40 protein-coding genes and 1 pseudogene (2 of these 41 cut by a window edge) are annotated in these 57,671 nt (G+C 67.5%); 12 read left to right on the top strand and 29 right to left on the bottom strand.

Annotation, left to right across the window (positions count from 1 at the left end):
• The 5 genes from ACZ50Q_RS08400 to ACZ50Q_RS08380 all read right to left on the bottom strand — a co-directional run.
• Window positions 1–130: the 5' portion of an MbtH family protein gene (locus ACZ50Q_RS08400; RefSeq protein WP_464081966.1), read on the bottom strand. It extends 98 nt beyond the left edge of the window; only the first 130 of its 228 coding nucleotides appear in the window; it begins with the start codon at window positions 128–130; its stop codon lies beyond the left edge, outside the window.
• A gap of 151 nt (window positions 131–281) precedes the next feature.
• A complete protein-coding gene (locus tag ACZ50Q_RS08395) occupies window positions 282–803 on the bottom strand; it encodes a sigma-70 family RNA polymerase sigma factor (RefSeq protein WP_464081164.1) in 522 nt (173 codons plus the stop codon).
• Between the two features lie 15 nt (window positions 804–818).
• On the bottom strand, window positions 819–3,227 hold the full coding sequence (locus tag ACZ50Q_RS08390; RefSeq protein WP_464081163.1) for a TonB-dependent siderophore receptor: 2,409 nt from the start codon (window positions 3,225–3,227) through the stop codon (window positions 819–821).
• Window positions 3,228–3,438: 211 nt separating this feature from the next.
• Entirely contained in the window at window positions 3,439–4,437 is a 999-nt protein-coding gene (locus ACZ50Q_RS08385) for a FecR domain-containing protein (protein ID WP_464081162.1), read from the bottom strand.
• Complete coding sequence (locus ACZ50Q_RS08380) at window positions 4,434–4,949, bottom strand: sigma-70 family RNA polymerase sigma factor (protein ID WP_464081161.1); 516 nt, start codon at window positions 4,947–4,949, stop codon at window positions 4,434–4,436. Before ACZ50Q_RS08380 ends, ACZ50Q_RS08385 begins: the two co-directional genes overlap by 4 nt.
• Before the next feature lie 464 nt (window positions 4,950–5,413).
• On the opposite strand from ACZ50Q_RS08380, the gene ACZ50Q_RS08375 reads away from it, so the two are divergent.
• From ACZ50Q_RS08375 to ACZ50Q_RS08355, 5 genes are all read left to right on the top strand, one after another.
• Window positions 5,414–5,920: a sigma-70 family RNA polymerase sigma factor gene (locus ACZ50Q_RS08375; protein ID WP_464081160.1), complete on the top strand. Its 507-nt coding sequence runs from the start codon at window positions 5,414–5,416 to the stop codon at window positions 5,918–5,920.
• Window positions 5,917–6,897, top strand: coding sequence for a FecR domain-containing protein (locus tag ACZ50Q_RS08370; protein WP_464081159.1), 981 nt, complete (start codon window positions 5,917–5,919; stop codon window positions 6,895–6,897). Before ACZ50Q_RS08375 ends, ACZ50Q_RS08370 begins: the two co-directional genes overlap by 4 nt.
• Window positions 6,898–7,019: 122 nt before the next feature.
• On the top strand, window positions 7,020–9,497 hold the full coding sequence (locus ACZ50Q_RS08365; RefSeq protein WP_464081158.1) for a TonB-dependent siderophore receptor: 2,478 nt from the start codon (window positions 7,020–7,022) through the stop codon (window positions 9,495–9,497).
• Window positions 9,498–9,499: 2 nt separating this feature from the next.
• On the top strand, window positions 9,500–11,380 hold the full coding sequence (locus tag ACZ50Q_RS08360; RefSeq protein WP_464081157.1) for a PepSY-associated TM helix domain-containing protein: 1,881 nt from the start codon (window positions 9,500–9,502) through the stop codon (window positions 11,378–11,380).
• Window positions 11,377–11,718 (top strand): DUF3325 domain-containing protein, encoded by a 342-nt coding sequence (locus ACZ50Q_RS08355; protein WP_464081156.1) that lies wholly within the window; start codon window positions 11,377–11,379, stop codon window positions 11,716–11,718. The genes ACZ50Q_RS08360 and ACZ50Q_RS08355 overlap by 4 nt, the downstream gene beginning before the upstream one ends.
• Here ACZ50Q_RS08355 and ACZ50Q_RS08350 read toward each other — a convergent pair.
• The 4 genes from ACZ50Q_RS08350 to ACZ50Q_RS08335 form a co-directional block, all read right to left on the bottom strand.
• On the bottom strand, window positions 11,599–12,975 hold the full coding sequence (locus ACZ50Q_RS08350) for a patatin-like phospholipase family protein (RefSeq protein WP_464081155.1): 1,377 nt from the start codon (window positions 12,973–12,975) through the stop codon (window positions 11,599–11,601). The genes ACZ50Q_RS08355 and ACZ50Q_RS08350 overlap by 120 nt on opposite strands.
• A gap of 69 nt (window positions 12,976–13,044) precedes the next feature.
• On the bottom strand, window positions 13,045–13,302 hold the full coding sequence (locus ACZ50Q_RS08345) for a hypothetical protein (protein WP_464081154.1): 258 nt from the start codon (window positions 13,300–13,302) through the stop codon (window positions 13,045–13,047).
• Between the two features lie 207 nt (window positions 13,303–13,509).
• Window positions 13,510–13,725 carry a TOBE domain-containing protein gene (locus ACZ50Q_RS08340; protein ID WP_092582696.1) on the bottom strand — a complete coding sequence of 72 codons (216 nt, stop codon included), beginning with the start codon at window positions 13,723–13,725 and terminating at the stop codon, window positions 13,510–13,512.
• A 279-nt stretch (window positions 13,726–14,004) separates the two neighbouring features.
• Window positions 14,005–16,266 (bottom strand): rhodanese-like domain-containing protein, encoded by a 2,262-nt coding sequence (locus ACZ50Q_RS08335; RefSeq protein WP_464081153.1) that lies wholly within the window; start codon window positions 16,264–16,266, stop codon window positions 14,005–14,007.
• A gap of 252 nt (window positions 16,267–16,518) precedes the next feature.
• Here ACZ50Q_RS08335 and ACZ50Q_RS08330 point away from each other — a divergent pair, with 252 nt between their 5' ends.
• From ACZ50Q_RS08330 to ACZ50Q_RS08320, 3 genes are all read left to right on the top strand, one after another.
• Window positions 16,519–18,672, top strand: coding sequence for a hydantoinase/oxoprolinase family protein (locus ACZ50Q_RS08330; protein ID WP_464081152.1), 2,154 nt, complete (start codon window positions 16,519–16,521; stop codon window positions 18,670–18,672).
• Window positions 18,669–20,366: a hydantoinase B/oxoprolinase family protein gene (locus ACZ50Q_RS08325; RefSeq protein ID WP_464081151.1), complete on the top strand. Its 1,698-nt coding sequence runs from the start codon at window positions 18,669–18,671 to the stop codon at window positions 20,364–20,366. The genes ACZ50Q_RS08330 and ACZ50Q_RS08325 overlap by 4 nt, the downstream gene beginning before the upstream one ends.
• Window positions 20,367–20,427: 61 nt before the next feature.
• Window positions 20,428–22,044: an ABC transporter substrate-binding protein gene (locus tag ACZ50Q_RS08320; protein WP_464081150.1), complete on the top strand. Its 1,617-nt coding sequence runs from the start codon at window positions 20,428–20,430 to the stop codon at window positions 22,042–22,044.
• A 36-nt stretch (window positions 22,045–22,080) separates the two neighbouring features.
• Here ACZ50Q_RS08320 and ACZ50Q_RS08315 read toward each other — a convergent pair whose 3' ends face one another.
• From ACZ50Q_RS08315 to ACZ50Q_RS08275, 9 genes are all read right to left on the bottom strand, one after another.
• Entirely contained in the window at window positions 22,081–23,016 is a 936-nt protein-coding gene (locus ACZ50Q_RS08315; RefSeq protein ID WP_092582701.1) for a CysB family HTH-type transcriptional regulator, read from the bottom strand.
• Window positions 23,017–23,042: 26 nt separating this feature from the next.
• Window positions 23,043–23,393, bottom strand: coding sequence for a VOC family protein (locus ACZ50Q_RS08310; protein WP_092582702.1), 351 nt, complete (start codon window positions 23,391–23,393; stop codon window positions 23,043–23,045).
• Between the two features lie 147 nt (window positions 23,394–23,540).
• Window positions 23,541–24,812 carry a cystathionine beta-lyase gene (gene metC / locus ACZ50Q_RS08305; protein ID WP_464081149.1) on the bottom strand — a complete coding sequence of 424 codons (1,272 nt, stop codon included), beginning with the start codon at window positions 24,810–24,812 and terminating at the stop codon, window positions 23,541–23,543.
• A 45-nt stretch (window positions 24,813–24,857) separates the two neighbouring features.
• Window positions 24,858–25,679 (bottom strand): amino acid ABC transporter ATP-binding protein, encoded by an 822-nt coding sequence (locus tag ACZ50Q_RS08300; protein ID WP_092582704.1) that lies wholly within the window; start codon window positions 25,677–25,679, stop codon window positions 24,858–24,860.
• Complete coding sequence (locus tag ACZ50Q_RS08295) at window positions 25,666–26,505, bottom strand: amino acid ABC transporter permease (RefSeq protein ID WP_464081148.1); 840 nt, start codon at window positions 26,503–26,505, stop codon at window positions 25,666–25,668. The genes ACZ50Q_RS08300 and ACZ50Q_RS08295 overlap by 14 nt, the downstream gene beginning before the upstream one ends.
• The gene (locus ACZ50Q_RS08290) at window positions 26,495–27,232 is read right to left on the bottom strand and encodes an amino acid ABC transporter permease (RefSeq protein ID WP_464081147.1); all 738 of its coding nucleotides are present in this window, start codon (window positions 27,230–27,232) and stop codon (window positions 26,495–26,497) included. The genes ACZ50Q_RS08295 and ACZ50Q_RS08290 overlap by 11 nt, the downstream gene beginning before the upstream one ends.
• Window positions 27,229–28,488: an aminotransferase class I/II-fold pyridoxal phosphate-dependent enzyme gene (locus tag ACZ50Q_RS08285; protein WP_464081146.1), complete on the bottom strand. Its 1,260-nt coding sequence runs from the start codon at window positions 28,486–28,488 to the stop codon at window positions 27,229–27,231. Before ACZ50Q_RS08285 ends, ACZ50Q_RS08290 begins: the two co-directional genes overlap by 4 nt.
• 36 nt (window positions 28,489–28,524) lie before the next feature.
• Complete coding sequence (locus tag ACZ50Q_RS08280) at window positions 28,525–29,403, bottom strand: transporter substrate-binding domain-containing protein (protein ID WP_092582708.1); 879 nt, start codon at window positions 29,401–29,403, stop codon at window positions 28,525–28,527.
• Window positions 29,400–30,179, bottom strand: a complete 780-nt coding sequence (locus ACZ50Q_RS08275) for a transporter substrate-binding domain-containing protein (protein WP_464081965.1) — start codon at window positions 30,177–30,179, stop codon at window positions 29,400–29,402. Before ACZ50Q_RS08275 ends, ACZ50Q_RS08280 begins: the two co-directional genes overlap by 4 nt.
• 304 nt (window positions 30,180–30,483) lie before the next feature.
• Between ACZ50Q_RS08275 and ACZ50Q_RS08270 the strand changes: the two genes are divergently transcribed.
• Genes ACZ50Q_RS08270 through ACZ50Q_RS08260 form a run of 3 tightly spaced genes read left to right on the top strand, consistent with a single transcriptional unit; the run spans window position 30,484 to window position 34,139 of the window.
• The gene (locus ACZ50Q_RS08270) at window positions 30,484–31,497 is read left to right on the top strand and encodes an ABC transporter permease (RefSeq protein ID WP_464081145.1); all 1,014 of its coding nucleotides are present in this window, start codon (window positions 30,484–30,486) and stop codon (window positions 31,495–31,497) included.
• A gap of 30 nt (window positions 31,498–31,527) precedes the next feature.
• Entirely contained in the window at window positions 31,528–32,394 is an 867-nt protein-coding gene (locus ACZ50Q_RS08265; protein WP_464081144.1) for an ABC transporter permease, read from the top strand.
• A 26-nt stretch (window positions 32,395–32,420) separates the two neighbouring features.
• Entirely contained in the window at window positions 32,421–34,139 is a 1,719-nt protein-coding gene (locus ACZ50Q_RS08260; protein WP_464081143.1) for an ABC transporter ATP-binding protein, read from the top strand.
• A gap of 39 nt (window positions 34,140–34,178) precedes the next feature.
• Here the strand turns inward: ACZ50Q_RS08260 and ACZ50Q_RS08255 are convergent, their stop codons facing one another.
• The 3 genes from ACZ50Q_RS08255 to ACZ50Q_RS08245 form a co-directional block, all read right to left on the bottom strand.
• Window positions 34,179–35,189 (bottom strand): Bug family tripartite tricarboxylate transporter substrate binding protein, encoded by a 1,011-nt coding sequence (locus tag ACZ50Q_RS08255; RefSeq protein ID WP_092582713.1) that lies wholly within the window; start codon window positions 35,187–35,189, stop codon window positions 34,179–34,181.
• A 15-nt stretch (window positions 35,190–35,204) separates the two neighbouring features.
• Window positions 35,205–36,209: a TauD/TfdA dioxygenase family protein gene (locus ACZ50Q_RS08250; RefSeq protein WP_464081142.1), complete on the bottom strand. Its 1,005-nt coding sequence runs from the start codon at window positions 36,207–36,209 to the stop codon at window positions 35,205–35,207.
• A 232-nt stretch (window positions 36,210–36,441) separates the two neighbouring features.
• Window positions 36,442–37,467, bottom strand: a complete 1,026-nt coding sequence (locus tag ACZ50Q_RS08245; protein ID WP_464081141.1) for an isocitrate/isopropylmalate dehydrogenase family protein — start codon at window positions 37,465–37,467, stop codon at window positions 36,442–36,444.
• 713 nt (window positions 37,468–38,180) lie between these two features.
• Between ACZ50Q_RS08245 and ACZ50Q_RS08240 the strand changes: the two genes are divergently transcribed.
• On the top strand, window positions 38,181–44,474 hold the full coding sequence (locus ACZ50Q_RS08240) for an autotransporter domain-containing protein (protein WP_464081140.1): 6,294 nt from the start codon (window positions 38,181–38,183) through the stop codon (window positions 44,472–44,474).
• A gap of 538 nt (window positions 44,475–45,012) precedes the next feature.
• On the opposite strand, the gene ACZ50Q_RS08235 is transcribed toward ACZ50Q_RS08240, so the two are convergent.
• The 8 genes and pseudogenes from ACZ50Q_RS08235 to ACZ50Q_RS08200 form a co-directional block, all read right to left on the bottom strand.
• Window positions 45,013–49,821, bottom strand: a complete 4,809-nt coding sequence (locus ACZ50Q_RS08235; RefSeq protein WP_464081139.1) for an RHS repeat-associated core domain-containing protein — start codon at window positions 49,819–49,821, stop codon at window positions 45,013–45,015.
• The gene (locus ACZ50Q_RS08230; protein ID WP_464081138.1) at window positions 49,818–52,622 is read right to left on the bottom strand and encodes a type VI secretion system Vgr family protein; all 2,805 of its coding nucleotides are present in this window, start codon (window positions 52,620–52,622) and stop codon (window positions 49,818–49,820) included. The genes ACZ50Q_RS08235 and ACZ50Q_RS08230 overlap by 4 nt, the downstream gene beginning before the upstream one ends.
• Before the next feature lie 704 nt (window positions 52,623–53,326).
• Complete coding sequence (locus tag ACZ50Q_RS08225; protein ID WP_076515370.1) at window positions 53,327–54,427, bottom strand: NAD(P)-dependent alcohol dehydrogenase; 1,101 nt, start codon at window positions 54,425–54,427, stop codon at window positions 53,327–53,329.
• A 104-nt stretch (window positions 54,428–54,531) separates the two neighbouring features.
• Window positions 54,532–55,125 carry a lipid-binding SYLF domain-containing protein gene (locus ACZ50Q_RS08220; protein WP_464081137.1) on the bottom strand — a complete coding sequence of 198 codons (594 nt, stop codon included), beginning with the start codon at window positions 55,123–55,125 and terminating at the stop codon, window positions 54,532–54,534.
• A 147-nt stretch (window positions 55,126–55,272) separates the two neighbouring features.
• Window positions 55,273–55,920 (bottom strand): GntR family transcriptional regulator, encoded by a 648-nt coding sequence (locus ACZ50Q_RS08215; protein WP_464081136.1) that lies wholly within the window; start codon window positions 55,918–55,920, stop codon window positions 55,273–55,275.
• 80 nt (window positions 55,921–56,000) lie between these two features.
• A pseudogene (locus ACZ50Q_RS08210) lies at window positions 56,001–56,813 on the bottom strand (HpcH/HpaI aldolase/citrate lyase family protein).
• 7 nt (window positions 56,814–56,820) lie between these two features.
• Window positions 56,821–57,402: a cysteine hydrolase family protein gene (locus ACZ50Q_RS08205; protein WP_076515378.1), complete on the bottom strand. Its 582-nt coding sequence runs from the start codon at window positions 57,400–57,402 to the stop codon at window positions 56,821–56,823.
• Between the two features lie 59 nt (window positions 57,403–57,461).
• Window positions 57,462–57,671, bottom strand: the end of a protein-coding gene (locus ACZ50Q_RS08200; RefSeq protein WP_464081135.1) for a CaiB/BaiF CoA transferase family protein. It continues 1,023 nt past the right edge of the window; 210 of the gene's 1,233 nt are visible here — the last part of the coding sequence; its start codon lies off the right edge, out of view — the gene reads right to left on this strand; its stop codon occupies window positions 57,462–57,464.

The following is a 57,671-nucleotide window of genomic DNA, read 5'->3' as shown; positions in this document are numbered from 1 at the left end:
GCTTGTCGCCCTTGGTTCCCGTGTCGCGCCAGCCCGGTGGCGTCGCCTTGAAATCCGGCCACAACGAGTACTGTTCTTCGTCGTTCACCAACACGCGCAGAACTGCGTCATCACGATCAAAACAACTCATAGCGATCCATCTCCAGACGAGCCTGTGTGCATCAATGCCGCCCTGAAGACGGAATTGACTCTTATTTACATTGACGAATAAGGCGGTGCGGAATTTAGGCGTTTCGAGCTGCCCGCGCCGCTCCGCTGCGGCAGACGGCAAGCGATGCGTCCTAACCCGGCAGCAGATACTCGCGGCAGGAATTGAGTGCCACGTCCGCATCGCGGATCATGAAGTTCACCAGCGTTGTCGACACGCCAAGCTCGCGCGCCACGTCGCGCTGGGTGCAGCCTTCGATGCGATGCAGCTCGAACGCGCGGCGGGTGCGCGCCGACATCGTGGCCAGGCCCTGGGCAGCGAGCGCCAGCGCCTGATGGCTGACTGCCGCGTCTTCCGCCACGGATTCCGATACGGCGTACTGCCCGTCCTCCTGGCCCGCGAACAGGCGCGATTCCAGCGCGCGCCGCCGGTGGTAGTCGATCGACAGATGCCGTACGGTCTGGAACAGATAGGCCACCGGCTCGCGCACGTTTTTGGGCGACGGACCTTCCAACAGCTTCAGATACGTGTCCTGGACCACGTCATCGGCCAGATCCCGAGAACCGAGGATGCGCGTGGCGGTGTGCAGCAGTTGACGTCGATGAACCTGATACAAGGCAGCCAGCTCGTCCCTGATCGATGCTTCGTTGGGCATGATGTCTCTCCTGATTCAATAGCGATACGCGATGGCCGCGAGCACGGTGCGCTCGACGCCATAACGGCAATTGACACGGTCGTTGCGACACACGACCGTCTCCTTATTCAGCAGGTTCATGGCGTCGACGGAGAAGCGCCACGCGCCCGTGTCGTAAGCCAGCGATGCATCGAGGACCGTGGCGCCGTCATTCTTCATGGTGTTGGCGACGTCCACATAGGTCGAGCCGATGTAGCGCACGCCCAGGCCGGCATTCCAGCCAGACAGGGCGCCTTCGGAGAAACGATGCCCCAGCCACAATGCGGCCATGTGGCGCGGCGTGACAATGGGCGTCTTGCCGGCCCCGCCGTCATTGCTGGAGACGTTGGTCACGGCGTTGTAGGTGTAGGCGGCGACCAGGTCCCAGCCATCGCCCTGGCTGAGCTTGGCTTCCAGCTCGACGCCGCGCGACCGCAGACGGCCCGACTGCACGCTGAAGCCCGCGTGGGCCGGATCGGGGTCCGCGGTCAACGCGTTGCGCTGGTTCAGGTTGAACACCGCGACGGTGTAGAGGCTTTGCGAATTCGCGGGCTGGAACTTCACGCCCAGCTCGACCTGGTCCGACTTGGCGGGCGTGAAGGGCGAGCCATCGAAAGCCGCGCCCGCCTGAGGCACGAAGCCCGTCGCATAGCTGACGTAAGGCGCCACGCCGGAGGCAAATGTGTAGGACAGGCCGCTGCGCCAAGTGACCGCGTGATCACGCGTGCGGCTGCTGCCGCCGGTCAGCCGGTCGTCGGTGTCGTCAACGTAGCGGTCGTGCCGCGCCCCCAGCGTCAGCGTCCAGGCCCCGGCCTGGATCTGGTCCTGCGCGTACAGCCCCCACTGCGTGCTGACCTGCCGCACGTCCAGGACCGTCTGGCCGGCGTCCAGCGACTTGATCGGCTGGTTGTAGACGGGCTCATAGATGTCCAGTGACGGCGCGAGCGCCTGCCGGTAGTTCTGTGTGCCCGCCAGCCTGCGATAGTCCACCCCGGCCAGCAGGGTGTGCGTCAGCCCCGCGCCTTCAAGACGGCCTTCCAGCTGGGTATCCACCGCCACGCCATCGGCGCGCTCGGTCGCTTGCAGCTGCATGCGGGAAAGCGTGCGCCCGTCGGCGGCCAGCGCCAGTGGATACAGGTTGCGCAAGGTCATGTCGCCGCGCTGATAGCGTGCGTTCTGGCGCAACGACCACGTGCTGTTCAGCCGATGCTCGAATAGGTAGCCGATACTGGCGAAGTCGCGTTCGTTGCGGTCATACGCGTAATCGCCGACCAGCGTGTGCGTGGGGTAGTAGGCGCGCGATTCGCCATCGTTGCGGTCGTGCTGGTAGTGCGACAGCACCGTTAACGAGGTGTCCGCATCGCGCCATCGCCACGCTGGCGCCACGTATGCAAGGTCGTCGCGGTAGCGGTGATCGTCGTCGTACTTGTCTTGCGTGCCGGCCTCGCGGACCGTGGCGGTCAGGCGATAGGCAGCGCTGCCAGCCGCGCTGACCGGCCCGCCGAGATCCAGGAAGGCCTGCCTGTTGTCGAACGACCCGGCCTGGACCGCCACTTCGCGCAGCACGGTGGCGGTCGGCCGCTTGGTCACCCGGTTCACGATGCCGCCCGGCGCAACCTGGCCGTACAGGGCCGAAGACGGTCCCCGCAGCGCCTCGATGCTCTCCAGCGCATACGCCGGCATGCGCGCGCGGATCTGGTCGTACGGCATCTGGCTCAAGCCGTCGCGGTAGTCGCCCGTCAGCTTGGCGTCAAAGCCGCGCAGCACCAGCCAGTCATTGCGCACTTCGTTGCCGCCGAAGTTGTCGACCTGCACGCCGGGGGTGTACTGCAAGGCCTGCGTGACCGTGCGCACATGGCGCGCCTGCATCTCTTGCCCAGTCACCACCGACACCGATTGCGGCACACGGATGAGCGGCGTCGAGGTCTTGGTGCCCACGTCGGCCACCCGTGCCACGAAGCCGTCCACGCCAACGCTCGCGCCTTCGACCAAGGTCAACGGCATCGAGGTGACCGATGGCGTCCACCCCACGCTTCTGACCTGATAGGCGCCCGGCGTGTCCTGGTGTGCTTCCAGCCCGTAGCTGGCCAGCACCTGGGTAAATGCCTGCTCCACCGTGTAGCGGCCGGTCAGGCCATCGCTATCGAGATTGCGCGTCAGCGACGGGTCGAAGTACAGCAGCACGCCCGCCTGGCTGGCGATCTGCTGCAACACCTGCACCAGCGGCCCCGCCGGGACGTCGTAGCGCAAGCTGACGTTCGCCCGCGCGGCTGGGTTATCCAACGCGGCGGCTTTCTGCCCCAGCATCACGGCCAGCGCCAGCAGCAGCATCGTGAAAAGCGCGCGCGCGCCCTGCCCCCTGGGGGGCCGGGCGATGCGCGCGCCGATGCCTGTCTGCCTGGCCATGATGTCCGATGTCGATACGTTGGATGCCGGTCCTGTTCAATAAAGAGGACACGCCAGAAACCAGAACCGGAAAGGTTTTGATGAAATAATTTTTTGGCGGCCCTGGCCGGGCGCCCCTGGCCGGGCGCCCCTAGCCGGGCGCCTGGCGAGGGGCGCCCGGCCAGTGGTGACGGGCGGTGGACGACCTGCGGCCGGCAGCCCCGGCCGGCGCTCAGTTAGCGGCCGAGACTCGCACCCAGTAGGACGTACGCTGGCTGATCTGCACGGGCAACAAGCGGCCCACCGCCGCCAACACCCGATCCGTGTCCGCCAGCGGGAACAGCCCCGAAATGCGGAGCCGGCCCGCGCGCTCGTCACAGGAAATCACGCCCGGCCGGTAGCGGCTGAGTTCGGCCAGGAAGCGCGACAGCGGCATGTTGTCCGCTGCGATCTCGCCGCGCAGCCAGGCGGTATCGCTGGCGGCCACCGGCCCCGTGGCGGTCACCCGCCCCGATGTCTGGCGCGCGGTCTGACCGGCTTCAAGCGTCAGGCCGTCGCCAGGATGTTGATCCGGCAGTATCCGCACTGCGCCCTCGAACAATGCGACGCGCACGGAATCCGCGTCCAGGCGCGTCGAGAACCGCGTGCCCAGCGCATGCACCGCGCCCAGCGGCGTCGCTACGCGGAACGGCATGGCGGCGTAGGCGGCGGCATGGCCGGTTACGACCAGGATTTCCCCCCGGCGCAAGCGGACGACCCGCAGGCCGTTTTCGAAGCGCACGTCGATGGCCGTGTCGGTATTCAGTGTGATATTGGTGCCGTCGGCCAGCGCGATGTCGCGCCGTTCGCCCACGCCTGTCGCGTAGTCGGGAGACAAACGCAACCAGCGGTTCCGATCGGCGGCCCACAGCGCGGGCCCGATACAGCCGGCCATGAAGGCGGCGGCGATCAGCACGCGGCGTCTTCCCTTCTGGCGGCGATCCAGAGACAGGGCCTCATACGCCGGCTTGCCCGCCAGGTCCCGCATACGGGCGTCGGCGCGCGCCAGATGGGCCCACGCGCGCTCATGGTCGGGATCCGCCTGGCACCAGTCGCGCCAGGCGCGCTTGTCGTCCTCGGTGGCCATGCCGGACATGAACAGCACGTACCAGCGCGACGCCTCTTCGGCCACGCGAGGCGCCAGCGGCATGCCGCCCGCGTACATGGCCATGGCCGGCGCCGGCCGGCTCACGCCTGATGCTCCTGGGCGAAAAAGCACACCTGCACCGCGCGCACCATGTAGTTGCCCACGGTCCGGGTCGTGACGCCCAGCCGGGTGGCGATGTCCTCGTATTTCATGCCTTCCAGTTGCGCCAGCAGGAAGGCTTCCCGCGCCTTGGCCGGCAAGGAGTCCAGCGCCCGGTCGATGGCGCAGAGCGTTTCCAGCACCAGTTTGCGGTCTTCCGGGCTGGGGCTCTGCGCCTCGGGCAGGGTGGCCAGCGTCTCCAGGTATGCCCGTTCGATGCTCTCGCGCCGATAGTGGTTGGCCAGCAGTCGGCGCGCGATGGTGGCCAAAAAGGCACGAGGTTCCAGCAGCGTGGGCGCTTCCCGGGCCGTCATCACGCGCAGGAAGGTATCGTGCGCCAGATCGGCGGCCACGTCCTCGCCGCCCATCCGGTGGCGCAGCCATCCCGCCAGCCACGAATGGTGTTCGGCGTAGAGCGTCTCCGTTCGACGATGCACGGTCGCGTCGGTGCTGGACATGGGTGAATCTCCAAAGTTTCAACCCGACATGACCGTCAGGAAATGGCAATGATAACCATTATCCATTGAGTCTAGTATCGGTTTTCGTTCACTTTGATGACATGCCGCCTTGCTGAGGTACCGACGAGCCCCTCCTTGAAAAGGCCTCCTGGCAAAACCTCTGCCAGGCGCTCGCACCGGACTGTCCCAAACTGACCTGCAAGACCAGCCGAACGCGGGCAGGAACCCGTCGAAATCAAGACAGACCACGGGAGCGCAAACGGTCGGAGGGTCGATCATCCGCCGATCGGAACGGAAACGGCCCCCTCCTGGCGAGGGAATTCAGGCGGACATAGTCGCTGAATGCGCGCACGGTGATGGCCTCGGGTTGTCCCGGTCGATCACCCATCCGCGCCCTTCGCGCCTTGCCTGCACCAAGGCAGTTCTCTACAATAAATAATAATTATCATTTGCAAACACCTGCAATGCCTTCTACGAAGCAAGTCCAAGTCGAGACGCTCTATGCCGACCACCACGGATGGCTGCGAGCTTGGATACGTCGGCAACTGGGAAATTCGTTCGAGGCCGCCGACCTGGCTCATGACGTGTTCGTCCGCTTGCTGGGCCGGCCAGCGGCGATCGAGACGCGCGAGCCGCGTGCGTATCTGAGCACGATCGCGCGCGGTTTGCTGGTGGACCACTGGCGCCGCCGCGAGCTCGAGCGCGCTTGGCTCGAGGTGTTGGCGCGCACGCCCGAGGAGCTGGCGCCTTCGCCCGAGAACCGGATGCTGGTGCTGGAGGCGCTCATCAAGATCGATCAAATGCTGGATGCCCTGAAACCTAAGGTGCGCCAGGCCTTTCTGTGGGCGCAACTGGATGGCTTGCGCTGTCCGCAGATCGCCGAACGTCTGGGCGTTTCCCTTGCCACCGCCGAACGTTACGTGGCGGCGGGCTTGCGCCAATGCTATGCCCACCGGTTCGGTGACGAATGAGCGAGGCCGCCGTGATTCCTGCTGCGGTGGTCGAAGAAGCCATCGCCTGGTCGGTAAAGCTGAACTTCGGCTCGCCCGATCCCGACACCTGTGCCGCCTTCGAGCGCTGGCGCCGCGCGGCGCCTTTGCATGAGCGCGCCTGGGTGCGAATACAAACGCTGAACGCCGATTTCACCGCCGTGCCGCAGCGGCTGGCGCTGGACACGCTCGCCGCCGTGGGGACGACGCAAGGCGCGCGGCGGCAGCAGCGCCGCGCCATGCTCAAGGGCATGCTGCTGCTGGGCGGTCTGACGGGCACGGGCTGGGCGGTGCGCGAGCACGCGCCGTGGCAGCGCATGCTGGCGGACGTCAGCACCGGCGTGGGCGGGCGTGACCGCCTGACGCTGGCCGACGGGACCTTGCTGGCGCTGAACACCGACAGCGCGGTCGGCGTTCGGATGGAGGGCGACGAACGCGTGCTGGTGCTCTATCGTGGCGAGATCTCGATCCAGACCGGCGCCGATGCCGCGTCGCCCGTCAAGCGGCCTTTTCTGGTGCGCACACCGTTTGGCGCAGTCCAGGCACTGGGCACGCGCTTCGTGGTGCGCCTGGATGACGATTGCGCCCGGGTCAGCGTGCAGCAGCACGCGGTGGCGCTGCGGCCCGCCGACGGCGCCGCCCCGGTGATCGCCGAGGCGGGTCAGGCCGCGCGGATGGACCGCCTGGGCGCCCGCCTGGTGCGCAAGCCCGCCATGGCGGCCGATGCCTGGCTGGAGGACGCGATCGAGGGCCAGCACATGAGGCTGGCGGACCTGCTGGCCGAGTTGGCGCGCTACCGGCATGGCCGCATCAGTTGCGCACCGGACGTCGCCGATCTCCGCGTGTCGGGCACCTATCATGTGAACGACACCGACCGCGCCCTTGCCTTCCTCGCCCAGACGCTGCCGATCCGGTTGCGCTACTGGACTCGCTACTGGGTCGCGGTGGGGCCCGCCTGAGGCCTTTCCCGCCCCGTTTGGCGAGCGCCACGATTTTTTTTTCATAAAAAGTGAGGGGATTTGCGTCTTCGACCGGCCTACAGGGAAAGAGACCTTTCAACCTGGCCAATCAAGATTTCGCAATGACCCTCGCTCGTAACTCCAGGACGGCGCGCCCGGCGCCCGTTCCGACCGTGTTGTCCACCGTGCTTTCCGGCGTGCTGTGCGCCGCCGCCCTGGGCGTCATCTCCCCAGTTGTCCAGGCGCAGGGCGCTGTCGCGGCACAAGACGCGGAATACACCTTCGCGATTGCAGCCGGCCCGCTGGACCTGGCGCTGAACCAGTTCGCCCGTGCCGCCGGCGTGAATGTGTCGTTCGACGCCGGACTGGTGAGCGGATTGCGGACCGAGGGCCTGCAAGGTCGCTGGAGCGTCCAACGCGGCTTGAGCGCATTGCTGGCCCGCACCGGATTGGAGGGGGTCAGGTTTTCCAGCGGCGGCTATGCCGTGCGGCGCCTGCCCGGCGGCAGCGCGACCCTGCTCGAACCCGTTACGGTGACGGGGCAGGAATACAGTCTGATGACCGAAGGCACCGGGTCCTACACCACGTCGGAGGTGACGATCGGCAAGGGCGAGCAGCGGCTGCGCGACATTCCGCAGTCGGTCAGCGTGGTGACCCGCCAGCGCCTGGACGAGCAGAACCTGACTTCGGTGTACGACGCGCTGGAAAACACCACTGGCGTGACCCTGCAGCAGAGCCCGCAGGGCGGCAAATACATTTACTCGCGCGGTTTCATCAACAGCGTGATCCAGTACGACGGCGTGCCGCTGGAGCGCAGCATGTATGGCCGCGCCAGCAACTACTCGGGTGGCACCGCGTTTTATGACCGCGTCGAAGTGCTGCGCGGCGCGGCCGGCCTGCTGCAAGGTTCGGGCTCGCCCGGCGGCGCGGTGAACCTGGTGCGCAAGCGGCCGCTGGACGAAGACCGCCTCATGGTCGAGACCGCGGCCGGAAGCTGGGACCGCTACGGCATGCAGATCGACGGCAGCGCCCTCCTGAACGAGGACGGCAGCCTGCGAGGCCGCGCCCTGATCGACCGCCAGGACGAGCGTTCGTTCGTGGACCGGGTGGACATGAAGAACACCACCGTCTACGCCACCGTCGAGTACGACTTCTCGCCGCGCACGCAGGTCAACCTGGGATACAGCTACGAAGATCTCCGGGGCAGGCCCTCGATGTCGGGCCTGCCGCGCTACAGCACTGGCGAAGAGGTGGGCTTCAGGCGATCCACCAGCTTTGGCGCGAACTGGAACCGGCAGGAGACGTCGAACCAGGGCTTCTACGCCGACTTCACGCACGCGTTCAATGATGACTGGCGCTTCAAGATGACGGGCGCCTACGTGCAGGAGAGCCAGTACCTGAAGTACACCGCGTCGAGCCGCGCGGTGAATCCGGCGACCCAGATGGCGACCGTCAGCGTAGCCAGGACGGTGGCCGACATCGACACGTCGGGCGTGGACGCGAACCTCACCGGCAAGTTCCAGGCGTTCGGCCGCACGCACGAGGTGGTGGTGGGCGCCAACTACGGGCACAACAAGATCGACACTTCCTACGCTTACCTGGTCAATTACGCGACCTTCAACGCGTTCAATTTCGATCCGGACCTGCCCGAGCCCACCACGGCGGAGATACGCGCAGCCACCGACGAGGTGCGCATCGGCTCGAACCGCGAACTGGGCTTTTACGGCACCACGCGGCTGCAACTGGCCGATCCCTTGAAGCTGGTGCTAGGCGGCCGGTTCAGCCGCTCCAACCGGGTCTGGACGACCGACACCACCACCGCTGGCGTACTCGTCAACGGTCAGACCAAGCAGGCCAACACCCATTTCACGCCCTATGCCGGCCTGATGCTGGACCTGTCGCCGCAGTGGACCACGTATGTGAGCTACACCGACATTTTCCAGCCGCAGAGCGAGGTAAATGCGGCGGGAGAGGCGCTCAAGCCGATCGTGGGTGAAAGCTACGAACTGGGATTGAAGGGCGAGTTGCTGGACGGCCGCGTCAACACCGCATTCGCGCTCTTTCGCATCAACCAGAACAACCGCGCCCAGGTCGATTTCAACACCAGCCCGACCTGCGCTGCCGGCTACTTCTGCTACACCGACGCGGGCAAGGTGCGCAGTCAGGGCTTCGACGCGGAGATTAGCGGCGAGCTGACCCCCGGCTGGAACCTTTATGCCGGCTACACCTTCAACACGACCAAGTACCTGAAGGACCAGGATAGCGAAGGCCAGGCGTTCGCGTGGTACACGCCCAAGCACATCTTCCGGCTCTGGACCACGTATCAGCTTCCGGGCGACATGAACGCCTTCACGGTGGGCGGCGGCGTCAATGTGCAGAGCGGGCAGTCGCGCCAGATCGGCGCCACCACCGTATACGCCAGCGGACGCGCAGTGTGGAGCGCCTATGCGAGGTATCAGATCAACCGCAATTGGGCGGCCACGGTCAACCTCAACAACGTCTTCGACAAGACCTATTACAGCGCCGTCGGCAACCTGGTCAACGGCGTCCAATACGGCGATCCCCGCAATGCGATGCTGACGCTGCGCGGCACGTTCTGACCATGAAGGCCGGACTGCGCCAGCGCATGAGCTGGCTGCACACCTGGTGCGGACTGGTGTGCGCCTGGCTGCTGTGCCTGATCTTCCTGGCGGGCAGCATCAGCGTATTCCGCGCGCCGGTCTCGCGGTGGATGACGGCCGAACCTGCCCTGCCGCCCGCGCCGGCGGTGCTGCCGCAGGAGGCCGCGCTGGCGGCGGCGTCGCGCTTTCTTGCCGGGCAGCAGGCCGACGCGCGCTTCTGGCGCATCGAGCTGCCCGAAGCGCCCGGGCACGCGATCCGGCTGGTTTGGCGCACCGCCGCCGGCGACACGCGCGACGCCGCGGTGGATCCCCGCGACGGCGCCCTGCTGCCCCAGCCATGGGGACGCAAGAGCGAAGGCGGGCGCCATTTCATGACGCTGCACTACACCCTCCATGGGGGCACCTTCGGGTTCTGGCTGGTGGGCTGGCTGACAATAGGGATGCTCGCGGCGCTGCTGTCAGGCATCGTGGTGCACAAGCGCATCTTCAAGGACTTCTTCACGTTCCGCCCGGGGCGCGGGCAGCGCGCCTGGCTTGATGGCCACAACGCGTCGGCCGTGCTCACGCTGCCGTTCCAGCTGATGATCGCCTACACCGGACTCGCAATCTTCTACACGAGCTACATGCCGGGTCCGCTGCGAGCGGTGTATGGCGAGCAAGGCGCGGCGCGCTGGCAGACGGAGCTCGCCGAAAGGGCCGCGCCAGCCGAATCTGCCGCGCTGCCGGCCCGCCCGCCGCTGGACGACAGCCTGCCGGCCCGTCAGCAACTGGGTGTCCTGCTGCATGCCGCGCAAGCGGCGCTGGCGAGTCCGGCGCGCATGATCATCGTGGAGCGCCCGGGGCAGTCCCGGGAACGCATCAGCGTGTATGGCCGGCCGGATGCCGGGTTGGCGATACGCGACCTCGGCAGTCCGGCCGGCCGTGCCGTGTTCGACGGCGCCAGCGGCGCATTTTCCGCCCTGCATCCGGCCGCAGGCAGGCAGCCGGCCGACGCGGCGCATGAAGTGATGGAGCGCCTGCATGTGGCCGCTTATGGCGGCTGGACCATCAAGTGGCTCTATTTCATTTGCGGACTGGCAGGCACGCTGATGATGGCGACGGGGGCAGTGCTCTTCACGATAAAGCGGCGCAACAAAGGCCTGGGCGAATTCGGCGCCTGGACGCCGGCGTTCTATCGCATTGCCGAGTCGCTCAACGTGGCGGCGATCGCGGGAGCCTGTCTGGCTTGCATCGCCTACTTCCATGCCAATCGTCTGCTCCCGGCCGCGCTGCCCGCCCGCGACATCTGGGAGATCCGCGCTTTCTTCCTGGCGTGGCTCCTGGGCCTGGCGCATGCTTGCGCGCGGCCGGCGCCGCGCGCCTGGTTCGAGCAGTTCGCCTGCACCGCGCTGCTGTGCCTCTTGCTGCCCGTGACGAACGTACTGACCACCGGGCAGCACGCACTGGCCTATGCTCGCGCCGGCGATTGGCAGGCCGCGCTGGTGGAGTCCACCATCGTGGTGTTCGGCGGCCTGTTCGCGCTGCTGGCCTGGCGCCTGCGCACGGGCGACTGGGCCACGCCCGGACGGGGACGCGTGACGGCCGCCCCGCAAGGCTATCGCTGGCGTGTGCTGGGACGCGTGCTGTGCGCGGTGCTGGGCGGCTATGCCTTGGCCAACCTGGGCGCCATCATGCTGGCCCAGGCCCTGCCGCTTGGCGGCCTCGCCAGCCCGGCCATCAGCGTGGTCGTGGCCAGCCTGCTGAGCTTTCTGATCTATGCGCTGGCGGCGCTGTGGGTGTTTGCGGCGCGCGGCGCGTGGCGTTGGCTGCTGACCGGCATAGCCGTGCTGGCGGCGCTGGCCTGGGCGATGGGGACGGCATGAGCACCACCTTTGCCGCCCTTGCATCGCTGGCGCTGGCCTTCGCCGCCCTCGCCTGCCTGGCGCTGGCCATGGACCGGCATCACGAGCAGGCGACCCGCCGCGAAACGACAACGTCAGGTATCAGGTGCGGCTTGCGCCTGGGCGCGGCGCTGCTGGCGCTTGCCGCAATGGCAGTCTGCCAGCAGGCCTGGGGCGTCGTCGTGGCAACGCTGGTCTGGCTAGGCATGCTGTCGTGCGGCGCGATCCTGACCACCCTCACGCTCAGCTACGCGCCGCGGCGGCTCCCGACGCTGGCCACGGCGGCGGCGCTGCTGGGCTTGGGCCTGGCCTGCGCCTGAAACCGTCGGCAATACAAAACCGGGCGGCACATGCGACCACGGGTAGCCCTTCAGGCCCATCTCGTACGCCGTGTCATAGAGCGACCGCATGTATTCCGTGTCGAACTCTTCTTTATGCGGCGCCCGAAAGCTTGACGGAATGAACGCCAGGTTGAACTCGACATCATCGCGATGCGCCGTCGTGTAAATGCGGTAAAGGTCGCCTATACCCTGGCTTTGAATCATGGACACGACCGCGCGAGCGGCGATGCTCATCGTGGCGCGCTGCACTTGCATCCAGTCTGCATCGAGTCGTGCGTTGCGGACAATATAGAGTTTGCGTTCGCGCGTGATGCCGATCATGGCGGTCTCCTGCGCCAAGCGCAGTGAGACGGGGTAGGCGAATACCTGCGCCACGACGCCGCCATCGACGTGCATTTCCTGGTAACGCCGTCCGCCGGCTTCCACGTCGATCATCATTGGCGGAAAGGCCCCTGGAATCGACGTCGAGGCGACCATGACCTTCACGAACAGGTCCAATGCCGCCGGACCGCCGTACGTTGCGATCTTGCCCATATCCCAGATGACGCCACGGCCTGAATCGAGGTTCGTCGTGCCGATCAAGAGCAGGCGGCCCTTGGCGTATTCGGCGGCGATCTCCTTGAGGAGTTCGTCGGTGACGAATTTTCGGGTCAGGCCCAGGAGCGGCCGGTTGTCCGCCATCGCGTCGCTCAACACGCCGCCCAGCAGGCTGCGCTTCTCCAGCACGTCGCTGGGCGAAGTCATCGTGTAGACCTGCTTTAGCGTGGCGTCGTATTTCTTGCCCAAAAAGGCGAACGGGGCAATGAGCGCGCCCGTACTGATACCGGTCACCAGCTTGAACTCCGGCCGGGTTCCTGTTTCGGTCCATGCGTTCAACAAGCCCGCTGCGAAAGCGCCGTTGTCGCCGCCACCGGAAATCGCAAGGAATACCGCGGGTCCCAGCGCGCCCGTATGTCCCTGCTGAGCAAGGTAAGCCTGTTCTCGTTTCAACGCCTCGTATCCCGCTTGGGCCAGCCCCGGCGCACTGGCGGCGATAAAGTAGCGCACGCCAGGCATCCCGGGGATTTCAGCCTTATCGACGACTTCGTGGGGAACCGCTTGCAGGCGCGGCGGCGCGGTTATGCACCCCTGCAGGGCAAGCCCGACCGTCACGAAAAGGACGAAGCTGATCGCGGGGCGGATGTTCCCCCTGATGGCGACCCGCGCTCTGAACAAGCTCACGAAGAATCCGCGCATGGCTTTCGCCTTTTCGCCCAGGCAGATGCTCGACAAAGGCCAAGCCCCCTGCGTGTTGAGCCGAAATCGTCAGCCGCGCCCGCGCAGTGCGACCGCCATCGCATCCAGCGCGTACCCGATATTCTGGAGGACTTTGGCGGTGGCAGTGCGCGTGAACTCGTCGGACGCGGTTTTCATGAACGCAGCCATCAATTCAGGATGTGCCTTGGCGTAGCCGTCACCGAAGATTGAATCGATCTGGGTTTCCGCTGTCCGCAGATAGCTCTCCGCGCGCTTTTCGGCCAGGATGTACAACGTGTCGAGGTTGGCTTCAATGAATTCAGACATGACGGGCTCCAATGACGACAGTCGGCAGCTACCAGCCTGGGTTGGTGCGCTTGCTGAAGTCAGCGTAGACCAGCCGGCATCGTGGAAATTGACATTGGTCAACATACCCGGTGGCCGATGTCTGATCGTTACCAGCGCCGCGCCATTGCGCAGCCCGGGCAGGCGGTTGCGGCGGCAACGGCCTGCCCGGACGCGGCGAGCCATCCGTCAGAGCTTGGCCACGGATACCTCCGTGGCCTTCACGAAGGCGAGCACCTCGGTGCCGACTTGCAGGTCCAGCTCTTTGACGGAGCGCGTCGTGATCACCGAGGTGACGATACCCCCAGGCGTGTCGATCTCGACTTCGGACACAACGGACCCGAGCACGATCTCGCGGATCTTGCCGCGGAACTGGTTGCGGGCATTAATGGATTGAATGGCCATGCGTAACTCCTGTAACGCAACGGGATTGCGTGGTGTGGTGGCCTGCCGACATCGACAGACACGAAAAATCCTGGGGTGCGGCTTTCCTCCTGGTCTCTTCCAGCCAGCCTGCGCCCACCCATGGCGCAGGGCCAATGGCAAAAGGCAAGGCGGCCCAGCACGACACCGGTTGGCGCGCCCACTTCACCCATTCGCGCCGGCGGATACGCCGAACACGGCGGCGCAGCGCCGCCCAGGCCGCGCCGATGCGCGCATTGACCCCCTGGCCTGCCCCGGCGCTCATCGGGCCGTCCCGCTCAGGCGGATGTCCTGCGCGCCCGCGCGTTCGAGTTGGGCCACGAGCTGCAGCTCCCAATCGAGGTAGGCGCGGAATCCCGCATTGCGCGCGGCCACATCGTCCAGCAGATACGGGCTGATGTCCTGGTCGTCATCGCCCGTCAGCCCCCCCGCCGCGCCGCTGTCCAGCGCGAGGCCCGCGGCCTGCCATGCGCGGGTGCCGCCTTGCAGCGCATACACGGCCGGCGCATGCGCGTCGCGCCGCAGTTGCCACTGGAGTTCGGCGGCCACGCTTTGCGCCAGCACACCGTCCTCTGACACGATCACCACACGCCGCGCCCGCTCGTTGGCAAGCAGCGCGGGCAGCCGGTCGGGCGCGGCGTAGCGGGCGCCCGGCACGTGGCCACGCACATACGATTGCCGGCGGTCCACGTCGTACACCAAGGTGTCCGCGGCCGCCAACCAGGCCTCAAGCACCGGCGCCCGCACCACCGGTGCCGGGTCGCGATGACGCAGCACGCGCACGCGCTCGGCGCCGCTCTCGAGCGTCACGCTGCGGGCGGGCTCGCCCGGCGCGGCGGCCTGCGGCGCCAGCGGCGCGGCAAACAGGTAGACCTCTACCGCGCCCAGTTGCCGCAGCCAGGCCGCCGTGGTCAAGGCGCGCACGCCGTCGTGGTCGGCCAGCACCACGCGCGCGCGGCGCGTGCCCACGTATTCGTCGGTGGCCTGCACGAGCTGACCGCCCGGCGCCCAGCGCCAGCCCGGCAAGTGGCCGGACTCGTATTCTTCCCGCGTACGCACATCGAAGCGATACAGGCTGCGCTCGCCAGCAGCGGCGTCGGCCTCGAACGCCGCCAGCCGCGCGGCATCGATGTAGTCCACGCCGGCAGCCGCGATCACGGCCCGCGCCCGTTCGCGCGCTTGCGCGAGCGAGGCTGGCCCCGGCTCGGCCAATGCGGCCTGGCGCCCGTAGGCGAGCTCACGGCCGGACAGCAGCCATTCCATCGTGCCATTTTTGAGCGACGCGACCTTGTTGGGAATGCCGGCGTCGATGAGCGTCTGCGCGCCCACGATCGAACGGGTCCGGCCCGCGCAATTCACGACCACGAAGGTCTTCGGGTCGGGTGCAAGCTCACCGATGCGATAGACGAGCTCGGCGCCCGGCAGGCTGTGCGAGAACGGCAGGGTGAAATGGTTGAACTCTTCGGGGGTGCGGCTGTCGACGACGACGATGTCCTCGCCGGCCGCGACGCGCGCCGCCAGTTCGTCCACGTCGATCCAGGGCGTGTGCTTCTCGTGCTCGATCACCTCGCCGAACGCCTTGCTGGGCACGTTGGTGCCCCAGAACACTTCACGGCCGTCCGCTGCCCAGCCGCGCGTGCCGCCCGCGAGCACGGCCACGTCGGTGTAGCCCAGCCGGGTAAGCTTGCCCGCCGCCTCGTGGGCCAGCGATTCGTCTTCGTCCACCACCACGATGCGCGTGCCGCGCCGCGGGACCAGCCGGTCGATGCGCTGCTCGATACGCCAAAGCGGGGCATTGGCGGCTTCGAGAATGTGCCGCTCGGCATAGCGGCCCGCTTCCCGCACGTCCAGCACGGCGATCTCGGCCGTGCCGCGCAGCGCGCGCTCCAGTTCGTCCGCGCTCACGCGGGCATGGAAAATCGCGGCCGGTGGACCGAACGTGCGATAGGCGCCGCCCGCGGTGCTCTCGAACACCACCCGGCCCGGCAGGCGGTCCAGCGCCAGTCCGTAGAAATGCAGGTGTGCGCCGGCGGCGCTGCCGATCAGCTCGATCGTGTGCACGTCGTCAGGCTGCAGCACGATCGACGAACCCTGTGCCACGTCGACGCGCCGCACGTGCGTGAGCACGTCGCGGCCCGGCTCGGCGCCCGGCGTGCGCGCGTAGACCTCGTTGCGTTCTTCTCCCCGCACGCCAGCGATGATGGCCCATGTCGTGTGGTCGTGCGGCGGCTGCGCCTTGCCGGCTTCGCCCAGCGACAGGTAGAGCGCGTAGGCGCCATCCGTGTCCTCGGCCAGGCGATAGATCGTGCCCGGGCGCTCAGGATGCAGCGCGAAACTGCTGGCGTCGAATAGTTCGGTGCGCGCGGCCAGCCCGCGCAGCAAGGCGGCGGCGGCCTCCAACTGACTGGGCGTGGCGCGAGCCGGATCGGGCAATACGGCGCGCACGCCGGCGATGAAGGCGGCGACGGCGCGCGCCCGCTGGGTCTGGACGGAAAGCTTGGCGGTGGGCGGCAGTTGAGTCATGAAGGTTCCATTTCGGTACAAGCCCGGACTGACGCCACGGGCGGGATGGCAACCAGACTACGTCGGTCCGCGAGGCCGCGGCAACGCAGAAAACCGACTATCCATATGCGGCATGCCGCCCTGCCCGCCCCGAATAACCACATGCGAAAAACGACGTTCCCCGCAACGGCGAGGCTGCCTAGCATCGTGGCCTTCCCGATCGTCCGAGCAACACGCTCGCGGCGTCACTGGACTTCACGAACAGGATTCCCCATGTCCGCACAACCTCAAGCGCCTGCACCGCGGCGCGCCGCCGTCCGGGTGGCCGTCGACGTCGGAGGCACCTTCACCGACATCGTGCTCGAACGGGGCGACGTGCGCCACTCCGCCAAGTTGCTCACGACCCCGGCCGCACCCGAACAGGCGGTACTCGAAGGCATCGGCGAACTGCTCGCCACCGCCTCGCTCACGTGGGCGGACGTCGACCGCCTGGTGCTGGGCACCACGCTCGCGACCAATGCGCTCATCGAACGCAAGGGCGCCCGCACCGCCCTGATCACCACCGCCGGATTTCGTGACCTGGTCGAAATCGGCCTGGAGGATAGGTATGCGCAATACGACATCTTCCTGGACAAACCGCAGCCGCTCGTCCCGCGCGACTGGCGTCACGGCGTGGCCGAACGCGTGGATGCCCAGGGCCGCGTGCTGACGCCGCTGGACGAGGACGCCGTCCGCGCGCTGGCCCGGCGCCTGCGCGAGGATCGCATCGAGAGCGTGGCCGTCTGCCTGCTGCACAGCTACGCCCATCCCGCGCACGAACGCCGCATCCGCGACATCCTGCGCGACGAACTGCCCGATCTGTGGATCTCGTTGTCCTCCGATGTGTGCGCCGAGATCCGCGAATATCCCCGGCTGTCCACCGTGTGCGCCAACGCTTACGTGCAGCCGCAGGTGTCAGGCTATCTGCGGCGTTTCGAGGACGCCGCGCGTGAACGTGGATTGCGCGCCGAACCCTTCCTGATGACGTCGGGCGGCGCCATCGCCACCCTGCGCACCGGGGTGGAAGAGCCGGTGCGGCTCGTGGAATCCGGCCCGGCCGGCGGCGCCATCCTCGCCCAGCACATCGCCGAGCAGATCGGCGCGGCACGGGCGCTGTCCTTCGACATGGGCGGCACCACCGCCAAGATCTGCTACATCGACGACTACCAGCCTCAGATCAGCCGCAGCTTCGAGTTCGGCCGCGTGCACCGCCATCTGAAGGGCTCGGGCCTGCCGATCCGCATCCCCGTGATCGAGATGATCGAAATCGGCGCGGGCGGCGGCTCGATCGCCCGGGTCAATCACCTGGGCGTGATCCAGGTCGGGCCGGACAGCGCGGGCTCCACCCCGGGTCCGGCCGCATACGGTCTTGGCGGCCAGCATGCCACGGTGACCGACGCGCATGCCGTGCTGGGCACGATCACCCCCGAACGCTTCGCCGTGGGCAAGGTGTCGCTGGACCCGGCGCTGGCGAAAATCGCGGTGCAGGCCCACCTGGCGAGGCCCGCCCAATTGACCGGCCCCGAAGCCGCTCAGGCGGTGGTCGACGTGGTCACCGAGAACATGGCGAATGCGGCGCGCGTACATGCGACCGAACTGGGCAAGACGGCCGACGAGCACACGCTGATCGCCTTCGGCGGCGCCGCGCCGCTGCACGCCGCGCAGCTCGCCCGCAAGCTCGGCATCGCCACCGTGATCGTGCCGCAATCGGCGGGCGTCGGCTCGGCCGTCGGCTTTCTGTGGGCGCCTATCGCCTACCAGGCGGTGCGCAGTCTCCACCAGCGCCTGGATCGCATCGACCTGCCGCTGGCCACGCGGCTGCTGGACGAACTTACGGCCCAGGTGGAAGCCGTGGTGCGCCGCGCGGCGCCCGGCGAGCCCATCGCGATCAAGCGCCAGGTCTACATGCGGTATGCCGGCCAGGGTCACGAGATCGCGATCGACCTCGCCGCCGGCGCTTTCGACGCGGCGGCCGCCCGCGCCCTGGGCGAACAGTTTGCGCAGCGCTACGCCCAGATCTATGGCCGCAGCCTGCCGCACGTACCGGCCGAAACGGTGAGTTGGTCGGTCGCGGCGCAGGCGGGAACGCGCCGGGCCATCGCGCCCGACGTGATCGACGCGGCCGGCCCCAAGCCCGCGACGCCGGCGGGCCAACGCACGCTCTACGACTTCGCCGCTGCGCGCTGGCGGGACGTGCCCGTGTACGAACGCAACGCGCTCGCGCCCGACCAGATCGTGCGCGGGCCCGCGCTCGTCGTCGAAGACGAGACGACGACCCACGTGCCCGATGGCTTCGTGGCCCATCGCAGCCCCCAGGGATCGCTCGTGCTGCACGATCAGCAACGCGTTCCCGCCACGCCTACCCCGCATTTGGAGACCACGGCATGACGTCGACTTCCCCATCCTCCGACGCGCGCTCGCGCATCCGTCATCAGCTTGCCTGGAACCGGCTGCTCTCGGTCGTGGAAGAGCAGGCACAGGTGTTGATCCGCTCGGCCTTCGGCACCGCCACGCGCGAAGCGGGCGACCTCTCGGCCGGCGTGTTCCTGCCTGATGGCCGCATGATCGCGCAGGCCGTGACAGGCACGCCCGGCCATGTGAACGCCATGGCCGAATCGGTGAAGCACTTCCTGCGCGTGTTCCCGGCCGAGACCCTGCGCGAAGGCGACGTTCTGCTCACGAATGATCCCTGGAAAGGCACCGGCCACCTGTTCGACATGACCATGGTGTCCCCCGTGTTCCATGGCGCACGCCTGGTCGCGCTGTTTGCCTCGACGCTGCATGTGATCGACATCGGAGGCATCGGCAGCAGCGCCGACGGCCTGGAGGTCTATCACGAAGGGCTGTTCCTGCCCATCGTGAAGCTGTTTCACGCCCATCAGGCCGATCCGGGCGTATTCGCGATCATTCGCGCCAATGTGCGCGAGCCGGAGCAAGTCGAAGGCGACCTCTACGCGCTGGTCGCCTGCAACGAAGTCGGCGGGCGCCGGCTCAAGGACCTGCTGCGCGAATTCGAGCTGGACGACCTGGAGGCGCTGGGCAACACCATCATCGAACAATCGCGCGCGGCCATGCTGCATGCCATCGCGGCCTGGCCGCAAGGCAGCTGGTCCCATCGCCTTACCATCGACGGCTATGACGCGCCGATCGATCTTGCCGCGCGCGTCACGGTGAAGCCAGGCCGCATCCTGGTGGATTTCGACGGGACCTCGCCGCAAGTGGCGCGCGGCATCAATGTGGTGAAGGCCTATACCGACGCCTATACCTCCTTCGGCATCCGCTGCCTGATCGGCCCCGACGTGCCGAACAACGCGGGATCGCTATCCGTCGTGCAGGTGAGCGCGCCCGAGGGCTCCATTCTCAACGCGCGCTTTCCGGCTGCCGTGACGGCGCGCCACATCATCGGCCAGATGCTGCCTGACGCGGTCTTCGGCGCACTGCGCCAGGCGCGGCCCGACCAGGTTCCGGCCGAGGGCAGTTCCTCGCTGTGGAACCTGCATCTCGTCGGCGGAGAGCCGCTCGCGGGCGCCAGCGCCGGCCAGAACGACGCGCTCATCGCGGGCCAACGCTTCAACGCCGTGAGCTTTTCCACGGGCGGCACCGGCGCCCGGCCCGGCAAGGACGGCCTGTCGGTGACGTCCTACCCGAGCGGCGTACGCAACGTTTCGATCGAGATCCTGGAAGCCGCCAATCCGCTCGTGTTCGAGCGCAAGGAGTACCGCACCGACTCGGGCGGACCGGGCGCGCAGCGGGGCGGGCTGGGACAGACCATCGCGGTCCGCCACGCCGACCCCGCCGCGGCCATGATCATCGCCGCCGCCTTTGACCGCGTCGTGCATCCCGCGCGCGGCGCGCTGGGCGGTCATGACGGCGCGCCCGGTCGGCTGGGGCTGGCGTCGGGCGCGGCGCTGCGAGCCAAGGGCCGCCAGTTGATCCCCGCCGGCGACACGCTGGTGGTGGAAACCCCGGGCGGCGGCGGCCTGGGCGATCCGGCCACGCGCGATCCCGCCTTGCTGCGCGACGACCGGCGGCTCGGCCTGGTCAGCGCCGAGCAAGCGCGCGGTAGCTATCTCGACTCTTGAATGTCCGCCGCCGCGACGCGCGCGGCGGCGTCTCCCTATCGACTTTCGCACCCTACACACCATGAAACTCTCTCGCCGTACCCTTCTTGCCGCCGCGCTCGCCACGGCCCTCGCCGCGCCGCTCGCCCTTCCCGGCGCCGCCCAGGCCCAGGAATCAGCCAAGCCTCAAGGCGGCACGCTGACCTTGCTGCTGCCTTCGGAACCCACGGCGCTCGTCACCGTGGGCAACGTCGCCACGCCGATCCTGAGCGTGAGCGCAAAGGTTACCGAAGGCCTGCTCAAGTACGACTACGACCTGACGCCCCAACCGCAACTGGCGACCGCATGGACCGTCAGCCCGGACGGGACCGTCTACACGTTCACGCTCCGCCAGGGCGTGCGCTGGCACGACGGCAAACCCTTCACATCGGCCGACGTGGCGTATTCGCTCAATCTGCTCAAGAAAATCCACCCGCGCGGCCGCAACACCTTCGCCAACGTGACCGCGATCGAGACCCCCGACGACCATACGGTGGTGCTGCGCCTGTCCAAGCCCGCGCCCTACCTGATCCGCGCGTTCGTGGCCACCGAAACGCCGATCGTGCCAAGGCACGTGTACGAGGGCACCGACCCGCTCACCAACCCGGCCACCGCCGCCCCGATCGGCACGGGGCCGTTCAAGTTCAAGGAATGGGTCCGGGGCAGCCACATCGTGTACGAGCGCAATCCCGATTACTGGGACAAGCCCAAGCCCTACATCGACCGGCTGATCGTGCGCGTGGTCGCGGATCCCGCCGCCGCGGCGATCGCCTTCGAAACGGGCACCGCCGATCTCGGCTACCGCACGCCCGTGCCGCTGGCGGACCTGAAACGTCTGCGCAAGGTGCCGAGCCTGCGCTTCGAGACCCTGGGCAACAGCTACTCCTACAACGTGACCCGGCTCGAATTCAACCTCGACAACCCCTACTTCAAGAACGAGAAGGTGCGCCAGGCCGTCGCGCACGCGATCGACCGCAACGTCATCCTGAAGGTCGTGAACTATGGCGTCGGCCAGGTCGCCTACTCGCCCATCGCGCCGGGCTTGAAGACGTACAACGATCCCACGCCCACCCCCTACCCCTACGACCTGAAGCGCGCCAATGCGCTGCTCGACGAAGCGGGCTTTCCGCGAGGCGCCAACAACTTGCGCTTCTCGGTGCCGCTGGATTTCAATCCCATCGGCGCCGACGGCGCGCGTCTGGCCGACTACCTGCGCACGACGCTGGGCCGCGTGGGCATCGCCGTGAACGTGCGCGCGCAGGACGCGTCGGCCTTCATCAAGCGCGTCTACACCGATCGCGACTTCGCTTTCACGACCAACGGTGCAAGCAATCTCTTCGATCCGACGGTCGGCGTGCAGCGGCTGTACTGGTCCAAGAACTTCATCAAGGGCGTGCCCTTCTCCAACGGCACGCACTACAACAATCCGAAGGTCGATGCGCTGCTCGAAGCGGCGGCTGTCGAGAACGATCCCGCCAAGCGCGTCGCGCTCTTTACCGAATTCCAGCAGATCGTGGCGCGCGAGGTGCCCGACCTCAACCTCTACCAACCCGAATTCATCACGATCGCGAATCAGCGCGTGCACGATCATTCGCTGACCGCCGATGGCGTGGAATCGAACCTGGCCGACGTGTATCTCGATCCGCCGGCCAAGCGTTGAGGGCAGGCAGGACCGGGCCCGCGCCCGGACTGCCGCTTACTCGCCGATTCCTTCGCCCCGCAGGGCGCTTTCGACGAGGGTCTGTGTCAGCGTGGGCACGAACAGTTCGATGAAGTGGTAGGCGTAGCCGCGCAGCCAGGCGCCGCGGCGCGCCGCGAGCCGGGTGAGGTTGATCTCGAACAGATGACGCGCGTCGATGGCCGTCAGGCGCGTATCGCGCTCGGCATCCCAGGCCACCGAGGCCACGATGCCCACCCCCATCTCCAGCTCGACGTAGGTCTTGATCACGTCGGCGTCCATTGCGGTCATGACGATGTCCGGCGTGATCCCCGCGCGGGCGAACGCCTCGTCGATATGGGCCCGCCCCGTGTAACCGTGGCCGTACGTGATGATGGGATAGGCGGCAAGCTGCGATAGCGTGGGCGCCACCGTGTTGGCCAGCGGATGGTGCGGCGGCACGATGATGCTGTGCGTCCATCGGTAGCAAGGCAGATTCACGAGGCCGGGATAGTCGGCCACGGCTTCGGTCGCCACGCCGATATCGGCCTCGCCTTCGAGCAGCATCTCGGAAACCTGCTTGGGCGACCCCTGGTGCAGATGCAGCACGACCTCCGGATAGCGCGCGCGAAACTCCTTGATCACCGGCGGCAGCGCATAGCGCGCCTGCGAGTGCGTGGCGGCGATGGAAAGCACGCCGGTGGTCGCGCCGGCGTACTCCGCGCCAGCCTGGCGGATGTTGTCGGCTGCCTGCAGGATCTGTTCCACCAGCGGCAGGATCAGTTCGCCCGGCGGGGTCAGGCCGATCAGCCGCTTGCCCGATCGCACGAAGATGTCGACGCCGACCTCCTCCTCGAGTTCGCGGATCTGGCGGCTTACTCCCGGCTGCGAGGTGTGCAAGCTTTCGGAAACGTCGGTCAGGTTGAAATCGCGGCGCACCGCTTCGCGCACGGAGCGCAATTGCTGGAAATTCATGGGGAGGTCATCCGGGGATGGCGGCGTCAACCCAGCAAGGCAAGCTGGTTGCCGCTGGGGTCTTTCACGTACATCACGCGCTGCGGCGCGTCCGCCGCCGAACAGACGGGATGATGGCCGGCCGCGTGCAGGCGGTCGCGCACGGCGTCGAAGGCGTCGGTGCGCAAGGCCAGGTAGTCCGCCTTCACGCCCGGCGTCAGGGTGGACACCGGCGACAACGAAAGCGTGGCATTGCCCAGCGCGAAGGCGAGGCGGGCGCCTCCCGCGCTGCTTACCTCGTTCAGCCCGAGGATGTGGCGATAGAACTCGCGTATCGCGCCGGCCTGCCGGGCGAGAAACGAGAGCTGGACGGACTCGATGGACAAAATGGAAGACATGCCTGGATTCCTGCTGCTGAACCAGGCACATGATAGGCACGCACGCCCATGAAAAACAAAGAGGAAGTAATCGTGTCTACATGAGCGCGAGGCTTAAGGACGGGGCCGTCTTTGCATATAGCGCCGGGCCGGGGTCGGCCCGTGCGTTCAGGCGCTCAGGCGCAGACGCTCGCGCACCGCCGCGAACGCCTGCTCGAGGTCGGCGATCAGGTCGGCCGGGTGCTCCAGGCCCACGTGCAGGCGTACCGCGCTGCGCCCGCCCGCCCAGCCCGTGTGCTCGGCCAGGCGCTGCGGCGCGGCCTCGAGCGCCAGGCTCTCGTATCCGCCCCACGACGCGCCGATTGCAAAGTAGCGCAGCGCATCCACGAACACGCTCGCCGCACGCGGATCGGGCTGCGCGAACGAAAACGTCAGCAGGCCATTGGCGCCGCTGAAATCGCGCCGCCAGAGCGCATGCCCCGGATCCTGAGGCAGCGGCGGATAGAACACCTGCGCGACGTCCGGATGCTGCGCCAGGTAATGGGCCACGTCGGTGGCATTGACCTGATGCCGCGAGAGCCGCACGTCCAGCGTGCGGATGCCGCGCAAGGTGAGATACGCGTCGTCCGCGCCCACGGACAGTCCCAGCGCATCATGCGTGGCCGCGATGCGGCCGAACAGGCCGGCGCTGTCGGCCGTGACCGAGCCCATCATGACATCGGAGTGGCCGGCGAGGTACTTGGTCGCCGCCTGGATCGAGAGGTTCGCGCCCAGGGCGAGCGGCTGGTGATACAGGCCCGCGCCCCAGGTATTGTCGACCGCCACGACCACGTCGCGTTCGCGGGCCTGGGCCGCCAGCGTCGGCAGGTCCAGCACCTCGTAGAGCAAGGAGCCCGGCGACTCCAGGTACACCAGCCGCGTCTGGGGCCGCAGCGCACCGGCAAGCGCATCGCGGCCGGGCGTGAAGTACTCCACCGTGATGCCCTGCCGCGCAAGCAGCACCTGGTCCACCTTGCGCACCGGCGCGTACACGCTGTCGCTCACCAGCGCATGATCGCCGGGCTTGAGCAGGGCGAGGAACACGAGCGTGATGGCCGAGAGCCCGGACGGCGCCAGCAGCGTGCGGTAGCCGCCCTCGAGCGTCGTGATGGCGGATTCAAGCGCCGCATGGGTATCCATGCCATGGCGGCCGTAAGTCGCCACCCGGTCGCCGGCGCCGCGCTGCGCTTGCAGCCGATGCTGGGCGGCGCTGTCCGCGAAACGAACCGTGCTGGTGCGTACGACCGGTACGTTGACCGGGCCCGAGCCGTCGCGCAGCGCCGGCGAACCGGCATGGATCAACCGCGTGCGCAGATCGGCGTCGCCATGGGAAGCGGGATCGTGGCTCAAGCGCGCATCGCTGTGCGTGGGCGCCGCGGAACGGGGAAAGTTCTCTGTCATGTGAGGTCCTGGTGGAAACGTATGGCGGGCGCCGGCACCGGGCCGTCAGACCGCCAGCCGCAGGGGATCGAAGGAAAGCAATGCGTCGAACGGATCGGCGCGACGCCGCGCCGGGGCCCCGCCGGCGGCGCGCTGCAGGAAGGCACGCGTGCGCTCGCTGCGCGGCGCGCCAAAGAGCTGGTCCGGCCGGCCGGACTCCACGATGCGGCCGGCTTCGGTGAAGTACACGGTGTCGCTCACCTCTTCGGCGAATCGCATCTCGTGCGTGACAAGTACGCAAGTCATGCCATCGTCGACGAGATCGCGGATCACGGTGAGCACCTCGCCCACCATCTCGGGATCCAGCGCCGACGTCACTTCGTCGAACAGGATGAGTTCGGGCTCTAGCGCCAGCGCGCGGGCGATGGCCACGCGCTGCTGCTGCCCGCCGGACAGTTCGCCGGGGTAGGCATCGGTCTTGTGTTCCATGTGCACACGCGCCAGGAGTGCCCGTGCCCGGTCCCGCGCCACGCCGCGCGGCACGCCGCCCACCTTGATGGGCGCGGCGACGAGGTTCTCCAGCACGCTCATGTGCGGAAACAGGTTGTACTGCTGGAAAACAAAGCCGACCCGCTTGCGCAGCGCGATCAGGTCACGCTCACGGCGCAGCGCCTGCACATCGACGTCGCCGACATGAATCCCGCCCTGTTGCGGGCGCAACAAACCCGTGATGCAGCGCAGGATCGTCGACTTGCCGGAACCCGAGGGGCCGATGATGGACACCGCCTCGCCCTGCCGCACGTTGATGTCGATGCCTTTCAAGACCGGTGTGTCGCCGAACGACAGGTGCACGTCGGACAGGCGGACCAGAGAATCAGTGTCGGGCATGGCGCCGCTCCAGGTAGCGCGTCAGGCGCGAAATGGGATAGCAGTAGGCGAAAAAGAGCGCCAACAGCGTGAAATAGATAAGGATGGTGAAGTCGGTCCGGGCCACGGTATTGCTTGCCACCGTGGCGGTGTCGACCAGGTCATGCACGCCCACCAGCGAAGCGAGCGCGGTGCTCATCGTGATGCTGGCGTAGAGATTCATCCAGGGCGGCAGCATCCGGCGCAGGCATTGCGGCAGGATCACCGTGCGAAAGATCTGCGTGCGGGCGAAGCCCAGCGAATGGGCCGCCTCCCACTGCGCGGCCGGAATGGACTGCACCGCGCCGCGAAAGATTTCCGCCACGTTCGCCGAGGCCGGCAGCGCCAGCCCGATCACCACCTTGATCCAGTCCGGAAACGGCAGCACCCAATGCGCCACCGGAACCTCGAACGGGAACACGTAGGTGGTGAAGTACACCAGCACCAGGATCGGCGCATTGCGGAACACGAGCACATAGGCGCGCGTCGACGCGCGCAGCGGCGCGAGCGGCGAGAGCGAGATCGCGCCCACCACCAGCCCGAGCAGGGTGCCCATGGCCATGGCGAGCAGGCTGATCTGCACATTCATGCCCAACCCGCGCATCAACGCCGGCCACCAGTACCAGAGCCTTTCGACGGCGACCGGCGTGGTGCCGGACACCCGCAAGTACAACGCCGGCACGGCCAGCAACAGCAGCACGATGAACCAAGGATCGCGCCATACGCCGCGCAATACGCCGCGCACCCGCGTCCGCGCGCCCGGTGCCTGCCCCGCGCGGCCCAGCTTGAGGGTCGTGTCATTGGCCATAGCCGGGCATCCTCAGACGGCTTTCGAGCCAGCGGCCGGCCACGCTCACGAGCCAGGTCAGCAGGCCGAAGTACAGCAGGATCAACAACAAGAGCTCGAGCACGTTGTCGCGCTGCGACCAGATCATGATCGACTCATAGGTCACGTCGCCCACGGCGATCGCCGATGCGATGGCCGTCATCTTGACCAGATCCACCAGATTGTTCACGAGGGCGGGCAAGGCAAAGCGCAGCGCCAGGGGCAATTGCACGCGCCACAGGATCTCGACGCGCGAGAACGCCAGCGAGCGGGCCGCTTCAAGCGTGACACCCGGCACCGCCTCGATGCCCGCGCGCAGCGCTTCGGCATGGAACACGGCCTTGTGCAACGACACCACCAGAACGACCCACATGAAGGGCGTAATGGGGTTTCCACCCTCCAGCTTTTGCGAGATCAGCATATTGAGGACGAGGAACGCACAGTAAAGCTGGACCAGCGTGGGCGTATTCCGCGTGAGTTCCACGAAGGCCGCGAGCGGTCGCGTGAGCCAGGCGCGTCCACTGGTCAGCCCGGCCGCGATGAGCACGCCGAACAGCAGGCTCACCGGGATCGATGCCGCGCACAGTTGCAGCGTGACCCACAACCCGTGCACGAACGCCGCGCGTTCGCCGGCATCCAGGACGAAGGCGTAATTCAGGCCGAGCGGCCGGGCGAACGCCACCCAGCCTTCAAGCAGGCTGTGCGTCATGCCGTCTCCTTCGCCGTCCGCGGCACCGCAGGCGCAGCCCGCAAGGCCTTCACGGCGCGCGCGATCCGCTCGACGGCCAGTTCAAGCTGGGCATCCGAGGTGGCGAACGACAGGCGGAAGTAGGGCGACAGGCCGTAGGGGGCGCCGCGCACCACCGCCACGCCCTCGGCGTCGAGCAGCCAATCCACGAAGCCGCCGTCGTCGTCGATGGCGCGGCCATCGGGACGAATGGCGCCGATCAGGCCCTGGACGCCGATCCAGGCAAAAAATGATCCTGCCGGGGCATGCACCTGCAGCCCGGGCACGGCGGACAGACCTTGGCCGATCAGGCGGGCCCGCCGCGCGTACGCGGCGCGCGCCTCTTCCACAAAGCCGTCCGCGGCGCCCTCGAGCGCCGCGAGCGCCGCGGCCTGCCCGATCGCGCTGGGGCCCGACGACACTTGCGACTGCACGGCCTCGAGCGCGGCGATCAGGCCCGCGGGCCCCGTGCCCCAGCCGATGCGCCATCCCGTCATCGCATAGGCCTTCGAAACGCCGTTCACCAGCAAGGTACGCGCCTGGAAATCGGACGCGACGGCCAGCCAGTGCGCGGGCGGCTCGCCGATCCATACTTCTTCGTAAAGCTCGTCCCACAGCACCAGCACGTCGGGATGCTGGCGCAGGACCGCGGCCAGCGCGGCGAGCTCGGCCGCGCGGTAGACCGCGCCGGTGGGATTCGCGGGCGAGTTCAACACCAGCCAGCGGGTCCGGGGCGTGAGCGCTTGGCGCAACGCGGAAGGCGTGATCTTGAACCCGTCCTCCGCCCGCGTGGGCACGATGACGGGCGTACCGCCGTTGACGCGCACGCTGTCGGGGAACGTCGGCCAGTACGGCGCGGGCACGATCACCTCGTCGCCGGCATCCAGCGTGGCATTGAAGGCCAGGTAGATCACCTGCTTGCCGCCATTCGAGACCAACACATCGCGCGCGTCGACACGCAGATCGTGGCGCGCCTCGTAGCCCCGCGCGATCGCCTCGCGCAGCGCCCAGGTGCCCGCGGTGGGGGTGTACTTGGTCTGGCCGTCGTGCAACGCGGCCACGGCAGCCTGCTTGATCGCGGCCGGCGTGTCGAAATCGGGTTCGCCGGCGGTGAGCGTGACGATGGATCGGCCTTCGGCGCGCAGGCGCGCGGCCTGGGCGCTGGCGGCGGCGATGGGCGAGACTTCCGCGGCGCGGGCGCGTTGCGAGAGCAAGGCGGGAAACAGGCTGGCGGTCATGAGGACTCCTGGAGATGGCGTGCGGAAAGCGGAGATTCAGGGCGTCGCCGGCTCCGGCGGCGCGGCGTCGAACTCGCCGCGTTGCGCCCGTTGCTGCGACTGCCGCAGGTAATCGGCAGGTACGTTCCACTTCTCGGCCTCGGCGACCAGACGGCCGGTCTGATGCCAGTCGCGGATCACGCCATCGACGAAGGCGCGCGTGTCGGCCTCGCCGCGGCGCGTCCAGATCACCGTGGGAGACGGAATCAGCGGGACCGACGTGGCAAGCTCGAATGCCGTCCACTCCGACGCGCTCTTGCCATGCAGGGTCTCGTAGAGCGCGGGCTGGATATGCACGGACGCATCGCAGGTTCCCCCCTTGAGCGCGAGCAACGATTCCGGAATGTTGCGCAACCCCTTGACCACCGCGCCGTAGGTTTCCTGCAGGGGCTTGGCGAAGTTGCTGCCTTGCGACACGCAGGCCACTTTGCCGCGCAGATCTTCCCAGCGCTTGATCCCGCTCTTTCTGGACACCATGGCCGCCCCGCCCACCAGGTTGTAAGGCGTGGACGCGTAGCTCAGGATCTCGCTGCGCTCCTGGGTCCACTGGATGTTGGCGATCAGCAGATCGACCTTGCCGGCCTGCAGAAACTGCACCCGCGTGGACGCCGTGACCGGGACGGTCTCCAGTGCCACGCCCAGGCGGCGAGCGATATCGGCGCCAAGTTCTGCCTGAAATCCGCCGATCTTGCCCGTGGCGGGGTCCAGCACGCCAAACGGCGGGCTCGCGCCATCCACGCCCACGACCAGCTTGCCGCGCTGTCGCACCTTGTCGAGGGTGGCATCGGCGCGGGCCTGCGTGGCCAGGCCGAGCAGCGCGACGGCGGCGGCCAATGCGATGGCCCAGCCAGAACGACGAGTCGCACGCTGCGTCATGCTCCGCCCCCCTTCCCGGCCTTGTCGTGCAGCTCCTGCAACAGCGGCTGCGGCGGCGTGATGCCCAGGCGCTTCTCCGTCTGGATCAGCCAACCGGTGCGATGCCAGTCCTGGATGACCTTGTCGACCGCGGCGATGGTCTCGGCCTCGCCCTTGCGCGTCCATACCACCGAGTTCGCCGGCAGCACATCCGTCGCGATGGGCGCATGGAAGTCGGCCCATTCGGCGTTGTTCTTCAAGAGCGGATGAATCAGCGTGGAATCGTGAACCGCGGCCACGCACAGGCCGCCCTTGAGCGCGAGCAGCGAATCCGACGAGGTTTTGTAGCCCTTCACGTCCGCGCCGTAGTCGGCAGCGAGCGGCTTGGCGTAGCTGGAGCCCTGCGACACGCACACCGGCTTGCCGCGCAGGTCTTCCCAGCGGGTCACGCCGCTGTTCTTGCGTGTGGCTGCCGCGCCGCCCACCCGGTAGAACGGCGTGGGTGCGTAGCCCAGGATCTCTGCCCGCTCCGGGTTGAGTTCCATCGAGGCGATCAGCAGGTCCACCTTGCCGGAGATCAGGAACTGCACGCGGGTCGGCGTCTGCACCTGCACAAGCTCCACGGGCACGCCCAGGCCTTCGCCCAGCTTGCGCGCCAGTTCGGGATTCCAGCCCACCAACTGCTGCGTGGCCGGATCGAGCGAACCGAACACGCCGCCGTTGGCGAGCACCCCGATGGTCACCTTGCCGCGCTCGCGGATCTTGTCTTGCGTGGCGTCGGCGTGAGCGAGGCCCATGCTCACCAGCAGGCCAAGGGCGGCGCCGGCGCGCAGCGCATGACGGCGGGCCTTTCGCTGGAAGCGGTGTTGGAAGTTGTGTCGAGCCATGTGGACTTCACCTTCATCAGAAAGAAAGGCGGCGTGTCGCCAGCCGGAAAGTGCGCTCATGGTGCGGGCCGCGGCGCGCGCCGGCAAAGAAGGCTTTCAACTATGGATATGAGGCCGGGCCGCCCAAGGATTTCGACTTTGCATATGCGCTTTGCTTCGTAGCCGGCGCGCCTTGCCCTCCCCTACGATCGGCCATCCCACGTCGCAGACCGCCATGCCCTTCCTTCGCGCCCCCGCACTCATCTCCCGCCTGCCCGCCCTCGCGCGCACCACCGCCCGCACCATCCTGCACGCACTGCCCACGGTGGCGGGCGTGATCCTCTTGAGCTTTTTCCTGATGCAGGCGGTGCCCGGCGATGCGGCCGACGTGATCGCCGCGGAATCCGGCTCGGCCACCGCCGACAGCATGGCCGCCACCCGCAAGCATTTCGGGCTCGACCTGCCGGTGCTGCAGCAACTGGGCAACTATCTGCACCATCTGGCCCGCCTCGATCTGGGACTTTCTCCGCGCTACAACACGCCGGTCGTGGACCTGATCGCCAGCCGGCTCGGCAACACTGCCCTGCTCATGAGCGCCGCGCTTGGGACAGCCCTGCTGGCGGGCATCGCGCTCGGCGCCGTGATGGCCTCGTTCGTCGGCCGCTGGCCCGACCGGCTGCTGTCGCTCGCGGCGTTGCTGCTGTATTCGACGCCCGGCTTCTGGCTAGGCCTCATGGCGATCATCCTGCTTTCGGTGCAGCTGGGCTGGCTGCCCCCGGGCGGCGTCGGCACGTTGGGCGCCGACACGCACGGGCTCGACCGCCTGCTGGACGTCGCGCGCCATCTGGTGCTGCCGACGCTGGCGCTCGCCGGCTTCTACGTCGCGATCTTCGCGCGCCTGACGCGCGCGGCCATGCTGGAGGTAAGCCGCCAGGATTTCGTGCGCACCGCCCGCGCCAAGGGTGTGGCGCCGTTGCAGGTCACGTTGCGCCATGTGCTGCGTAATGCGCTGATGCCCGTGCTCACCGTCGCCGGCCTGAACTTCGGCACGCTGCTCGGCGGCGCGGTCGTGGTCGAGACGGTCTTCAGCTGGCCCGGGCTGGGACGGCTTGCATACGAGTCGGTGATGGCGCGCGACTACGTGGTCCTGATGGGCATCCTCATTCTTTCTTCGCTGCTCGTGATCATCGCGAACATCGTGGTCGACCTGGCCCAGGCCGCGCTCGATCCCCGCGTGCGCACCCGCTGACGCGCCGCATCTCCTGACTTCCCGATTCGCATGACGACCACCACGTTTTCCCACGCCCCATCCCCGCGCGCTACCGCGCTCGGCCGCTTCTTCACGAATCCTGCGGCCCTGGCCGGACTCGCACTGCTCGCGATCGTCACCTGCGCGGCGTTGAGCGCGCCCTGGCTGTTTCCGGATGATCCGCTCGACATGGTCGGTGCCCCGCTGGCCTGGCCCGGTCAGGACCCGGCCTTTCCGTTGGGCACGGACACCATGGGGCGCGATGTCGCCGCCGGCCTGGCGCACGGGGCGCGCGTGTCATTGCTGGTGGGCCTTGCCGCCGCGGCGCTGTCGTTGGGTATCGGGGTGATCGTCGGCGCCGCGGCTGGCTACTACGGCGGCTGGGCGGACCGCCTGCTGGTGCGGCTCACGGAGCTTTTCCAGACCATTCCCTCCTTCTTGCTGGTGATCGTGCTCGTGGCGATCGCCCAACCCTCGGTGCCCGTGATCGCGCTGGCGATCGGCGTATCGTCCTGGCCCGTGGTGGCCCGGCTCGTGCGCGCGGAGTTCCGGTCGCTGGTCCATGCCGAATTCGTGCAGGCGGCGCGCGCGCAAGGCTATGGACACGCGCGCATCGTGCTGGCGGAGATCCTGCCCAATGCCCTGCCGCCCATCATCGTGACCACCTCCGTGCTGGTCGCCAACGCCATCCTGATGGAATCGGCGCTGTCTTTCATGAGCCTGGGCGATCCCAACGTCGTGTCGTGGGGCAGCATGATCGGCGACGCGCGAGACATGTTGCGCACCGCCTGGTATCTGGCCGCGCTGCCCGGCCTGTCCATCGTCGCCACCGTGCTCGCGCTCAATCTGCTGGGCGATGCCGCGAACGATGCCTTCAACCCCCGTCTGGCCCGCTGATGCCGCGCGCCAGGAGTGACAATCCCATGCCGACGCAGTCTTCTTCCCATGCCGCTTCCGGCCCGCCCCTGCTTGCCGTGCGCGATCTGCAGGTCCGTTTTGCCGTGCCGGGCGGCGTGCATCACGCCGTGCGCGGCCTGGATCTGGACCTGGCCGCGGGCCGCACGCTGGCGATCGTCGGCGAGTCCGGATGCGGCAAGTCCACGACCGCGCTCGCGCTCATGCGCTTGCTGGCGCCCGGCGCCTCGGTGACGGGCTCGGTGCGCCTGGACGGCGCGGAGCTCACCACCCTGCCCGAGACGGCGTTCCGACAGCTGCGCGGGCGCGATATCGCGATGATCTTCCAGGAGCCCATGACCTCGCTGAATCCGGTGCACACCATCGGTCGGCAGGTCGCCGAGACCATCCGCTGTCACGAAGACCTGCCGCGCGCCACGCTGGACGCACGGGTGCTGGAACTGCTGGAACGGGTGCGCATTCCGCGCGCCTCGCAGCGGCTGCACGACTACCCCCACCAGTTGTCTGGCGGGCAGCGGCAGCGGGTGATGATCGCCATGGCAATCGCATGCCGGCCGCGCCTGCTGGTGGCCGACGAGCCGACGACCGCGCTGGACGTCACCGTGCAGGCGCAGATCCTCTCGCTCCTGGACACCCTGCGCGAAGAGCTGGGCATGGGGCTGTTGCTGATCACGCACGATCTTGGCGTGGTGCGCGAGCGCGCCAACGAGGTCATCGTGATGCATGACGGCATCGCTGTGGAGCGCGCCCCGGTCGAGCGCCTGTACGCCGCCCCGGCGCACGCCTATACGCGCGGGCTCCTCGCCGCGTCCTTGCATGCGGACGCGCCGGCGCGCGAGTCCGCCGCCCACGCGCACGCGCGCCTGCCCGAGATTCGCGTGCAGCGCGACGCCAACGGGGTCGCAAGCCGCTTCGAGGTGGTGCGTCCCGAGCCCGCGCTCGCCGCGCGGGCGACGCCGGCGGGCGCCGCGCCCCTGCTCAGTGTCCGCGATCTGGAGACGCGCTACGCCGGCCGCGGCGGCCCCGTGACCGCGGTCGACGGCGTGGCGCTGGACATCTGGCCTGGCGAAACGCTGGGCCTGGTGGGCGAATCCGGCTGCGGCAAGTCCACGCTCTCGCGCACGCTCTTGCGGCTCACGCCGGCGCATGCCGGTTCTGCCGTATTCGACGGCACCGATCTCCTGCGCCTGTCAGAACGGGCGCTCAAGCCCTGGCGCCGCCAGGTGCAGATGGTGTTCCAGGATCCGTACGCCTCGCTCAATCCGCGTCACACCGTGGGCGCCATCCTGGGCGCCGTACAGCAATCGCATGGGGTGCGAGACCGCCACGAGCGCGCGGTCCGGACCGAACAGATACTGCGGCAGGTAGGATTGCCGGCGGACGCGGCGCGCCGCTACCCCAATCAGTTCTCGGGCGGGCAGCGCCAGCGCATCGGCATCGCCCGCGCCCTGATCGCCCGGCCTCGCCTGCTGGTGCTCGATGAGCCGGTTTCCGCGCTCGACGTGTCGGTGCAGGCGCAGATCCTCAATCTGCTGTCGGATCTCAAGGCCGAGCTGGGCCTGAGCTACCTCTTCATCTCGCACGATCTGGCCGTGGTCCGCTACTTCTGCGACCGGGTGCTGGTCATGCAGGCCGGACGCATCGTGGACCAGGGCACGCCCCGCGCGCTGTGGCACGCGCCGGGGCATCCGTATACGCGCCAATTGCTGGCCGCCATGCCAGCTTGACCGCCAGGGCCGACTCGGCGCCCTGGCGGCTGACCCGTCTTATTTCAGTGCGACGCCGGTGCCCGCCAGCACCCGGCGATACGTGACGATATCCTCGGACACGGTGCGGTCCACGTCCTGCGGCGGCGTGGCGGCGAGCGTGAAACCCAGGTTCTCCAGCAGGCTGGCGGTGGCAGGCTCGCGCAACACCGCCACCACGTCGCGATTGATGCGGTCGATCACGGCCTTGGGCGTGCCCGCGGGTGCGGATAGCCCCTGCCAGCTTTCGACCTCGTAGTCCTTCAACCCCGCCTCTTGCAGGGTCGGCACATCCGGCAAGGCCTTGGAGCGATAGCTCGTCGTTACCGCCAGCGCCACGAGCTTGCCGCTGCGCACGTTCTCGGTCGCGGCGGCCAGCGTGATCAGCATCGCGTCGACATGCCCGCCCAGCACGTCGAGCGAGGCCGGCCCGCCGCCCGGATACGGGATCTGGTTGGTCTTGGCGCCGATGCGCTCGTTCAGCAGTTCCACCGCGAGATGCTGCAGGCTGCCTGTTCCCCCCGGCAGCGCCAGCGTGATCTCGCCGGGCCGGCGCCGCACGAGCTCGGCGAACTCCTGAAACGTCTTTACGCCCAGGCCCGGACGCACGACCAGCAGTTGCGGGTTCGTCACCGCCTTGGTCACGCCCACGAGGTCGCGCTCGGGATCATAGGCCCGCGTACTCTGCAGGGCATTGAGCGACAAGGCGTCGCCGCTCAACAGCAAGGTGTAGCCATCCGGCTTGGCATGCGCCACCGCGGCATTGCCGATGGCGCTGCTCGCGCCTGGCTGGTTTTCGACGACCACGCTTTGCTGCCATTTTTCACCCAGGCGCTGGGCCACCGTGCGCGCCAGTTTGTCGGCGCTGCCGCCGGCCGCGACGGGAACGATGATTTTCACCGGACGATTGGGGTAACGCGACGCGTCTTCAACGGCCACCGGCGCGGCGCCGGACCCCGACCAGAGCGCGAGTCCGGCGGCAAGGGCGAACACGGCGCCCAGGCCGCTTTTGAGTAGGGTCTTGCGGTTCATGCGGACACTCCTGCTTCAAGCCAATTCAAGTTCAGTCACGCCGCGTCCGGCGGCGCTATCGTTCGAGGGCGGCGCGGACGTGTCGTCGTACGCGCCGAAGCGCCCGCCCGCCACCGCGACGGACTCGCGGCCGTCGACCCCGACCGGCGGTTCCCCCGCGAGCGTGATGCGATACAGCACGCGTTCGCGGTCGAGATACGCAAAGTCGCCGGGCCCCTGATGGGCGGTGGCGCGGTTGTCCCAGAACGCGATACTGCCGGGGGCCCAGCGAAAGCGCGCGACGTACTCGGGCCGCGTGATGGCTTCAAAAAACAGCGCGAGCAAATGCCGGGACTCGTCCTCGGCCAGGCCGAGGATGCGCCGCGTGAAACCCGGGTTCACGAACAAGGCGCGTTCGCCGGTCTCCGGCAGCACGCGCACCACGGGATGGTCCGCCACCCGCGGCTCGGCGCGCACGCGCTGGGCATACACGGTCTCGTTTTCGAAATCGCCGTTGTAGCCGCCGAACTGGTGGCGCGCCCACAGCCCGTCGGCCAGCGCCTGCAGCGCGGGAGACAGATGCTGGTATGCCGCCACCAGGTTCGTGAAGAGCGTGTCCCCGCCATAGGGAGGCACCTGGTCGCCCGCGCGCAGGATCGAGGCCGACGGCGGGTTCACCACGCCGGTCACGTCGGTATGCCAGCGCTCGCCGCGGCGGCCGGTGGTCGAGGCCGAAGAGATCGTGCGGATCTGGGGATAGCCTTCTGGCGGATTCGCGTCGTAGGGATGCGCGCTGGTCGCCTGCCCGAAGTGGCGCGCAAAGGCGAGGTGTTGCGCGTGGTCGATATGCTGGTCGCGAAAGAACACGACCTTCCAGCGATCGAGCGCCGCGCGGATCGCGGCCACAAGGGCCGGCGTCAGCGGTTCGCGCAAATCCACGCCGTGAATTTCCGCTCCGGTGAAAACGGATAACGGCCGGATATCCAGGTCCGCGATGGCCGGAGGGGCGCTGCGTGCCGCCGTATTGTCTTGCCTGCTCATTCTGCACCTCAATGGCGAGTTGTCGTGCAGGCAGGATAGGATCGCGCAATGCGCGCTAAGAAATACCGATTCGCAATGAGTTCATGAACCCGCGCGCGTAACCCGCGCCAAGGCAGCAGACATGCGGCACAGCGCCGCATAGTCGAAAAACGGATATGGATATCAGGGACGTTCGCCCTGCCTGCAACCGCTGGCGCGGTTGCAGGCGTCATCGACTTGCGGGGTGAAGTCCTTACGCCGCCACGCGCCGCGAAACGGCGGCTGCGAACTCGCGCGTGGTGGCTGAACCCTTGAGGTCTCCGGTGCGCACGTTATCGACGTTGAGCGTGGTGTCGATGCCGGTACGCAGCCGTTCGGCCAAATCACCCAGGCCCACGTGATCGAGCATCATGGCGGACGCCAACATCAGCGAAATGGGGTTGGCGATGCCTTTGCCGGCAATGTCCGGGGCCGAGCCATGCACCGCTTCGAAGATCGCCGCATCCGTCCCGAAGTTCGATCCCGGCGCCATGCCCAATCCGCCAACCAGCCCGGCAAGCTGGTCGGACAGAATGTCCCCGAACAGGTTGGTGCACAGGAGCATGTCGAAACGCCACGGGTTGAGCACCAACTGCATGGCGCACGCGTCGACGATCATATCGTCCATCTCCACGCGCCCCTCGTAGTCCTTGGCGACTTCGCGGGCCGCTTCCAGAAAGATGCCCGTGAGCAACTTCAACACGTTGGCCTTGTGCACGACCGTGATTTTCTTGCGGCCGTGCTTGAGCGCGTACTCGAACGCGAAGCGGGCGATGCGCTTGCTGCCTTCGCGGGTGTTCACGCCGGTGGATACCGCGACCGCCTTGGGATCCGAGCCGACGGCGATGTAGTGTTCGTGCGCGACATAGAAGCCGCTCAGGTTTTCCCGGACCAATACCAGGTCAATGTTCTCGAAGCGCCCAGGCACCAGCGTGCGCACCGGGCGGACATTGGCGAAGAGCTGGAATTCTTCGCGCAGGCGAACGTTGGCGGACCGGAACCCTCCCCCCACCGGCGTGGTCAGCGGCCCCTTGAGCGCGAGCTTTCGTTCCCGGATGCTGTCGAGCGTTGCATCGGGAAGCGGGTCGCCCGTCGCGGCGACGCCAGCCATCCCGGCTTGTTGGACGTCCCACTCGAATGGGGCGCCCAAGGCATCGAGGACCTGTACGGTGGCCTCGACCACTTCGGGTCCTATGCCGTCGCCGGGGATCAATGTGGCGGGGATACTGGATCGATTCATTGTGCGCTCCTGTCTGCGATGGTTTGGGATCGAGGCCGCCCTCTTGGGCGAGTCCGGCCGCTTCGATGGACTACGCCCCGGAACCCGACGCCCGGTAGTTGTTCGAATACCTTGCTGGAATACCTTGCTCGAATACCTTGCTCGAATACCTTGAAGTCCCGCTGTTGACGATGGCAGCCACCTTCTCGGCATGGCGTTTCAGTCTGACGGCCTTCGGCAGCATCTCAGCCAAGGCCGCGCAGTGGAAATGAAAGAGTAGCCGATTGATGGGCCTGGCCAGCTACCCACGCTGGATCAGCCCCTGCAGCGACGCCCTCACCTCGCGCACGGCCGGCCCCCGCTCGCCGGGCGCTGCCTGGCGAAACAGGCGCATGGACGGATACACGGCGAGTCGGCGCGGCCGCGCAGCCAGCGCCAGTCCGGCGCGAAGGGCAGCAGCACCCATGCGGGGCAGCCAAGCGCGCCGGCCGCCCGCGCCCAGGGGGGGCGCCCGGCCAAATCGCCGGAATAGGCGGCAAATTTCCCCTTTTTCTCTTGATTGACGGCGTCGTAGACAAGTTACTAATTGACCCGGATTCACCCCCCACATCACCCGTCATTCCAGAAGCTTTAGCGCGCCCCTCTCGTGCAGGCGCGCTTTGGGGCCCGCGCTCGCCGCCGGCATACTGCCCGTGCACCCAGGAATGCCGCCATCGCCCCTGGAGAGCCCCGTTTTGAATCACACTTACCGGCTGGTATGGAATCGCAAGCTGCGCGTCTGGCAAGCGGCATCGGAATTGGCGGCGCAAGCGCGCGGCGGACGCTCGTCGTCGGGCGGGCGGGTCAGCGCGCGCGCGCCGCGCTATGCCTTGAATGTGGCGCTGGCCATGGGGCTATCCAGCTTGAGCGCCGCGGTCCAGGCCACCTGTTCGCTGGTCGGCAGCAACGCCGTGTGCACCGGCGCCGCCAATCCGCTGTTTCCCGGCTACGCACTGGCTATCGACGGCACCGTCACGGTGCAGCAAGGCGCGACGGTAGGCGTTATACCGGGCGCAGGCGGCACGGCGATGAATCTGACCGGCAGCACCGTCACGCTGACCAACTCGGGCTGGATCGACCCGACCATCCTGGGCCCCTCTTCGGTCGTGGCGGCCGGGGTGGCCATCGGCAACGGTTCGGTCAACACCCTCAGCATCGTCAACACCGCGACGGGCACGATTGGCGGGGTCGTGGGCGGGGAACCCAGCCTGCCGGACCTGTCCAGCATGGCCATCGCCGTGCACAACGGCGCGGGCGGCACGACCCGCCTGAGCAACGCAGGCTTGATCCGTAGCAGCCCGCGCACGGGATTGATCGTGGCCGGCGCGGACATGCCGGTGATCGCCGCCTACGGCGGCGGCCAGGTGATGTTCGAGAACCTGTCCTCAGGAACCATCATCGGCCGCATCGCGCTGGAAGAGGTGGGCACGCCCGGCCTGGGCCACAGCTTCGCCAATGCTGGCTTGATCCTTGGAGGGGTCTCGCTCGGCCAGGGTGGCAACAACACCTTCACCGCTGTGTCTGGTTCGTCGGTGTTGCGCGCGTCGGGCAATGCGACTGCCGACCTGCCCGTGAGCACGGAGCCGGGGCTGAACTTCGCGCCGCCCGGAACGGTCGATGGCGGTGCGGGGGCAAACAACACCCTGGTGCTGCAATCGGTGCTGCCGTCTGCCGGCACGGGCAGTGGCACACCGGGCGCCGCGACAACGATTTCCGGCGACCAGTACATCAACTTCGACAATCTGGTGGTGAACAGCGGCACCTGGGACCTGACCGGGTCCACGCTGGCGGACAGCGCCGTCACCTTCAACAGCGGCGTGGCCAACATCGCCAACAACAACGTGCTGGGCAGCGCGCAGATCACGGCAAATGGCGGCACCATCACGGGCCCGGCCAGCGGCCTGCTCCTGGACAACGATTTCGTGCTTGGCGCCGGCGGCCTGACCCTGGCGGGCAATAACGACATCCTGCTGGACGGCACGATATCGGGCACGGGCGGCTTGACCATCGCGGGGCCGGCCGTGGTCGTCATGAACGGCGCCAACACGTACGCCGGCCTGACCACCATCCAGTCCGGCTCGGCGCTGGATACCGGCACGCAAAGCGTGCTGGGCGACGTCCTCAACAATGGCTACCTGATGTTCCGGCAAGACACGAACGGCACGTATGCCGGCGACATCTCCGGCACCGGCAGCTTGGGCAAAGCGGGGACCGGTACGGTAACGCTGACCGGTACGAACGCTGCCGGCGGCTTGGTCTCCATCACGGCGGGCACGCTGGCGATCGGCGCCGGGGGCAGCTTGAGCGCCCCGGCGGTCTCTCTGTCCATGGGCAGCACCCTGGACCTGTCCGCCGCAGGCAACCAGACCTTGGGCGCGCTGCAGGACAATGGCGCCGTCCAGCTTGGCGCCAGCACGCTGACCTTGGACAGCAACGCCAGCTACAACTTCTCGGGGACCATCTCCGGCGCAGGTTCGCTGATCAAAACGGGCGCGGGCACGCAGACGCTGTCGGGCGCCAACACCTTTGGCGGCAGCGTGGCGGTCAGCGGCGGCACCCTGGCGCTGGGCGTGGGAGGCAGCTTGCTTCCCACGGCCGGCGTCACGGTGAACGCGGGCGGGACGCTCGATCTGTCCGCCGGGGGGAACCGGGGCCTGGGATTGCTCTCGGGCGCGGGTACGGTCGCGCTGGGCGCCAATACGCTGACCCTGCAAACGGGCAACTTCGCGGGCACGCTCTCGGGCACAGGCGGCCTGGACAAAGCCGGGCCCGGTTCGCTGACCCTGTCGGGCACCAACACCTACACCGGCCTGACCCGGGTGCTGACGGGCGGCACCCTGATCGCGAATGGCACGATCGCCGGCAGCGTCGCGGTGCAGGCCAACAGCACGCTGGGCGGCGCGGGCCGCATCAACCAAAACGTCACGCTGACCAGCGGCGTGCTGCGAGCCACGCAAGGCCAGACGCTGACCATCGGCGGCAACCTTCTGATGGATAGCGCCAGCCGCGTCAACGTCAGCCTGGGCGCGGCCTCGAACGGCGCGCTCGTGCAGGTGGACGGCGACCTCGGCCTGAACGGCACGCTGAACGTCGCCGACCAGGGCGGCTTTGGCGCGGGCGTGTACCGGCTGTTCGACTATGCCGGCGCGCTGACCGGCAACACCATGAGCGTCGGCGCCACGCCCAGCGGCATCGACGCGAGCGACCTGCGCCTTCAGACCGCGGTGGGCGGGCAGGTCAACCTGCTGTCGACCGCCGGCGCGACGCTGAGCTTCTGGGACGGCGCCAACGCGGCGCAGCGCGACAACGGCCTGATCGATGGCGGCACGGGCGCATGGCGCGCCGATGGCTTGAACTGGACGGATGGCGATGGCGCGCTCAACGGCCGGTTCCAGCCCAACCCGACCTTTGCGGTGTTTCAGGGCGCTGGAGGCACGGTGACGGTGGACGACACCGCGGGCGCCATCGGCGTGACGGGCATGCAGATCGCCACCGACGGCTATCGCATCGAGGGCGACGCGATCGCGCTGCAGGGCGCGGGCGGCGAAAGCATCATCCGCGTGGGCACGGGCATGGCCGCGAGCGCCGGCATGCGCGCCACCATCGCCTCCAGCCTGAGCGGCGCCAGCACGCTGGTGAAGTCGGACTTCGGAACGCTGGTGCTGGCGGGCAACAACACCTATACCGGCGGCACCGAAGTCCGCCAGGGCACGCTGTCCGTGTCCGCCGACGCCAACCTGGGGGCGACGGCAGGCGCCGTCACGCTCAACGGCGGGACGCTGGCCACGACCGCCAGCTTCGACAGCGCGCGCGCGGTGTCGCTGCTGCAGGACGGCGTCATCGATGTCGACGCGGGCACCACGCTGGGCCTGCAAGGCAACATCAGCGGCGCGGCCGACCTGCAAAAGCAAGGCGCCGGCACGCTGAGGCTGTCCGGCGCCAACACCTACGGCAACACGCGCGTAGAGGCCGGCACGCTGGCGGGCAACGCCAGCGCCATCCGGGGCAATCTGCTGAACAATGGCACGGTCGTATTCGAAGAGGCCGCCGGCGCGGCTTATGCCGGTCAATTGACGGGCACGGGCAGCCTGGTAAAGACCGGCGCGGGCCAACTGCAATTGCTGGGCGACAGCCAGGCATTCGCCGGCCAGACCCAGGTGCAGGCGGGCACGCTGCGCGTGGCCGACGCGCTGGGCGGCTCGGCCAGCGTCACAGGCGGACGCCTGCAAGTCGATGGCCTCCTGCGCGGCAATGTGGCCGCCAGCGGTACCGGCGTCATCGCGGGCGCGGGCACCATCACGGGCAACGCCGCGCTGACCGGCGGCGTGCTGGAAGGCGCACAAGGGCAGATGCTGACCATTGCAGGCGACTTGTCCCTGACCAGCGCCAGCCAGGTCAATGTCGCACTGGGCAGCGCGCCGAGCGGCAGCCTCTTCAGTGTGGGCGGCGATCTCACCCTGGCCGGCACCCTCAACGTCGCCGACCAGGGCGGCTTTGGCGCGGGCGTCTATCGCCTGTTTGACTATGCCGGCAGCTTGACCAACAACAACCTGGTCATCGGCAGCGCGCCGGCGGGCGCGGACGTCGACGCACTCACCGTGCAGACTTCCGTTGCCGGCCAGGTCAATCTGGCCTCGACCTCCGGCGCCGCACTGGGCTTCTGGGACGGCGGCAACGCCGCGCTTCATGACAACGCCGCCGTCGACGGAGGCGGGGGCACATGGCGCGCCGACAACCTCAACTGGACCAGCGTGGACGGCACGCTCAATGGCGTGTTCAAGCCGAACCCGACCTACGCCGTGTTCCAGGGGCAAGCCGGCACCGTCACGGTCGATGACGCCGCGGGCGCCATCCGCGTGAGCGGCATACAGCTCGCCGCCGATGGCTACCGCATCCAGGGCGATTCGATCTCGCTGCAAGGCGCGGGCGGCATAAGCGTCATCCGCGTGGGGACGGGATCGGTCGCGGATGCGGGCATGACCGGCACCATCGCGTCGTCGCTCACGGGCCACAGCACGCTGTCCAAATTCGACTTCGGCACGCTCGTGCTGTCGGGGGACAACACCTACATCGGCGGCACCGACATCCGCCAGGGCACGCTGTCCGTGTCGCGCGACGCCAACCTGGGCGCTGCCTCGGGCAGCCTGATGCTGAGCGGCGGCGTACTGGCCACGACGGCCAGTTTCGACACCGCACGCGCCGTCAAGGTCAATGCCGCCAGCGGCCTCGCGGTAAGCGCCGGCAGCACCCTGGGCCTGGGCGGGGCCGTCACCGGCAATGGCGAACTGACCAAGTCGGGCGCGGGCACCTTGCGCGTCTTTGGCAACGGCAGCGCGTACACCGGCAACCTGCTGGTCGAGGCTGGCACACTGGACATCGCGTCGGCCGCCACGCTGGGGGGCTCCCTGGCGGTGTCCAGCGGCGCGCAACTGCAAGGCGCGGGCCAGGTCGGGTCCACCACCCTGCGCAGCGGCGCCATCCTGGCCCCGGGCAGCCTGGGCGGCGTCCTGACGGTGGCGGGCGACCTGACCCTGCTGCCGGGCTCCACCTACCAGGTGGCGGCGGATCCCGCATCGTCGGCCAGCGCGCGGGTGGCTGTCACGGGCGCCGCCAACCTGGCCGGCTCCGTCGTTCATATCGGCCCCGAGGGCGGCTTCGACAGCACGCGGCAATACACGATCCTGACGGCGGGCGCCATCAACGGCCAGTTCGACACCGTGTCGTCCAACTACGCCTACCTGAATCCCACGCTGCAATACGCCGCGCAAAACGTCACGCTGCAACTGGAGCGCAAGCAGGCGCCGGTCAATCCCGTCGACCCCGCCACGCCGCCACGCCCGATCGCCTTCGCCGATGCGGCGCAAAGCAGCAATCAACGCGCCGTGGCCAATGCGCTCGACAGCCTGCCCGCCGGCAACCCCTTGCATGAGTATGTCCTGACCCTGCCCGAAGGCGCGCCGCCCGCGGTCTTCAACAGCCTCTCCGGCGAGGCGCACGCCAGCGTGGCGTCCAGCCTGATGGGGGCCAGCGCCGCGACGCGCGCGCTGCCGCTGTCGCACCTGCGCGCCAACCTGAACGCCGGCATGCGTGCGGGCGCGCCCACGGCACAGGCCGGCGGCACCTTCCCCGCCTCCGCCCTGCCCTCATCCAACGCGCAGCCTGCCTGGGCCGAAGTGGTGGGCAATTGGCAAACGCTGCAAGGCGATGCCAACACGGCGCAGGTCCGCCAGCATACGGGCGGCGTCTTTGCGGGCGCCGATCATGCCGTGGGCAACGGCTGGCGCCTGGGCGGCGCGCTGGGCTACACCGACAGCAGGATCACCGTCGATGGCCGCGCATCGCAATCCGACGTGTCCGGCTACAGCGCCAGCGTGTACGGCGGAAAGTCCTTCGCGGCTGGCGCGGGCAAGCTCAACCTGCTGGCGGGCGCAGCCTACACCTGGCACGACGTCAGCACCGAACGCCATGCCTCCGTGTCCGGCGTCCAGCAGAAGCTGACCGCCGATTACGGCGCCAGCACGGCTCAGCTCTTCACCGAACTGGGTTATGCGATGCCGCTGTCCGACCGCGCCAGCATCGAACCGTTCGCCGGCATTGCGTGGAGCGATTTGCGCACGCGCAGCTTCTCGGAATCCGGCGGATCGGCGGCGCTGCACGGCCAAAGCAGCAGCGACAAGCAGACCACGTCCACGCTGGGCCTGCGCGCGCAGACCGCCTTCATGCTGGGCCGCGCCGAAGGCCGCTTGCACGGCACGCTGGGCTGGCGCCATGCCTTCGGCGACGTGGCGCCTCAGTCCACGCTGGCGTTCGACGGCGGCCAGGCCTTCACCGTGTCCGGCACGCCCATCGCGCGCAACGCGGCGCTGGCCGAGCTGGGCGCCGAAGTGGCCATGTCCGCCAACGCCACGCTGGGCCTCTTCTACAGCGGGCAATATGGCGGCGGCAATCGGGAGCACTCGGGGTCGTTGAACGTGCGGTGGCGGTACTAGGCGGGAGCGCGACGGGAGGCGGGGGACAGTGGAACTGCCCTCGCCCGAGAGCTGGACGCCAATCCACTCTTCCGGGGGCAATGTGGTCTGCTGCGCTTGGGCTTCCTGGACAGAGTCGGTGTGGGTGGTGGTGCGATCGAGCTTGCCACCGGCATTGAAGTTCAGCGCCATGCGGAACTTCGCCTCTCCAGACTTCATTTATTGAAACGCTCGTAGGCCTTATCCGGCTTCATCAGTTCGACCAAGGGTGAATTCTTCGTCGGCCAACTGAACCGCATACCCTACGCTTTCGTAGGGGGCCTGCCTATCGAACTGCCGCCATCCCACTCATTGCTTCTTTAGAAGTCGACTAATCAAATCCTACGACAAAGCGCTTTAAGCACTTCAGCCAGCTCGAGTGCCTCCGACTCGCTCAACTCGACTGGATCATTGAGATTCGTCGCGGCCTTTATGTGAATTGATGTTCCTTGTTCAATCCAGACTTGAATGCACCCGTCATTCGATTGGAAATAATCTTCCTTATCCAAGCATTTCATGCTTATTCTCCTAACGTGGGAAAGTGGGGATTGCCATCACCCGGAGACACAATTTTGCCTTTGCCTGTGGAGTCGTATCCGTGCACATGATCCACAGCTGCTTTGGGATCGTTATATGGCAATCCCGTTTTAGCGTCTATATGGCCTCTGTCCAGCCTCAGGCGCTGCATTCCTGTGCAAGGACAGCTCCACTTTATTGGCAAGCCTTCCTTATCAGATTTCGACGGAATTAACCCCTTCAAGTCAGCAAGTTGTCTAATTTCCGATCGTGTCTTATCGGTAAGGTCGAGCGCTGATATATCTGGTGGTGTTGTGGCAGCCAACCCCAACGGATCAACCCACCCCACTGGGTTATCCGCATACTGGTAAACATTCGACCCACCCGCAAACCCGATCGGATCCTTCGTAATGAACCGTCCGATCTGCGGATCATAGTACCGATGCCGGTTGTAATGCAGGCCTGTTTCCCGGTCCAGATACTGCCCCTGAAATCGGATCGGATTACGTATCCCAGCCGCGCGGGCGGCATCTGTGATGGCTTCTTTTGCTTCACCCCACGCTTGGTAGTGCGCGCTCCAAACTATCTCGCCTTGCGCGTCGGTCAGTTCCTGGGGTGTGCCAAGGTGATCGCAGTGATACCAGGCCATGGCGTCCACCGGGTCCGGGTCGGGCGAGGTTGTCCATAGCGGGTCGCGATCGATGTCATAGGCTCCGGCGTACGCCGGTTGCTGGTGCAGGAGAATGGGCTTGCGGCTGATCGCCTGGGCCAGCGGCACGAAACTTCCGGGTTCGTAGAGGTAGTGCGTCGTCTGGTCGTCGCGGCCTTCCCATGCCAAGGTATCGCCATCCCAACCGTATAGCGTCGTGCTGCAGCCCATCGCGCGATTCGCGCGCGCTTGGTCTTCCCGGATCTGCGCGGGCGTCATGCCAGGCCGTTCGCGCCAGTGCGCTTCGGATTGCTTGAGCAGGCGGCGGCCCAGTGCGTCGTACTGGTAGCTCACATGCAGGCGGTCGTTGCTGTAGCCCGTCAGGCGATTGAAGAGATCCCATTCGAAGCGCGAGCGCTGGCCGTTGTGGAGCTTCTCGACGAGGTTGCCGCGCGTGTCGTAGGTGTAGTGGGTGCCGGCGTATTCGCGCAGCAGGTTGTCCAGGCGCGCCGAGCGCTGGCGGTAGGTGTAGACGGGGCCGGCCATGCCCAGCGTGCTGGCGTGGGCCGGGTCGCTGGACGGGTCGAGGAGATTGCTTGCCGGATCGAAGGCGAAGGTTTCCTTGCCGAGGCTGCTGGTGGCCTCCAATAGGCGTCCTACCGGGTCATAGCGATACGCCAAGGGGCCTCGGCGGCTGTCCTGGATTGCTTCCAACTGGCCCGCCGCATCGTAGCGGTAGCCGCGGTGGATCAGGCGCTGAGGGCCCCGCGCGATGCTCTGTGCATTCAGGCGCCCCATCGCGTCCCACGATTGCGTCTGCGCCAGGCCATTGCCTTGTACGCGCGTGGTCTCGCGGTGCAGGTCGTCGCGTTCGATGCTGACGAGCTCATGGTCGTCGAACATCAGGCCGTGCACGTGGCCCGAGCCATAAGTCAGCACGCTGACGCGATGGCCATCGGGGCGGTGCGTGGCGATGCGTTGGTTCAGCTCGTTGTACTCGTGCTTCCAGACCGCCACGACCGGTTGCGCCAGGCGCAAATAGTGCTGGTGTTCGCGGATCAGGTTGCCGGCGGCGTCGTGGAACCATTGGAGCCGGCAGGCGGCGTTCTCGGCGAGGATCAGGCGGCCGTTGCCGTCGTAGGCGTAGCGCTCCGTTTGCGTCTCGACGCGAACCTGCGCTGAGCGTGTCGAGGCTTGTGCTGACGTTTGCGCGCCCCTTTGCGCGACCGTTTGCACCGGGGCCTGCGCCGACGGCGCATACGGCCGTGCCAGCCGCTGTGTCACGCGGCCCAATGCGTCGAACGTGAACTCGATTACCCGGTCACCATCCTGCGCAGACAGCAACGTGCCGCTGTCCGGGTCGTAGCGATATCGGGTGGCCACGTCATCGAAGCCTCGCTCCTCCAGCAGTCGCCCCGCCGGGTCATAGACGAATCTCGCCTGCCGGTCGTTCTCATTGGCGAGCGCCGTGAGCCGACCCAGCTTGTCCCATTCGTATTGGAGCGTCCGCCCCGCCGCGTCCAGGCGCTGGGCAAGGAGCCCCGCGCCGTTGTATGTCCACTGCGTGCGCCGGCCCAGCGCGTCGGTGTGGGCCAGCAGCCGCCCTTCGGCGTCGCGCTCGTAGTGTTCGACCGTCTGGTCCGGGTGCGTGACCAGGGCCAGATGCCCCGCCTCGTACCTGTAGCGTGTGACGTTGCCCGCCGCATCGGTAAAGGCGGTCAACTGTCCCGCCTCGTCATACGCCCAGGCGCTGCGCTTACCCGAGCAATCCGTGTACTGCGTGAGCAGCCCCGCCGCGTTGTAGGCCAGCAGTTTCTCTCCGCCCCGTGCGTCCCGGATCGCAACCGGATTGCCCGCCACGTCATTGGCGTACTCGGTCTTATTGCCCAGCGGATCGATAGCTTCGGTCAGGTACCCACGCGGGCTGTAGTCGCGCTGCCACAGGCCGCCTTCGGCGTCGCGGATCTTGAAGAGCTGGTCCTGGTCGTCGTAGGCGTAGTGGACCGAGGTGCCATCCGCGCGCAGATGTTCGAGCAGATTGCTGCGCTCGTCGTAGGCGTAGCTGTCGATGTTGCCGTCGGGGTGGATGTGCGTGACCACGTTCTTGGCGTCGTCGCGATATAACCATTCCGACAGGCCGTCCGGATGCACGATGCGGTAGGTGTAGCCGTCGATGTCGTAGTAGTGCTCCGTGACATGCCCGAGCGCATCGGTGACGTAGGTCAGGCGGATCTCGGGGTGCCAGCGCAGGCGCGTGTCGAAGCTGCCGTCGTCGGCCCATTCGCGCACGGCGCGCGCCTTGGGGCCTGAACCCTCCCACTCCAGGTTCATGCCGCGTCCGGTGCGGTCGGTGTAGCGGGTGATGAGGTGCTGCCGGTAGTGGTAGTCCCACTGGGCGCCGTGTTCGTCCCGCGCCCGCAGGAGGTCCCCTTGCTCGTCGTAGTCGTAGCCGGCCAATTGCCGCTGCGGCTCTCCGTCCTTGAGTTGCCAGAGCGCCACGATGCGGCCGGCGGCATCGATCTGCGTGCCGACGTGCGTGTGGGGGACATCGTCCAGATACGTCACGAGGTCGGACAGAACGCTGCGCCGTCCCACGACATGCCGATAGTGCAACGCGACGCGCGCGCCGTTGCGCAGGTGGATGCCCGTCAGCCGAAACCGCCGGCCCTCGCGTTGATAGGTCGCGCGCCGCTCGTATCCTTGCGCCACGGTCAGTTCGCTGTCGGAGGTGCGCACTACCGTCAGGTTCTCGACGGGGTCGTAGTGGAACTTGCCGACCGCCGGTAGCGGCCAGGCGTGCGTGCGCCCGTCCTCGGCGTGATAGCGCAGGGTTTCGCGGTCCGCGCCTGCCGTCTTGATGTCGATGCGCGAGGTGTACTCGTTGATCCAGCGTGCGCCGATGACGCCGTTGTCGTACGCAGCCAGGTCCGAGGAATACGTTCGCGCCCAGCGCAGCGCAAAGGGCCCTGGCAACGAGAAATCCACATGCGTGATCCGCTCAGTCCCCATCGCAAAGCTGATGCTGTGGCAGGTGGCCGGACACGCGCCATTCTTGTCTTTATTGGCATTCCGCCGCGCGCGGGCCTGGCGGCGGATGCGCGCCAGGCGCATCGAACGCGCCATCTGCCGGGCCTTGCTCGCCACGGCCGGTCGCACGTTCGCGCCGATCGCGTACCCCTTGCGCTGGCGCCACAGCACCACGGCCACCGACAGTTGCATGAGCAGCGACGCGATGCTGTTGACGTTGTTCTCGTCGGCCAGCGATTGCATGCTGTCATTGACTTGCGGCGCCAGGGCGTTCAGGCGCTGGGCGGAGCGCAGCATCAAGTCGCGCGCCTTGGCGGGCAGCAGGTCCTTGGCGGCGTTGCCGACCGACTGCTTGCTGCCGCGTACGCCGCTACCGAGGCCATCCCAGAGGTCGCGCGCCGCGCCCAGCGGCGAGTCCCACTTCTTGTCCCACGCGGACGAGAGCTGCTCGCCCGCCTTCTCAAACGAGGCGTCCGCGTTTGCCGGCACGGTCAGGCTGACCAGGACATCGGCCAGCGCCCGGATGATTTCTTCTGCCTTGGCCCCCGCATCCTGCAGCAGCCCTTCCAACCGTGCCTGCGCCTGTTGCGCGAAGTCTTCGATGTCGCCGGCGATGTTCTCGCTCAAGTGCGCGGCCAGGGCCATGATGATGGCGTTGCCCAGGCCCGCCTTGGCCTGGCGCGCGACCTCCTTTTGCACGAGAAACAGCGCGGGCCGCAGGCTCATGCGCGCAGCCGCCGTGCCCGGTACCGGCACCACACCGAAGAGGTTGATGCCCAGGCTCACCCAATCCAGGAATTGGGTGGGATTGCTGTCGACCAATGTCGTGATGTCGCCGATGGCATCCACCACCGCCATGAGGTTGCCCAGCACCGGCACCGCGCCCGCGGCCGCCTTGATGCGCGGCAGCGTGACCCAGCCGTCGCTGTTCTCTCGCAGCCACTGGTCAAAGGCGTTCTGGCCAGCCTCGACGTCTTCGGGGGCAATGGTGTTCAGCGGGGCGACTACGCCTTGTGGGCCGTCCAGGTCTTCGTCGCTCCATTCGATGCCGTCGTTCTCGAACTCGGCTTCCTGGTATTCGGCTTCGGTGTAGTCCTCTTCGACCGGGGCGTGGGGGGGACCTGTGCGCGTCGTCATGGCTGGGGTTCTCGTTTATTTTTGATGAGGACGTTGGCCAGGCCCGCTCCCGGCGTCGAATCGGATGGCGGTTTGATGGAGGGTGCGGCGAGCGGGATCAGGCGATGGGGCGCGTCGCGCAGGGTTTGCATCGCCGTGGACGCCTGTTGCGCGGTCTGCAACGCCTGCTGCGCGGCGCCGAGTATCCGGGTCGCCAGCGACTGGATCGGCGCGGGCGCAGTGGGCGCCGCGCCGGTCCATGCAGGGCCGGTCCACGCCGTGCCCGGCGTGTAGTTCGCCATGTCCCAGGTGTCCGAAGGATCCTTGCCGAAGGAGACCGAGGCCGGGCCCGGTGCGGCGCCGGAGACGGCCGCGAATCCCTGGCTGTCCAGCGCGCCGGTGTACACCTTGCCCAAGGCGTCTTCCACCCGAAACTCGCCGGCCTTGAATCCCTTGCGGTTGGCGTAGATGTTGTAGAGCTCCAGGTTCCCCTTGGATGGCTTGGGCTCATCCGGAAACGTCCCGGCCTGGCTCTTGGGCCCGGTGAACCGTGCCCCCGCCGAATGCACCTTGTACGCGGCACTGGTCGCATGCGTGATGCCGCCCGCGTTGTAGGTCGTGCCGCTGCCGCCGGCATTGATCACGATTTCTTCCTTGGCGCTGATCGTGATGCGGGTGGCGCTGACGGTGACGTTCAGCTTGGCCAGCACGTTGATGCTGTCCTTGAGCGCCTTGATGTCGATGTCGCCGGCCGCCGCGATCAGGCGGTATCCCAGGCTCTGCACGAAGAAGCGCATGCCGCGGCTGGCGCTGGCCAGCAGCCGCTTGCCCGCCGAGACGCTGGTGTGGCCAGTGCTGGAGAGCGCGATGTGTTCGCCGCTGGCGATGTGCGTGCAGCCCGGCGTGCTGGTGGCGATGCCGGCCGGACTGGCCAGCACCAGGTGCGGCGCGCTGAGTTCGGGGTAGTGGTTGGCCTGCGGGTTGGCGGGGCCTTGCCCCTGGATCTGCGCGTGCTGCGCCTGCAGGGCGCTGGCCACGCCGTCCTGGTCGCCGGGCTCCTGCGCCATCACGTCGCGCGCCAGCGTGGCGAAGGTGTCCTGCTGCTCGCGCGCGACGGACAGGCGCTCGGCGGTCTCGGGCAGGTCCTTGTGATGTTCGCCGGCATTGGCGCGCATCTCGGTGGTGAGCAGCATGCCGCCGCCTGCGCGCAACACGCCATGCCCATCCGTGCGCAATTCGAAGCCTTGGCCGCGCGGCACGCCGCCCGATGGCCTGGGGTGGGTGAGATAGCCAAGGTTGAGCGCCGTGGCCGCATGGTCGCTCATCAGCGCGGCGCTGATCTGGCCCGAGGTGTCGTCCAGGCGCAGTTCGTTGGCCCGGCTGCCCTTGTGCTCCTTGGTCTTGACGGTGTTCAGGATGTTGTGACGGGGCAGCGCGTACGGCGGCAGGTTGGTCGCCCGATAGGTCCTGCCCGTGATGATGGGCTGGTCGCAGTCGCCATCCAGGAAGTCCACGATCACTTCCTGGCCGATGCGCGGGATGGCCATATGGCCCCACGCCGCGCCCGCCCAGTTCTGCGAGACGCGGATCCAGCAGGAGCTGTGCTCGTCATTGCGGCCCAATCGGTCCCAGGGGAACTGGACCTTCACGCGACCATATGCGTCGCAGTAGATTTCTTCGTTGGCGGGCCCGACGACCGAGGCGATCTGCGGGCCGTCGATGCGGGGTTTAAAGGCCGGTTCCGGCTTCCAGTCCACCTTGTCCGGCACGATGTCGGCGGTGTAGCGGTATTGCGTGCCTTGCGCGGCGTCTGCGCCTTCTTCCTGCTGGCTGGTGTGCTGGATGCCGTGGTGTTGCATGCGCACCGGGCGCCAGCCGTGGTTCCAGTCTTCGCGCGGGTGGCCGGTCAGGTCGAACGCCACGCCGGGCACGAGGCGCGCGTCGTCGCCTTCGACGCGGGCCATGCGGGCGTCTCGGCGCAGGCCGAGGAGGCGGCTGTGGGTGAAGGGCTTGCCGGCTTCGTCGCGCTTGTAGCGGCCGGGGTAGTCGTAGCGTTCGTAGCGGGCGTCCTGGTGATCCAGTTCGCGCGCCAACGCTGAATGCTCTTGGTCGTACTGTGGGTGGGTGTAGGTGTAGTCGCGTTGCGTCTGGCGCGCGGTGCGCACGTGTTCGGCATAGGTGAAGCGGCGCAGGGCCGGTTCGGGTTGATCGCCGCCGGGCGTGGGGTTGTAGGTGACCGGTCCCCCATCGATCGCGCCATGCACGTAGATCCGATCACCGTGGATCAGGCGATGGCCCTTGTCGGTGTGAGCAAAACGGTAGAAGAATCCTTCCTCTGCCGCGAGCCGGTCGAGGAACCGCAGGTCCGTGTCGCCGGCTTGGACACAGTATTCGCGAGGGAGGTGTTCGTGGGTCGTGACCTGTTCATAGTCCGTGATGCCATGGGACTTGATGATCTGGCCAAGGATCTCCGGCACCGACTGCTGCTGGAAGATGCGCCAGTCGGAGCACAGCGACGCGCGCGCCAGCGCCGGTTCCACCACGGCGCGGTAGCGGGTGCGCCGGAAACCGGTGTCGCCCTGTTCAAAGCCCGTGACGATGCCGTGCACGTGGCGCACAGGCGCATCCCCGCGCCAGATCGTGAATAACGCGGGCTGGTCCAGCAGCGCGCCAAAGTCCACGACCGCATCGAAGCTGGACAACGCCACGCGCAGAACAAAGGTCTCGGACAGCGCTTCATCCAGCGTGAACTCGATGACGTCGAAGTCCACGCCGGTGGCGGCCGGCGAGAACGTGAATCGCAGATCGGATAAACGGAGCATGTTGTTTCCTCAGTGACCGTGCAGGCAGAAAACAAGCCTCCGCCCGCGCAGCGAAAGCGGGCAGTCCTCTGCACGAGTCGGTCAGCGGCGGAAAGTGTCCGTTAAAGGTGGATTATTTGACCTAAAAATTATTCGAAAACGCGATCCGCGCTCCTGGCCGCGACGTGGCGTCGCCCTGATCCGCTCCGAGTTTCGCGCTGGCTCTCCCTTCCAGAAGAACTGCGCCAAGTTTGTCCGTCTGCCTTTGAATCGTGGCGGCCTCGACCGCATTGTCGACACGGCATTACGACGAGCATTTGGACAAGGCGGGGTGAAGAACATGCAGTACGCTCGTTATCGCACGTCATCAGGCTCGGTCCCACTCGGCCCGGCGATCTGTCGCGGCATAGGCATATGGACGCCTCGACGTTGACGCGCAATCTCCAACCGCTGGCGGTGCAGCGGCTGCTTATCGTCGACGCGAGGCCAGATGCGCGAAGCCGTCTGGTCGAAGCGACCGCGGCCGGCAAGTCCAAGCGCGCCGAATGCCATCGCGCCTGGAAATCCGCGCCGAGAGCGTTCAACGAAAGATTGGGGGTGGAACGTGTCCGCCCGCGCTGCACACGTTGCTCGACGTGTGCAGCGCGGATTTGGTGGCCGATGCGGCCGATGGCGACGGCGCTTGAATCCCGGGCACGTCCCGGCCGCGGCGCCTTGCCGCGCGGCTAGGCCGGACGAACGGCCACCTTCAGCACGTTGTCGCGCTGATTGCCGAACAGATCGTAGGCGTCGGTGATCTGGTCCAGGCTGAAATGGTGCGTGACCATCTTCCTCAAATCCAGCCGGCCGGATTCCAGGACGTTCATGAGGCGCCGCATGCGCTCCTTGCCGCCAGGGCAAAGCGCGGTGTTTATCCGGTGGTCGCCCAGGCCCGCCGCGAACGCCGACACGGGGATCGTCAGATCGCTGGAATACACGCCCAGGCTCGATAGCGTTCCGCCTGGCTTCAACACGCGCAGGGCGGATTCGAAGGTGGTCTGCTGCCCCAGGGCTTCAATCGCCGAATCCACCCCTTTGCCGCCCGTCAACCGCAGGATTTCTTCCACCACATCGCATTCGTGGAAGTTCAGGACCACATCGGCGCCCCAGTTGCGCGCCATGGCCAGGCGCTGCGCGTTGCCGTCCACGCCAATGACGGTGGTGGCTCCCAGCAGCCGGGCGCCTGCTGTCGCGCACAGTCCGATCGGGCCTTGCGCGAACACCGCGACCGTGTCGCCGATGCGGATGTTGGCATTCTCGGCGCCCTTGAAGCCGGTCGACATGATGTCCGGGCACATCAGCACCTGTTCGTCGGTCAGGGCGTCCGGCACCGGCGCCAGATTGGCCTGCGCATCGGGCACCAGCAGATACTCGGCCTGGGCGCCATCGATGATGTTGCCAAAGCGCCATCCGGCGGTGGCCCGGTATCCATGACATCCGCACAGGCCGCTGGCCATCAGGTAGCTGCCATCCTGGGATGGCGCGCCGTCCTGCGCCGCGTAGGAATTGAAGTTCGGGCAGATGGCGCCGGCGATCACGCGCTGTCCTTCTTCATAGCCAGTGACGGCGCTTCCCAGCTTCTCGATGATGCCGACCGGTTCATGGCCGACGGTCAGACCGGGTGCGACCGGGTATTCACCTTTGAGGATGTGAATGTCGGTGCCGCAGATGGTGGTGGTGGTGATTTTGATCAGCGCGTCGTTCGGTCCCACTGCGGGAATGGGTTTTTCCCTGATTTCGATGCGGCCCGGACCTGCAAAGACGGCAGCTTTCATCGTGGCGGTCATGGTGGACTCCGGCAGTTGAACGGCGGTGCGCCTTCAGCTTAGTACGCCATGCCGGCGGCAACTTGACCGAAGTCAAGTTTCCCGCCAGACAGGGCGCGCCGCGATCAGGGCTTGGCGGCTTCCGGCGGGGAAGGCTGCGCGTGCTCGGCGCACAGGTACATCGGCACCCGGATGAACAGGCTTCCCTTGAGCGACAGGCCGCGCACCAGGCCGGTATCGGAAAGGATGAAGGCAGCGATGGGTTCAATGACCGGCTCGCGGCGGCTGGCCAGGTGCGTGTCGTCCAGAATCTGGATGGCGCCGTTGACACCCTCAACCCAGCCCGGCAGGGCCTGGAACGCGCGCATGGATTCGTAGTCCGAAAAGACCAGTACCAGAGCCTTGCCCCTGAGCCCGAGCACCGACGAGGCCAGGCTCGCGACGACGTTGTAATAGCTGCGCGCCCCCACGGCGTCGATCAACACGCCCCGCCCCTGGGCGACGCCCGGGGCGTCTGCCTCGGCCTGCATGGCGGACACCACCAGCACCCCGAAAGACCGGGCGATCAGCGCCTGGGCTTTTGGCGACTGGCGGTACAGCCGCAGCAGGGTGGCTTCGGCGTCCTGATTCACGCGTTCGAGCGCGGCCGGAGAAATCGGCGCCATCAGATCCACCGGCTGCGCGGCGGCCACGCCCCCGTGCAGGACGGCCAGGACCATAAGAAGAAGCCCTATTGCACCGATACGAACGCCCATGATGCCTCCCCGTGGCAGGACCCGCGGTCAAATCGCGAGGTGGGTCCGCCCGATCATGTTGGCGCAGTTCCGGGGAGGGTTGTTGACAAAAGTCATCACCCTGGGCGGTTCTTACTCCGCCGGGGTGGCGTCGCTCAGCGACTTCAGTACCTTCCAGCCCGACTCGATGTGCTTGCGCATGGCCAGCATGGCGGCCGACGCGTCGCCGGAGGCAAAGGCCTGCAGGATCTCCTCGTGTTCGCGCACGGCATCGTCGCCGCGGCCCGAGGCCGAATTGATCAGGTCGAACGGATAGCGCGCCCACAGGATCTGCACGAAATGCAGGGTCTGGGGCAACTGGGCGATGTCATAGAGCTGGCGATGGAAGCGGTAGTTGATGCCGCGAGCGGTGGCGCGGTCGCCGCTGGCGAAGGACTTGGCGAAATCCTCGGCCAGTACGCGCAGCTCGGCGATGTCCTGGGTGGTGATGCGTTCGATCGCGGCGCGCACGAGCTGCGATTCGAGCAGCAGCCGCAGTTGCAGGATCTCGGCGGATGCCCCCGCATCGAAGGGAACGACGCGCGCTCCCCGGTACGAATCCCCGCTGATATAGCCCTCGGCCTCGAGCAGCTTGAGGGCCTCGCGCACGGGCGTGATGCTCAGGCGCAATTGCTCGGCAATTTCGGCTTGCTTCAGGCGCGAGCCTCGGGGAAACACGCCCGAGATGATGCGCTCGCGCAGATAGTCAGCGACCTGTTCCTCTTTTGTACGGTATTCCATCGATTAAGCCTGAGTGGCCCGGACGAACCGGATGAACCTGCTTGCAGGCCGCAAAGCCCATATGGGCCCGATTCTAACCGTTAAGCCATGGCCGCACTCCCGGCTTGCGCGACGATACCCCGCGCCTGCTCGACCACCGGCTTGTCGATCATCTTGCCGTCGACGGCGGTGGCGGCGCCGCCGCTCGCCTCGAACGCCTCCAGGACGCGCCGCGCCCAGGACTGCTCGGCCTCGGTGGGCAGCCAGGCCGCGTTGACCTGCGCCACCTGCCGCGGGTGGATGCACAGTTTGCCGCCAAAGCCCAGGCGCCGGGATCGGACCGCGTGCGCCCGCATCGCGTCCGGATCGTTGAATTCCAGGCTGACGCCGTCGATGGGCGCGGGCAGGCCCGCGTGGCGCGACGCCAACGCGATGGCCGTGCGCACGGGCGTCATCGCATCGTCCTGGTCCGCGATACCGCTGTCCATGGCGAAGTCGACGCTGCCGAAGGCGATGCGCGCAAGGCCCGGCAGGCGGGCGAGCGCCGGCAGGTCCATGTAGCCGTCCACGGTTTCGAGCAGCGCAATGATGCGCTGGCCGGGCAAGGCGGCCAGCGCCTGCGCGAGCGTGCCCGCATTGGCCTTGGGCAGCATGACGGCGGCCCGGGGCAAGGCGCGCAGCGCCGCCAGGTCATCCTCGTGCCAAGGGGTGTCCGGGGGATTGATCCGCACACAGGCCTGGCCGCCGTTCGCCAGCCATTTGGCCGCCTAGGCGCGGGCCGCGTCCTTGGCGGCGGGCGCGACGGCGTCTTCCAGGTCCAGGATGACCTCGTGCGCGCCGCTGGCGACGGCGCGGTCGTAGCGCTCGGGGCGGTCGCCCGGAACGAACAGCAGGCTGCGGCTGGGTCGGTTCACAAGGTCCTCACTCGAAGACGACGTCGTGGGAGCTGACGATCCGGCAGAAGCGCTGCAGGCTCTTGATCGCGTTGTCGTGCTCTTCGGCGGTCAGGCCGCAGCAGCAGTCTTCCAGGACGATCATTTCGTAGTCGCGGTCGTGGCCCTCGCGCACCGTGGCCTGCACGACAGCGTTGGTGGAGATGCCGGAGCAATAGATTCGCTTGATGCCGTGGGCGCGCAGGATGGATTCGAGGCTGGTGCTGTAGAACGGACTGACGCGGTGCTTGACGATGTCGAAGTCCTGCGGCTGGCGGCCCAGGTCGGGATGCACTTCGGTGCCCCACTCGCCCAGCTTGAAGATGCCGTTCTTGCGCGCGCCCGAGAAGATCGGCGAGTTGGGCGGGCATTCGCGGTAGTCGGGCGAAAAGCCCACGCGCACGAAGCCGATGGGCAGGCCGGCGGCGCGCGCCTTGTCCACGGCGCGCCGCGTATGTTCGACGATGCCGCGGGTGCGCACCTGTTCGCCGTAGCCGGCGCGGCCATTGGGTCCGTCGGCGTGGACCAGGTCGTTCTCCATGTCCAGCACCAGATAGATGGCGTCTTTCATCGGGCTTTCCTCAGTGTTGTGGTTCAAAAGATTGGGGATGCGGGCCGGGTCGGCAGGGCCTACAGGATGACCTCGCGCGCCTGCAGGTCCGCGCGCTGGGCCGAGTCCAGCCCCAGGAGTTCGCCGAAGACATAATCCTCGTCCTGGCCCAAGGCGGGCGTCAAGCGGCGGATTCCGATCTCGTCCGACTTGCTGAAGCGGGCCGGCGCGCCCACCGCCAGGCGGGCGGGAATGCCGGGCGCCTCGACCGGCGTGACGGCGCCGCGGGC

Source organism: Achromobacter sp. T5-5, from assembly GCF_055397965.1.
The sequence above is the reverse complement of the archived record's forward strand: the minus strand, read 5'-3'. Positions and strand labels throughout refer to the sequence as shown.

Bases quoted from the DNA above. Each gene is read 5' to 3' on its own strand.
- ACZ50Q_RS08395 (WP_464081164.1), bottom strand. From the start codon at position 803: ATGCCCAACGAAGCATCGATCAGGGACGAGCTGGCTGCCTTGTATCAG.
- ACZ50Q_RS08390 (WP_464081163.1), bottom strand. From the start codon at position 3,227: ATGGCCAGGCAGACAGGCATCGGCGCGCGCATCGCCCGGCCCCCCAGG.
- ACZ50Q_RS08380 (WP_464081161.1), bottom strand. From the start codon at position 4,949: ATGTCCAGCACCGACGCGACCGTGCATCGTCGAACGGAGACGCTCTAC.
- ACZ50Q_RS08375 (WP_464081160.1), top strand. From the start codon at position 5,414: ATGCCTTCTACGAAGCAAGTCCAAGTCGAGACGCTCTATGCCGACCAC.
- ACZ50Q_RS08370 (WP_464081159.1), top strand. From the start codon at position 5,917: ATGAGCGAGGCCGCCGTGATTCCTGCTGCGGTGGTCGAAGAAGCCATC.
- ACZ50Q_RS08365 (WP_464081158.1), top strand. From the start codon at position 7,020: ATGACCCTCGCTCGTAACTCCAGGACGGCGCGCCCGGCGCCCGTTCCG.
- ACZ50Q_RS08360 (WP_464081157.1), top strand. From the start codon at position 9,500: ATGAAGGCCGGACTGCGCCAGCGCATGAGCTGGCTGCACACCTGGTGC.
- ACZ50Q_RS08355 (WP_464081156.1), top strand. From the start codon at position 11,377: ATGAGCACCACCTTTGCCGCCCTTGCATCGCTGGCGCTGGCCTTCGCC.
- ACZ50Q_RS08350 (WP_464081155.1), bottom strand. From the start codon at position 12,975: ATGCGCGGATTCTTCGTGAGCTTGTTCAGAGCGCGGGTCGCCATCAGG.
- ACZ50Q_RS08345 (WP_464081154.1), bottom strand. From the start codon at position 13,302: ATGTCTGAATTCATTGAAGCCAACCTCGACACGTTGTACATCCTGGCC.
- ACZ50Q_RS08340 (WP_092582696.1), bottom strand. From the start codon at position 13,725: ATGGCCATTCAATCCATTAATGCCCGCAACCAGTTCCGCGGCAAGATC.
- ACZ50Q_RS08335 (WP_464081153.1), bottom strand. From the start codon at position 16,266: ATGACTCAACTGCCGCCCACCGCCAAGCTTTCCGTCCAGACCCAGCGG.
- ACZ50Q_RS08330 (WP_464081152.1), top strand. From the start codon at position 16,519: ATGTCCGCACAACCTCAAGCGCCTGCACCGCGGCGCGCCGCCGTCCGG.
- ACZ50Q_RS08325 (WP_464081151.1), top strand. From the start codon at position 18,669: ATGACGTCGACTTCCCCATCCTCCGACGCGCGCTCGCGCATCCGTCAT.
- ACZ50Q_RS08320 (WP_464081150.1), top strand. From the start codon at position 20,428: ATGAAACTCTCTCGCCGTACCCTTCTTGCCGCCGCGCTCGCCACGGCC.
- ACZ50Q_RS08315 (WP_092582701.1), bottom strand. From the start codon at position 23,016: ATGAATTTCCAGCAATTGCGCTCCGTGCGCGAAGCGGTGCGCCGCGAT.
- ACZ50Q_RS08310 (WP_092582702.1), bottom strand. From the start codon at position 23,393: ATGTCTTCCATTTTGTCCATCGAGTCCGTCCAGCTCTCGTTTCTCGCC.
- metC (WP_464081149.1), bottom strand. From the start codon at position 24,812: ATGACAGAGAACTTTCCCCGTTCCGCGGCGCCCACGCACAGCGATGCG.
- ACZ50Q_RS08300 (WP_092582704.1), bottom strand. From the start codon at position 25,679: ATGCCCGACACTGATTCTCTGGTCCGCCTGTCCGACGTGCACCTGTCG.
- ACZ50Q_RS08295 (WP_464081148.1), bottom strand. From the start codon at position 26,505: ATGGCCAATGACACGACCCTCAAGCTGGGCCGCGCGGGGCAGGCACCG.
- ACZ50Q_RS08290 (WP_464081147.1), bottom strand. From the start codon at position 27,232: ATGACGCACAGCCTGCTTGAAGGCTGGGTGGCGTTCGCCCGGCCGCTC.
- ACZ50Q_RS08285 (WP_464081146.1), bottom strand. From the start codon at position 28,488: ATGACCGCCAGCCTGTTTCCCGCCTTGCTCTCGCAACGCGCCCGCGCC.
- ACZ50Q_RS08280 (WP_092582708.1), bottom strand. From the start codon at position 29,403: ATGACGCAGCGTGCGACTCGTCGTTCTGGCTGGGCCATCGCATTGGCC.
- ACZ50Q_RS08275 (WP_464081965.1), bottom strand. From the start codon at position 30,179: ATGGGCCTCGCTCACGCCGACGCCACGCAAGACAAGATCCGCGAGCGC.
- ACZ50Q_RS08270 (WP_464081145.1), top strand. From the start codon at position 30,484: ATGCCCTTCCTTCGCGCCCCCGCACTCATCTCCCGCCTGCCCGCCCTC.
- ACZ50Q_RS08265 (WP_464081144.1), top strand. From the start codon at position 31,528: ATGACGACCACCACGTTTTCCCACGCCCCATCCCCGCGCGCTACCGCG.
- ACZ50Q_RS08260 (WP_464081143.1), top strand. From the start codon at position 32,421: ATGCCGACGCAGTCTTCTTCCCATGCCGCTTCCGGCCCGCCCCTGCTT.
- ACZ50Q_RS08255 (WP_092582713.1), bottom strand. From the start codon at position 35,189: ATGAACCGCAAGACCCTACTCAAAAGCGGCCTGGGCGCCGTGTTCGCC.
- ACZ50Q_RS08250 (WP_464081142.1), bottom strand. From the start codon at position 36,209: ATGAGCAGGCAAGACAATACGGCGGCACGCAGCGCCCCTCCGGCCATC.
- ACZ50Q_RS08245 (WP_464081141.1), bottom strand. From the start codon at position 37,467: ATGAATCGATCCAGTATCCCCGCCACATTGATCCCCGGCGACGGCATA.
- ACZ50Q_RS08235 (WP_464081139.1), bottom strand. From the start codon at position 49,821: ATGACGACGCGCACAGGTCCCCCCCACGCCCCGGTCGAAGAGGACTAC.
- ACZ50Q_RS08230 (WP_464081138.1), bottom strand. From the start codon at position 52,622: ATGCTCCGTTTATCCGATCTGCGATTCACGTTCTCGCCGGCCGCCACC.
- ACZ50Q_RS08225 (WP_076515370.1), bottom strand. From the start codon at position 54,427: ATGACCGCCACGATGAAAGCTGCCGTCTTTGCAGGTCCGGGCCGCATC.
- ACZ50Q_RS08220 (WP_464081137.1), bottom strand. From the start codon at position 55,125: ATGGTCCTGGCCGTCCTGCACGGGGGCGTGGCCGCCGCGCAGCCGGTG.
- ACZ50Q_RS08215 (WP_464081136.1), bottom strand. From the start codon at position 55,920: ATGGAATACCGTACAAAAGAGGAACAGGTCGCTGACTATCTGCGCGAG.
- ACZ50Q_RS08205 (WP_076515378.1), bottom strand. From the start codon at position 57,402: ATGAAAGACGCCATCTATCTGGTGCTGGACATGGAGAACGACCTGGTC.